Here is a 56,291-nt window from a genome sequence, read left to right as displayed (position 1 = left end):
GCTGCGCCGCGCCCGCAGCCACCTGGGCATGTATCTGACCCTGCCGAACTACCGCCGCAACCTGCTGCGCCTGGGCCTGACCGAGGCCGACTTCGAGGCCGGCGGCAGCGCGCGGCTGATCGACCGCCTGATCCTGTCCGGGTCGGAATCCGCCGTCGAGGAAGGTGTCCGGGCCCACGTCGCGGCCGGCGCCGACCACGTGTGCCTGCAGGTACTCGGCGACACCCTGGGGGAGGCCCCGACCGCGGACTGGCGGCGGTTGGCGGCGGCGCTGATCTGAAGGCAGGCGGGTGGGCCGGGCCGGGACCGCGGTCGGTGCCCGGCCCACCCGTCGGTCACGCGGTGAGCGCGCGAATCGCGTCGTCCACCTCGGCCTCGGTGTTGTACACGTGGAACGCCAACCGGGTACGGCCCGCGCGGGCGGAGAAGCGGATGCCGGCGGCGGTCAGCCGGGCCTGGGCGTCGGATTGCTCGATGGCCACGATCGCACTGTCCCCGGCGGGCAGGCCCAGGTCGGTCAGGAACCGGTTGGCCAGGGCGACGTTGTGGGCCCGGATGTGCTCGACGCCGATCCGCTCGACCACCTCGAGCGCGGGCGCGGCGCCCACCTGGCAGAACCAGGCCGGCGAGGTGTCGAAGCGGCGGGCGCCGGCGGCCAGGCGCAGCGGCGGGCCGTAGTAGGGATCCCCGTCGGGCGAGCCCGCGTACCAGTTGGCGGCGTGCGCGAGGGTGCGCTCGGTCAGGTCCGGGTCCACGTAGCCGTACGCCGCGCCGCGCGGGGTCATCAGCCACTTGTACGCGCTGACCACGAACAGGTCGTAGCGGGTCACGTCCACAGGCAGCCAGCCGCACGCCTGCGTGCCGTCCACGTAGACGCGCGCGCCGTATGCGCGGGCCGCCGCGACGATGTCCGCCTCGGGGGCGATCGTTCCGTCGGCGGACTGGACCAGGCTGAACGCGACCGCCGTGGTGCGCTCGTCGATCGACTCGACCAGCTTGGACACCGGCACGGTGACCACCTCGACGCCCCGCGCCTCCTGGACCAGCCACGGGAAGAGGTTGGAGGTGAACTCCACCTCGGGCACCACCAGTCGCCCGCCGACGGGCAGGCCGGCGGCGAACGGGGCGAGCAGGGCCGAGGTGGTGCCGCTCGCCATGATCGTCGCGGCCGGCGCGCCCACGAGGCGCCCGAAGGTCGCCCGGGCCCGCTCGCCGGCCGCGTGGAACTCGTCCATGTCGGTGCGACCCAGGCGCCACGACTCCTGGGCCAGGGTCATCGCCTCGTATGCGACGTCCGGCGGTAGACCGTGACTCGCGGTGTTGAGCCAACCGGGCTCCGCACTCCACCGTGCGTGCCCGCGGATCGGATTCTGGTCCGGGTTCGAGTCCATACGTTCGAGGCTAGGCGGCGAGCGGATCGCCGGGACAGGGCCAATGAGAGCCGAGTGGCCTGACTTTTGCGCGGTCCGCGCGACTCGACGGCGTGTGGGCGGGCCACCCGGCGAGGTGGCCCGCCGTGTGGCCTGTCGGGGTGCGGGCGGGTGGGCCGCCTACGTCGCCGCGCCCTCCGCCGCCGGGTTGCCGTCCGTCCGGGCGGCGAGCCAGTCGGGCCACGGGACCGGGGGATTGGGCAGGGGAGTGATGTCGCGTTCGGCGCACAGGCGTTCGAAGCCCTCGCGATCGGCGGGGACCGCCCTCGGGTCGCCGCACATGATCTCGTACAACGTCGCGCCCTCGGGACCGGCGATCAACGGGCCGAACGCGGCGCCCTGTTCGAGGGTGATGTGGGTGCCCGCGGGGCAGGGGCGGTCGCCGATCAGGACCTCGCCCGCCAGGACGAAGACGTAGTGCTCGGACATGTGGCCGTGGCGTTCGACCACGACCCCGGCGTCGTAGCGGGCGTAGATGACCAGGCGCTCGGGGGACCACTCCAGGAATTTCTCCCAGACCGACGTGCGCCGTCCGCCGTGCGACTGGGCCTTGACCTCGTGCCACGGGGTCTCGGAGATGTGGGTGATGCGCAGTTCCGGTTCTCGATCCGTCACGGGGTTGCCTTCCCAGAAGGTGACGATGCGTCAGATCGATCTTGGCATACGACGCGATGCCGAGCTTTGCCCACTATTTGGCCGATTTCGGTGCTTCGAGCGGCAAATACTTACGGGGAATTTACCCCCGGGTCTCTTTTCCCGGTGTCCTCATGTCGGATCGGGCGCATACAGTCGGTTGATACACCCAACCAAAAACCCCCGCCGCGGGCCGTCGTGTGATCCAGCCGGTGCCCCGTACATGTAAGGAACCAGCTTTGAAGAGCGCGCAGCAGGCGCCGGCCGCCACTGTCCCGCCCACCGCCCCCAAAACCCCGACCGCCTCCGATGCCCCCGGCACCGACCGAGGGGGGATGAACCGGACCGGATTCGTCCTGCTCGTCCTGATCATGGGCGCGCTCACCTACTCGCTGCTCCAGTCGATGCTGGCGCCGGCTCTTCCGCAGATCCAGACCGAGATCGGCGCGAGCGCGGACGCGACCTCGTGGCTGATGACCGGCTACCTGCTGTGCGCGTCGGTGACCACGCCCATCCTCGGGCGGCTCGGCGACATGTACGGCAAGAAGCGCCTGTTCGTGTTCACCATCGGGATGCTCGCGGTCGGCTCGCTGGTCTGCGCGCTCGCCGACTCCGTCGGGCTGATGATCATCGGTCGGGTGATCCAGGGCTTCGGCGGCGCGGTTTTCCCGCTGTCCTTCGGCATCGTGCGCGACGAGTTCCCGCCGGAGCGCCGGGCCGGTGCGATCGGGCTGATGTCGGCGATCATGGGTATCGGCGGCGGCATAGGCATCGTGGTGACCGGGCCGATCATGGACCACCTGTCCTACCACTGGCTGTTCTGGATTCCGATGGTCACCTGCCTGGTCACCGCGGTCGCGTCGTGGTTCCTGATTCCCGAATCGCCGATCCGGGTCAAGGCGAGAATCCACTGGCTCGGCGGCGCACTGATGTCGCTCGGACTGGTCGGCGTGATGCTCGCGCTGAGCAAGGGCGAGTCGTGGGGCTGGGGTTCGGTGAACACGATCGGGCTGTTCGTGGCCGGATTCGTCTTCCTCGGGCTGTGGGTGTTCGCCGAGTCGCGCGCCGCGGAACCGCTCGTGGACATGCGGGTGATGCGACTGCGCGGGGTGTGGGCGACCAACCTCGGCGGACTGCTCGTCGGCTTCTCGATGATGGCGGGGATGCTCCTCGTACCGCGCTTTCTGCAGATGCCGGAGAGCACCGGATACGGCTTCGGCACGACCGTGACCGTATCCGGGCTGTACGTGCTGCCGCAGGCGTTCGCGATGTTGCTGATCGGGCCGATGGCGGGCGTGATCGACAAGCGCTTCGGGTCCAGGCTCGCGATGGTGGCCGGGTGTGTGCTGATGGCCGCCGGGTTCGTCTTCCTGGCGACGCTGCACACCAGCGGATGGCACATCCTGGTGGCGATGTTCGTGTTCGGCATCGGCATCGGGCTCGCCATGTCGGCGATGGCCAACCTGATCGTCGGCGCCGTGCCGGTCGAGCAGACCGGCATCGCCACCGGCATCAACACCATCGCCCGCACCGTCGGCATGTCCTGCGCCAGCGCGATTTCCACCACGCTGCTCACCGCCAACCCCGGTCCGGGCGGGCTGCCCGCCGAACGCGGCTTCGTACTGACCTTCGTCTGCGCGGCCGGCGCCGCGATCGTCGCACTCGGCGTCACCTTCGTGGTGCCCAGCCGGGCCAAGCCGGGCGCCCGTCCCGTCGCCTGACCGACGCGCCCTCGCCCCGAACCTCGGGGGTGGTGCTGACACCACCCCCGATTCGCGTGGTCGCCCCATCGTGCCCGACCCCTCGCGATCCGTAGCTTCGAACCGTTGGTTTCGACAGCGGTACCGGGCAGCGAGCGGTACAGGACACGGGAGGCAGCATGTTCGGGCGAGGCGGTCGTGGGACTCGGCAGGCGAAGCGGGATGCCGAGTACCCCCCGCAGCACGGGTCGCCCGTGTCGATGGGCAGCGAGTCGCCCGTGCCGGTGGGGTCGCCGGTGTCGATGGGGTCGCCCGTGCCGACGGACAGCGCGGTGCGGCTGGAGGCGGTGGCCAAGGCCTACGGGCGCGGCAGTTCGGCCGTGCACGCACTGCGCGGTATCGATCTGGTCATCCCCCGGGGCACCTTCACCGCGGTGATGGGCCCCTCCGGTTCCGGGAAGAGCACGTTCCTGCACTGCGCCGCCGGCCTGGACCGGCCGGACTCCGGGCGGGTCCTGCTCGGCACCGACGACCTGACCGCGATGAAGGAGAACCAGCTCACCCGGCTGCGCCGGACCCGGCTCGGCTTCGTGTTCCAGGCGTTCAACCTGCTGCCGTCGCTGACCGTGGAGAAGAACGTACTGCTCCCGCTGCGCCTCGCGGGGCAGCGGCCGGAACGCGGCCGGGCCGCCGAGGTGTTGGCGATGGTCGGCCTGGACCGGCACACCCGGCGGCGGCCCGCGCAGCTGTCCGGCGGCCAGCAGCAGCGGGTGGCGATCGCTCGCGCGCTGGTCACCCGGCCCGACGTGCTGTTCGCCGACGAGCCGACCGGCGCGCTCGACACCACGACCGCCGCCGAGGTGCTGGCGCTGCTGCGCCGGGCCGTCGACGACACCGGCGCCACCGTCGTGATGGTCACCCACGACCCGGTCGCCGCCTCCTACGCGGACCGGGTCGTCTTCCTGGCCGAGGGCAACCTCGCCGGGGAGCTGTACCGGCCCACCCCCGAGGCGATCGCGGCCCGGATGGTGGACCTGTCCCAGGGCAACACGCGGCAGCGACAGGCGGCCTGATCATGTCGCTGCCACGACCCAACGGTCTCGCGCGCACCTCCGTGCGCTTTCGGCCCGCGTCCTTCGCGGGCTCCTTCGTGGCGCTGGTGTTCGCCGCGATGCTGGTCACCATGTGCGGCGTGCTCCTGGAGAGCGGGGTCCGCGCGCACTCCACGCCCGAACGGTACGCCGACACGCCGGTCCTGGTCACCGGGCCCGCCAAGGTGAGCAAACAACTGGGCAAGGGCGAGGGCAAGTACACCGAGTCCGCGCCGCTGCCCGAGCGCACCCGGATCGACGCCGGGCTCGCCGGTCGGATCGCCGCCGTGCCGGGGGTGCGTGGGGTGATTCCCGACGTGACCTTCCCGGCGCAGACGGGGCGCGCCGTGGTGGACGGGCACGGCTGGTCCTCGGCGACGCTGGCGGGTACCCGCGAGGGCGCCGCGCCGGGCGCCGGGGAGGTCGTGCTGACGAGCGCGGCGGCCGGTGCGTCCGGTGGCGCCGCCAAGGTCGGCGACACCGTGTCGCTGACCACGCCCGGCGGTGAGGTCGCGCTGCGGGTGAGCGCGGTGGTGCCGGGGCGGGGCGCGCACTTGTACGTGTCCGACGTCGACGCGCAGCGGCTGGCCGGGCATCCCGGCACGGTCACCGCGATCGGCGTACTGACCGCCGCCGGCGCGGACCCGGGCGCGGTGGCCCGCGACGTCCGCGCCGCGGTGGCCGGCACCGACGTCAAGGTGTCCACGGGGGACGGCCGCGGCGCGGCCGAGTACATCGAGTTCGGCGACACCCAGGAGATGCTGACCTCGATCGGCGGCACCCTCGGCGGCATCGTGCTCCTGGTGGCGGTCTTCGTGGTCGCCGGGGCCACCGCACTGTCCGTGGGTCAGCGCCGGCGCGACATCGCGCTGCTGCGCGCGGTCGGGGCCACGCCGTGGCAGATCCGGCGGATGATCGCCACCGAGACCGGCCTGGTGGCGCTCGCGGCGGGCGTGGTCGGGGTGCTGCCCGGCACGCTCCTTGCCCGCTGGTGGTTCGGCGCGATGGACAGCCGGGGCCTGATCGCGCACGGCGTCACCGTGTCGGTGAGCTGGATCCCGATGGTGGTGGCGGTCGGGGCGGGCGCGCTGACCGCGCTGGGCGCGGGACTGCTCGCGGCCCGACGCAGCGCGAAGATCAAGCCGACCGAGGCGCTGGGCGACGCGGCCTCCGAGCGGGTGTTCGTCGGCTGGTTCCGGCTGCTGCTCGGACTCGGCACGCTCGGCGGCGCGATCGCGGTGACCCGGATCGCGCTGCGCGCGACCGGTGAGGACGCGGTCGCCGCGTCCGGCGGCGTGATCATGCTGTTCATGGTCGCGATCGGGCTGCTCGGGCCGATCCTGGCGCACGTACTGGTCTCGGTGATCGGCTGGTTCGGGAGCCGGTTCGGCGCCATGGGGCAACTCGCGTTCGACAACGCCCGGGCCAACTCGCGGCGCCTGGCGTCGGCGATCACCCCGATCACCCTGGCCGTCGCCTTCGCGGCCACGCTGACCTTCATGTTCGCGGCCGAGGACCACCACGCGAGCGTGCAGTCCCGGGACGCGGTCACCGCCGATCGGGTCCTGGCCGGGCCGGGCTTCGTGCCGCAGACCACCCAGCGGGTGGCCGCCGCGCCCGGCGTCGCGTCGGTGACGTCGGTGCTGAACACCTCCGTGGTGGTCGTGCGCGACGGCGGTCTCCAGAAGGAGAGCGCCCAGGCCGTCGGCGGCACCACGCGGGACCTGGCGACCACCCTGGACCTCGGGGTGCGCGAGGGCAGCACCGACGCGTTGCGGGCCGGTGCGCCGCAACCCGAGGGCGGGGCCATCGCGTTGGACCGGCAGTTGGCGTCGGCGCTGCACGGCAAGGTGGGCAGGCCGGTGTCGTTGTGGCTGGGCGACGGTACGCCGATCACGCCGGTCCTGGTGGCGATCTACGACCGTGGCCTGGGTACCGCGGCGGCGACCCTGCCGCGCGCCGCGGTGGAGCGGCACGTGGAGACGCCGTGGGACGCGCGGCTCCTGGTGCGGTTCGCCCCCGGCGCCGACGTACGGGCCGCGGACGCCGCGCTGACCGGGTTGACCCGGGAACACCCGGGGACGTCGGTCGACGACCGGGAGGGCTACGCGGCCCGGATGGACAAGGACCGCGAGGTGAACAAGTGGCTGAACTACATCATGCTGGTCATCCTCGCGGGGTTCGCGACGATCGCGGCGATCAACACGATGGTGGTCACGACGGCGGCCCGCAGTCGGGAACTGGGCCTGATGCGGATGATCGGCAGCACCCACGGCCAGGTCCGTGCAGTGATCCGGCGTGAGGCGATCCTGGTCGGGGTGATCGGCCTGGGCCTGGGCCTGTCGGTGGCGATGGCCAGCCTGGTGCCGTTCAACAAGGGCGCGTTCGACACCACGACCCCCTACATCCCGCTCCCCCTGTGCCTGGCCATCAGCGCGGCAGCCCTACTCCTGGCTCCCCTGACCGTAGCCCCGGTAACCCGCAGACTCCTACGAGTCACCCCCATCGACGCGGTAGGCGCAAAGGAATAACCCACCGAAGCCCGGAAGGGCGAGGCGGCGGCCCCAAGCCCCCACCTCGCCCTTCCGGTCGTACCCCCACCCCACCAAACACCCCACCCACCCACACACTTACGCCCCACGCCCTACCCACCCGCACCGCCTACCCGCCCACCCGCAGGCTTGATTGTCCGCCCGCTCATCCGGCTGCTTGCGTGCTCGCCGGCCCACCTGCTTGCCCGCCCGTCTGCGGGCTTGCCTGCTTGCTTGGCCGCCCGCCGGCTTGCCTGTTCGCCGGCGCCCGCCTGTTCATCTGGCCGCTCGGCTGCCTGGGTGCCTGCTCGTCGGCACGCCGGCATGCCTGGCCGCTTGGCCGCTTGGCCGCTTGGCTGCCGGCTCGCCGGCTTGCCGCTTGCCTGGCCGCCTGCGCCTGCTCGCCGGTCCGCCCGTCGGTTCGCTCGCCGCCTGCGCCTGTTCGGCGGCTCGTCTCGCCCACCTGCTTGCGTGCTTGCCCGTTCGCGCGTTGGTGCTCTTGCGCGTCCGCCTGTGCGTGGTTGCCTGCTGTTCGGCTGGTGGGGGTTCAGGGGGTGCTGTGGCCCGGGGTTACCAGGGCGGTTTCGTAGGCGAAGACCACGAGTTGGGCTCTGTCGCGGACGGACAGTTTGGTCATTGCGCGGCTTACGTGGGTTTTGGCGGTGAGGGGGCTGAGGACCAGGCGTTCGGCGATCTCGTCGTTGGACAGGCCGCGGCCGACCAGGGCGACGATCTCCCGCTCGCGGTCGGTCAGCAGGGCGAGTTCGGCCACCGGCGCGGCGGTCGGCCGCAGTGCGCCGGCCGCGTATTCCTCGATCAGTCGGCGGGTCACGTTCGGCGACAGCAGCGCATCTCCCGCCGAGACCACCCGGACCCCGCGCAGCAGTTCGGCCGGTTCGGTGTCCTTGACCAGGAAGCCGCTCGCGCCGTTGCGAAGCGCCTCGAAGACGTACTCGTCGAGGTCGAATGTGGTCAGGATGACCACCCGCACGGCGGTGAGCGCCGGATCCGCCGCGATCAGCCGGGCCGCCTCCAAGCCGTCCATGCCCGGCATGCGGATGTCCATCAGCACCACGTCGGGGCGCAGTTCGCGGGTGAGCCGCAGCGCCTCGCCGCCCTCACCCGCCTCGCCGACGACCTCCATGTCGGGCTGTGCCGACAGCAGGGCCCGAAAACCCGCGCGCACCAGCGCCTGGTCGTCGGCCAGCACCAACCTGATCATGCGTCCCCCTCGTTGGGCTGTGCCGGACCGCCGGCGGTCGCCGCCGACTCGACCGGCGGATCCACGTCGCCATCATGCCCGTCGGCGCGCTCACCGTAGGGGAGGTGTGCCTGCACGTGGAAGCCGCGCCCCGGCACCGGCCCGGCCACGCAGCGCCCGCCGAGCGCGGCGGCCCGCTGGCGCATGCCGTGCAGACCGTTGCCGCCGGAGGTCAGTGCGTCGTCGTCGGCCGGCCGCGGCGCCCCGGCGGCGCCTCGGCCGTTGTCCCGGATGGTCAGATCCAGACCGGACTTCCCATAGCCGACCCGCACCACCGCCTCGCTCGCCGCGGCGTGCCGCAACGTGTTCGTCAGCGCCTCCTGGACGATCCGGTACGCGGCCAGATCCACCGCCGCGATCAACGGCCGCGTGGTGCCGGTGCGCTCGACCCGCACGGTCAGGCCGCCCGCCGAGGTGCGCGCGACCAGCTCGTCGAGCAAGTCCAGCCCCGCGGTGGGCGCGCGCGGGGCGCCGTCGGGGCCGGACCGGTCCACCGCGTCGCCCTTGAGAATCTCCAGCACCGAGCGCAGTTCGCCCAGCGCCTCGCGGCTGGCGTACTTGACCGCGGTCAGCGCCTCGCGCGCCTGCTCCGGGGACGAGTCCATCAACTCCAGGCCCACCGACGCCTGCACGTTCATCAGCGAGATGTGATGGGCCAGCACGTCGTGCAACTCACGGGCGATCCGCAGCCGTTCGTCACCCGCCCGGCGGCGCTCGGCCTCGGCCAACCCGAGCGACTGCACCCGGGCCCGCTGTTCCTCGGCGGCGAGGTAGGCGCGGCGCAGTCGCACAACCTCGCCGATGCCCGCGAGCACCAGCATCCACGCGGCGATACCCAGTGCGACTCCCGTGGCGGGTATCGACTCGGTGGTCACCAGCGGGGAGATCCAGACGAAACTCGTGTAGCCCACCGCGAGCACCACATACGCCAACAGACGCAGGCCGGCGGCGAAGGCGCCCCACAGCGCGATGATCATCGCGAAGAACAGCGGGCCGCGCGGATAGTCGAGCATCGTGTAGAGCAGCCCCGCGCCGACCGCCACCAGGAGTACCGCGGCCGGATACCGCCGGCGCACGATCAGCGCCAGCGGACCGAGCGCGACCAACAGCACGCCCCACACGTCCAGGCCCCGGGGGGCGTCCGACTGGTGTCGGGCCGCGAACACCATCGCGACCACCTGGATCGCACAGACCAGCAGCGCGAGCGCGACGTCGCGCACCGCGCGGGGGATCGGGCGCAGGGCGTGTGCGAGCCAGCGCGCTCCGGGGCCGGAGGCGCGCAGCCACGGCGGCCCGGGGCGAGAGCCCGGGTGCCGGGGCGAGAGGTTCGAGGGGCTCGTCATGTGATCAACGGTAGGGGGAGCCCGGGCCGCCGCGCGTCGGCTGAGCGTGGGCTTGTCGGATGCTCCCGAGGGAGCAGATCAAGCCGTGTGGACTGCTTCCCAGGGAGCAGGAAAGCACCGGCCGACCCGCCCTTCGACCTGCCGGCGCAGCAGGCCCGGTGCATCCCCCGGCTGGACGCCGGCCGCTCCGCGAAACGGAAGAGTTGAACCCGTCGCCGAGGCCGCGAATCCCACCGGATCCCACCCCTCGCCGGCACTGCCCGGGCCTACCCGCCCGACTGCGCGTCCCCAACCGTCAGCATGCCAGGAGGCTCACCGTGAACGCGTCCCCGACCACCGGGAGCAGGCGCTACTCGAAGTCCGTCCGTCGAGGCGTCAACTCCGCGCACGTCGTCTTCGCCGTCGGGCTCCTGGGCATCGAGTGGGTGATGCTGGCGATCGCGGTCGTGGGCCGTACGACCGACGACCGCGCCCTCCAACACAGCGCCTATCGGCTCATGCGCGTCTTCGTCTTCACCGGCGGCATACCGTTCGCCGTGCTCGCGCTGGTCACCGGCGTGCTGTTGTGCCTGAACACGCCGTGGGGCCTGTGGCGCCACCTGTGGATCAAGGTCAAGATCGTGCTGCTCATCGCGGTGATCGTGGCCGGAGCGGGCGTGATCAGCCAGTTCGCGCACCGGATGATCGCGTACAGCGCCCCCGACGCAAACGCGGACGCGCTGCCGCCGCTGCAGACCTGGCACATCGTCCTGGTGGTCTTCCAGGTGGTCGCGCTGATCGTCGCCACGGCGCTGTCCGTCTTCAAGCCGTCCGGCGATCGATCCCGCGGCCGGTCCGCGCCGCGTCGACGCCCCGGCGGTGCCGAGGACGCGACCGCCGCCGCGGATCGATCCGGCCCGACCTCCGCCTCCATTCCCACACGCCGGCGCGTGGCCGCCGGTTGATCCGCGCCGCGCGCCACCCGTTCCTTCCCGTCCACCCGCAATTCCTCGCGAGGATCGTCATGACCACGAACATCGACCCCACCGTCCCCGACGCGGCCCGCGCCGTGCGCGTGTCCCGCGTACACGGCGAGGGGGATACCACCGTGCGCGCCTTGGACGACGTCACCATCGGCTTCCCCCGCGGCAGATTCACCGCCGTGATGGGTCCCTCGGGATCCGGGAAGTCCACGCTGCTGCACTGCCTGGCAGGCCTCGACACCGTCACCGACGGCGCGGTCTACCTGGGCGACACCGAACTCGGCTCGTTGAGCGACCGACAGCTCACCCGGCTGCGCCGGGACCGGATCGGCTTCGTCTTCCAGGCGTTCAACCTGCTGCCGACCATGACCGCCCTGGAGAACATCGTGCTTCCCGCCTCGCTCGCCGGGCGCAGGTCCGACCCGGCCTGGCTGGATCGGGTGGTGGCCGCGGTCGGATTGGAGCAGCGGTTGCAGCACCGACCCGGCGAGTTGTCGGGTGGCCAGCAGCAGCGCGTCGCGGTGGCCCGGGCGCTCGTCGGCCGGCCGGAGATCGTGATGGCGGACGAGCCGACCGGCAACCTCGACTCGCGGGCCGGCGCCGAGGTGCTGGCGCTGCTGCGCAACGCCGTGGACGAACTCGGACAGACCGTGCTGATGGTCACCCACGACCCGGTCGCGGCGGGCTATGCGGACGGCGTGGTGTTCCTGGCCGACGGTCGCATAGCGGACCACATGGAGGCGCCCACGCCGGACCGGGTGCTGGACCGGATGAAGGCGTTCGATCGAGTCGCCGCCGGTGTCGGCGTTCGAGGGGAGTGACGTCCGATGCTGATCCGTCTCTCGCTCGCCAACCTGTGGGCCCGCAAACGCCGGCTCGTGGGACTGTCCCTCGCGGTGCTGCTCGGCACCGCGTTCCTCTCCGGCGCGCTCGTGCTCGCCGACACCATGAGCTCGTCCATCGGCGGGCTGATCCGCGACAGCGGCGCCGGTACCGATGTGGTGGTGCGCAACGCGACCGCGGTCACCGACCGGCCCGGCAGCCAGCGCGGCGGCATCGACGCGGCACTGGTGGACCGGGTCCGGGCGGTGCCGGGCGTTGCCGCCGCCGAGCCGGTCATCCAGGGCTACGGCCAGGTGGTCGGCAAGGACGGCAAGGCGCTCACCGGCAACGGCCCCCGGACGGCGGGCAATTGGGTGCCGGATCCGGCCCTGACGCCCTACCGGCTGGCCACCGGTCGCGCCCCCGCCAAGCCCGACGAGGTGGTGATCGACCGGGCCACCGCCAAGCAGGGACACCTCGCCCCCGGCGACCGGGTCACCGTGCTGACCCCGGGGCCGGTCCCGGTCACGATCGTCGGCGTCGCCACGTTCGGCGACGAGGACGCCTTCGGCGGCGGCTCGTACACCGCCTTCGACCTCGAGGGCGCGCGCCGGTACGTGCAGCGCGATCCGGGCAAGGTCGGCACGATCGCCGTGCGGGCCGTGGCCGGCACCGACCAGAAGGAGTTGGCCGCGCGGATCCAGCGGGCGCTGCCCGCCGATACCCAGGCACTGCCCGGCAAGGCGGCCACAGGGGAGGCGGTCGACGCCGTCGAGGACGGCTTTCTGAAGGTCTTCCGCACCTTCCTGACCGTGTTCGCGGCGATCGCGCTGGTGGTCGCGGCCTTCTCGATCAACCACACATTCTCCGTGGTGGCCGCGCAGCGCACCCGCGAGGTCGCGCTGATGCGGGCGTTGGGCGCGAGTCGCGGGCAGGTGTTGCGGCAGGCGCTGATCGAGGCGTTGCTGATCGGTGTGGTGGCGTCCGCCGCCGGACTGGCCGCCGGGCTCGGACTGGCCGCCGGGCTGAAGGAGTTGTTCGCCTCGATCGGCTTCACGCTGCCCGCTCGGGGGTTGGTGTTCAAGGCGGCCACGGCGCTGACCGTATTGCCGGTGGGCATCCTGGTGACGGCGTTCGCGGCGCTGGTACCGGCCGTGCGCGGGTCGCGGGTGGCGCCGGTGACGGCGCTGCGCGGTGCCGGCGCCGAGCAGGCGCGGTTGCCGCGGCGTCGGCTCGTCACGGGACTGGCGCTGCTCGCGGCCGGGCTGGGCATGGGCATTGTCGGCGGTGGCATGGTGGGCCTGGCCGTCGCGGCGCCGGCGGTGCTCGCGGGGGTCCTGCTGGTCGCCCCGGCGGGCATCCGGGCCGCGGGTGGGCCGCTGACCGCTCTGCTGCCGCGACTGCGCGGTGCGCCCGGTGCGTTGGCGCGGGGCAATCTGCTGCGCAGCCCGCGTCGGACCGCCGGTGCGGCGACGGCGATGTTGCTCGGGATCGCGATCGTGACGGTGTTCGCGGTGTTCGCGGCCTCGCTCAAGGAGGGCTCCGGGGCGGAGACCCGCAAGGTGGTGGCCGGGCAACTGGTGATCGGGGGCTCCTCGCCCGCCGGCTGGGCCGGTGGCGGACACAGCCCCGAACTCACCAGCCGGACGGCGCAGATACCGGGCGTCGAGGCGGTGAGCGGGCTGCGCAACGCGACCTCGCTCGTGGACGGGCACAGCCGGCAGATGCTCGCCGTCGACTCGGCCCGGCTGGACCGGCTGTTCAACCTCGACGTGACCGGCGGGCGGGTGACGGCACTGGGCCCGGCCGGGATGGCCGTGTCGAAGAGCGCCGCGAAGGATCGCGGCTGGGTGCTCGGCTCGACGACCGAGATCACCTTTCCCGACGGCGCCCGGCAGCGCTTCACGGTGACGGGCCTGTACGAACGCACGGCGATCGTCGGCGACTATCTGATCGATCGCACCGCGTGGGATTCGCACGCGGACGCGGCCCTGGATGCGGCGACGGTGCTGCGGCTGGCGCCGGGTGTGGCCACGGGGACGGTCAAGGCCGAGGTGCAGCGCATCGCCAAGGACTACGGCGCGCCCCCGGTGCGGGATCGGGAGGGGTTCGTGGCGGCCCGGGCGGAGATGTTGCAGACGCTGGTCGCGGTGGTCTACGTGCTCCTTGCGCTGGCGCTGCTGATTGCGCTGGGCGGGATCGCCAACACACTGTCGCTGGCGGCCCACGAACGCACCCGTGAACTGGGCCTGTTGCGCGCGATCGGGGCGGCCCGGGCCCAGGTGCGGTCGGCGCTGCGCTGGGAGTCGACGCTCGTGGCGGTGATCGGAGCCGCGGCCGGGCTCGTGGTCGGGCTGTTCCTGGGGTGGGTGGCGATTCGCGCGATCGGCGGCGCGAACACGGGGGCGGCGCTGCCGTTCGCGGTGCCCTCGGTGCAGTTGGCGGTGCTGGTCGTGGTGGGCGCGGTCGGCGGATTGGTGGCCGGAGCGCGCCCCGCGGCGCGCGCTGCGCGGCTGCCGGTGCTCCGCTCGATCGCGGCCGAGTAGACCCTGGCCTCAACCGCCGGCCGGGCTGGGAAGTGTCGGCCGGCGGTTGGGTTTCTGTTCGGCTTTGGCCTCAGGCGCCGGCCGGGTAGTCCAGCCGGCGCCGGAGCCGCCTCGCGCACCGTCGCCACCTCGGCGCATTCCTCGTTCGGCACACGCCGGTGGGCACCCGGCGGCCCGGCCGGGCGCAACGCCTCCGCCCCGCCGTCCGCCCCATGCGATGCCACACCGACACCGCCTGCGGCGACACACCCGACCTGCGCGCCACCTCCCCGAACCAGCCGGCCGCCCGCAACGGCCCGGTCAGGCCGCGCGTTTGGGGGTGGTGGTGAAGGCTGCCCATAGGGAGGCGTAGGGGCCGGACCTGGTGAGGAGTTCGGTGTGGGTGCCGAGTTCGACCAGGCGGCCGCGGTCGATCACCGCGATGCGGTCGGCTCGGGCGGCGGTGGTGAGGCGGTGGGCCACGACCAGGGTGGTGCGGCGGCCGGTGAGGGCTTCCGTGGCTCGGGTGACGGCGGCCTCCGTGGCCAGGTCGAGCGCGGCGGTGGCCTCGTCGAGCAGGAGGATGTCCGGGTCGACCAGGTAGGCCCGGGCGAGCGCGATCAACTGGCGTTGCCCGGCCGACAGGTTGCGGCCGCGTTCGCCGACGTCGTGGAGGTAGCCCCCGGGCAGGTCGGCGATCGCCGCGTGTGCGCCGACCGCGCGGGCCGCCGCCTCGACCTCGGCGTCGCCGGCGTCCGGGCGGCCGTACGCGATGGCGTCCCGGACGCTGCCCGGGGCCAGATACGCCTCCTGTGGAACGATGCCGAGCCGGTGCCGGTAGGCCGCGAGGTCGTAGTCGCGGACGTCCACCCCGTCCACCGTCACCGCGCCCGACGTCACGTCGTAGAACCGGGCCACCAGCTTGACCAGCGTCGACTTCCCCGCGCCCGTCTGCCCGACCAGCGCGAGCGTCTCACCCGGCTCGATCCGCAGCGTCACCCCCGACAACACCTCGGGCGACCCCGCCGCCACCGACGCGACACCCGCCTCCGTCTGCGCGAACGCGGGCGCGTTGTACGCGAAGTGCACGTTCTCGAAGGCGATCGCGCCCTTGAGCCCGCCGACCGGCACCGGCACCGCGGTGGCCGGCGGCGGCGTCGTGGTGGGCGTACGCAGCAGATCGCGAATCCGGCGCAGCCCCACCGCCGCCTGCTGATACCCGTCGAACACCTGCGAGAGCTGCTGGATCGGCGAGAAGAACATGTCGATGTAGAGCAGGTACGCGATCAACGCACCGGCCGACAACGTCCCGCCGCCCACCCGATGCGCCCCGACGATCAGCGCGAGCGCCGCCGCGAGGCTGGACAGGAACTGCCCGAACGGGAAGTAGAGCGCGATGTAGCGCTGCGCCCGAAGCCGGGACGCGCGGTAGTCGTCGCTGCGCTCGGCGAACCGCTCCGAGTTGCGCCCCTCGCGCCGAAACGCCTGCGACACCCGCAACCCCGCGACGTTCTCCTGGAGATCGGCGTTGACCACGCTGACCTTCTCGCGCGCCTCCGTGTACGCCTTCGACGACCGCGACCGGAACACCACCGTCGCCGCGATCAACACCGGCAACACGCTCATCACGATCAGCCCGAGCTCCCAGTCGAGCACGAGCAGCGCGACCATGATCCCGAAAAAGGTCAGCACACTGACCACCGCGCTGATCAGCCCGGTCTGCAAGAACGTGGACAACGCGTCCACGTCGGTGGTCATCCGGGTCATGATCCGCCCGGACAACTCGCGTTCGTAGTAGTCCAGACCGAGCCGTTGCAGATGCGCGAACGTCTTCACCCGCAGCGTGTACAGCAGCCGCTCGCCGGTGCGCCCCGCGACCATCGCCTGCCCGACGTTGACGAACCAGTCCGCCGTCACGATCACGACGGCGATCAGCGACACCGTCATGATCGCGTCGGTGGCCCCGTCGTCGATGCCCCGGTCGATCCCGTCCCGGATCAGCGCGGGCAATGCGAGCTGGGCCCCGGTGTCCAGGATCACCAGGACGAACCCGAGCAGCAGCGCCCAGCGGAACGGCCGCAGCAGCGACCGCAGATCGAACGCCGTGTCCGAGCGCCGCGCCGCCACGTCGTCCACGTCGGGCGTATCCGTCGCCGGGGGCAACTGCTCCACCTGCGCCAGCAGTTCGGGCGTGGCCTGGAGCATCGCCGCCCAACTCCCCGGACCACCACCGGTCTGGGTACCGGCCACCGCGCTCGCACTCCGTGCCGGGCGATCGGACGCCGTCGCGCGATCCCACAACCCGGGCGTCACCCCGTTCGCGCCACCCGAGGCCGCCCCCGCCTCGGGGAGCGCCGACGGAAGGTGCGCGTCCACCCCCTCGGCGTCGTCGCCCGGACCGGACAGCAGCAGGCCATACAGCGGACACCGCGCGGTCAATTCGTCGTGCGTGCCCACGTCCACCAGCCGGCCCCGGTCCAACACCGCGATCCGGTCGGCCAGTTCCAGCGTCGAGCGGCGGTGCGCGACCAGGATCGTGGTCCGCCCCGCCATCACCCGGTGCAGCGTGGCGTGGATCTCCGCCTCGACCTTGGGGTCCACCGCCGAGGTGGCGTCGTCGAGCAGCAGGATGCGCGGATCGGTGAGCAACGCCCGCGCCAGCGCCACCCGTTGCCGTTGCCCGCCGGACAGCGTCAGCCCCTGCTCGCCGACCACCGTGTCGTAGCCGTCGGGCAGTTCGCGGATGAACTCGTCCGCCTCGGCCGCCCGCGCCGCCGCGAGCACCTGCTCGTCGGTCGCGTCCGGCCGGCCGTAGGCGATGTTGGCGCGCACCGAGTCGGAGAACAGGAAACTGTCCTCCATCACCAGCCCGATCGCCGCGCGCAGCGAGTCGAAGGTCAGGTCCCGCACATCGCGCCCGTCCACCCGGATCGCGCCCGACTGCACGTCGTAGAACCGGGGGAGCAGCATCGACACGGTGGACTTGCCCGATCCGGACGTGCCCACGAGCGCCAAGGTCTCACCCGGCTCCACCCGCAGCGACAGCCCGTCCAGAACCGGCCGCGAGGCGACGTAGCCGAACCGCACATCCGCCAACTCGACCGAGGCGGCGACCGCCGGCAACACCTCGGCATCCGGCTTCTCGGTCACGATCGGCTGCGAGTCGATCACCTCGAAGATACGCTCCACGCTGGCCCGCGCCTGCTGGCCGAAGGTCAGCAGACCGGACAACATCCGCACCGGGCCGACCAACTGGCCCAGGTAGGCGGAGAAGGCGAGGAACGTACCGAGGGTGATCTCGCCGCGCACCGCCAACCACCCGCCGAGCGCGAGCACGCCGACCTGACCGAGCGCGGGGATCGCGGACAACGTCGGTGTGTACCGGCTGTTCAATCGCACCGAGCGCAACCGGGACGCGAACAGCGTGCGCCCGGCCGTCTCCAGCCGGGCCAACTCCTGCTCCTCCTGCCCGAAACCCTTGACCACCCGCACCCCGGTGACCGCGCTCTCCACCACCCCGGCCAGCGCGGCGGCGTCCTGTTGGGCCTGCCACGTCGCCGGAAACAGCCGCCTCCTGGACAGGTAGGCCACCGCGAACAACCCCGGACCCACCGCGAGTGAGACCACCGTGAGCAGCGGGGACAGCCAGAACATCACGCCGAGCGAGATGACGAACAGCAGTACGTTGCCGGTCATCATCGGGACCATCGCCATGAAGCCCTGGACCATGGTCACGTCGGAGATGCCCCGACTGACGATCTGCCCGGTCTGCAACTCGTCCTGCCGGGCGCCGTCCAGACGGGAGAGCGCGCCGAAGATCCGGGTGCGCAGGTCGTACTGCACGTCGAGGGACAACTTGCCGCCGACATAGCGCCGGGCGTAGGCGCACCCGAAGGTCACCAGGGCCGCGCCCACGAGCAGGATCGACAGCGGCACCAGGTTGCCCAGCTCGCCGGCGACCGCGTCGTCGACCACCCGGCGCTGGACGAGCGGTACGAGCGCGGTCACGGCCATCCCCACCAGGGAGGCGCCGAACGCGATCAGCACGCTGCTCCGATACCGCCACGAGGCCGCCATGAGTCGGCGGAGCCAGCCGTGTTCGGGGCGGCCTGGCGCGGGTCCGGTTGTCATAGCCAACCATTCTAATTGTTAACCCAGAAAACGATGTTCGGACAAGCACACCGAGCCCTGGACCCCGTACACCCACCGGGCCATCATGGGCCGCGCCCCGGCGCGCCGGGGCCGACCTTCGCCCACCGCCGTCCCACGGAGCCGCTGCGGCCACTACCACCGCCGGGCCGAGGACGTCGACCTGATGGCCGGCCTCGGCGTGGACGCCTACCGCTTCTCCATCGCCTGGCCCCGTGTACAACCCGACGGCCGGGGCCGGCCCAACCCGGCGGACCCGGACTTCCACGACCGCCTCGTCGACGCGCTGATCGCCCGCGGCGCCGCCACCCGGACCTGGCCGCCTACGGCCTCGACCGCGACGCGCTGTCGTTCGTCGAGCCCGGCGACCTCGACCCGATCGGCGACTCACCGACCGGTCTGGGCGTCAACCCGGACTCGGTACGCGCTACGGCGACGCGCTGCCGCCGATCCGGATCACCGAGAACGGATGCTCGACCGCGGAGGGCCGGGACGATCCGGAACGCATCGCGTTCCTCGACGGCCATATCGCCGCGGACGCCGCGACGGGCAAAGCGGGAATCGACGTGCGCGGCTATTACGTGTGGTCCCTGCTCGACAACTTCGAATGGGCCGAGGGCTATCACCGGCGCTTCGGCCCGATCCATGTCGACTTCGCGACCGGGACCCGCACGCCGAGGGCGTCGTATCACCGGCTGCGCGAGCGCATCGGCGTCGGGCGGCCCGGATAACGCCCGGCACGGGACATGGACACGTGTGGGAGCGCGCAGGCGCGCAATCCTCACCCTTCCGAGTGAAATTGCGTGTCCTGACCCCTGGGCCAACCGATGACGTCACCCGGGAGGGCGAACGGCGCCTTTTTCTTTGCCGACAAAACCTTAGAGTTGCCGCGCCGCCATGAAATCCCCGGGCGGTGCGGCGGAGCCGTGCCCGGAATTCCCCGGTGCGGCGGGACGCCGATTCGATTACCCCGACGTCCCCGGTGAAGGGCAATTCCATGGTCAAGCACGGATTTCGCAAGGCGGCAGTGATCGCGACCGCGGTCATCTTCGGCTCGATGGCCTCGCTCTACATTCCCGCGGCACGCGCCGCGCAGACGCCCCGAGAGCCGCTGACGCCGGACAGCTTCCTGCCCGCGCAACTGCTGTTGCCCTTCCAGAGCGCCGTCTTCAACACCCAGGGAGCGGTGCTCTTCGGCTGATCCGCGCCGGGTGGCGGAAAAGCGCGATCCGGTGTAGGGCCGATGCGGGCGGCCCAAGGACCGGAGCGGGCGGTGTACGGGCCCACGCCGGCGGCCGGTGCACGGGCCCCTGCCGGCGGCGCTGTACGAGCACCCCTGCCGGCCGGGCCGGCCACGCCCGGTGGGCGATCCCGGAGGCGGGGAGGTCGCGGCGGTGCGGGCCGCGACCTCCCCCTCCACCCCGGGATCGTCTCTGGGCGGTCTGCTACTTCAGCTGACCGGCGATCGCGGCCAAGCCCTCGGCGGCGTACTTCTCGTCCAGGTCGCCGGCGGGGGCACCGGCCACCCCGATGCCCACGATCGGGGCGCCGTCCACCGCCACCGGCACCGCGCCGGCCAGGAACAGCGTGCCGGGGATGTCCCGGAGCGAGGCGCCCGGCGCGGTCACCCGCTGGGCCAGGGCCGAGGTCGGCGCGTTCCAGGACACGGCGGTGTACGCCTTGCGCCGGGCCGACTCCTCCGACTGCGGGCCCGCGCCGTCGCCCTTGAGCACCACACGCGTCGAACCGTCGCGGGCCACCACGACCACGGTGACCTTCTGGCCGTCCTTCTCGGCGGCGTCGAGCGCGGCCTGCGCGGCCTTGCTCGCGGCATCCACGCCCAGCGTCTTGACCTGCACCACGGCCGGCGCCGGACGCGCGTCGTGCCGAGCCTCGGTCGCGCTCGGCACCTGCGCCGCCGCGACACCGGCGGTGACCGCGCCGACCGCCGCCAGCGAGAAGACTCCGGTCAGCACCCGACCACGCGTGGAAAAGTTGCTCATCGCCCTACCTCTTTCGCATCTCCCGCGACCGTCTCGCGTCGTTTCCGAGCGGTGGTCGTCGGGTGGTTTTCCCGATGCCTCCACCCTCCCGGCCGCGCGCCCGCCCGCCATCGGCAAAGCCGCCGGTTCCGGCACGCCGGTCGGGCGGTGCGAAGATCAACCGATCGGCCGATCCGCGCCCGGGCGAGCCGGCCCACGGTGGAGACGACCGTCGATCCGCGTGCGTCGCGCGTGATCGAGCCGACCGGGACAGGGAACAGGTACGTCGTGCCCCGACAGCGAACACAACCGTGGCCTGTCCGGCACGCCGGGCTGGTGATCCACGCGGGATTCCTGCTGCTGATCGCCGCGTCGCTGGGCCGCTACACGGTCCGGCACGGTACCGACGGCCGGGCCCCGTGGGTGTTCGCTCTCGCCTCGCTGCTCGCCGCGCTCTACCTGGCCGGCCTGGCGCTGCCGCCGGAGCGTTCGCCCGCCCGGCGGGCCTGGCTGGCCGCGGTGCTTGCCGCGTGGCTGGCGCTGGTCACCGCCGCGCCCAGCTTCGCGTGGTGCGCGGTGCCGCTGCTGTACACGGGCCTGCGGGTGTTGCCGACCCGCGCGGCGATCGGCACCGTGGTCCTGCTGACGACGGCCGTGGTGATCGCCCAGTATCGGCTCGCCGACACGATCGACCCCAGCCTGTTCCTCGGCCCGCCCGCGGTCGCCGCGATCGCCACGGCCGTATTCACCCGCATGCGCAGCGACCAGGAACGGCTGCGCGACACCGCCGCCGAACTGGCCGTCAGCGAGCGCCGGGCGGGCACGCTGGCCGAGCGCGAGCGGTTGTCCCGGGAGATCCACGACACCATCGCCCAGGGCACCTCCAGCCTGCGCATGTTGCTCCAGGCCGCCGACCGCGCCTGGGACACCGACCCGGCCGCGGCCCGCGCGCACGTACGCCGGGCCGAGCAGGTGGCGGCGCTCGGCGTCGAGGAGACCCGCCGCTTCGTCCGGGACCTGGCGCCCGTCGAACTGGCCGACGCACCGGGCCTCGCGGGCAGCCTGGCCCGGGTCGTCGACCGCTTCCGCGCCGACGACGGGCCCGACGTCGCGCTCGCCGTGGACGGGCGCCCCCGCCCGCTGCCCGCGCCGGTCGAGGCCGCGCTCACCCGAACCGCCCAGGGCGCGCTGGCCAACGTACGCGAGCACGCCCGGGCCCGGGCGGTGCACGTGACCCTCACCTACCTGCCGGACCGGGTCGCCCTGGACATCCGCGACGACGGCGTCGGCTTCGACCCGACCCTGCCCCGCGCCGGCGACCTGCGCGGCTACGGCCTCCCCTCGCTGCGCCGCCGACTGGCCGAGGTCGGCGGCGAACTCACCATCGAAAGCGCCCCCGACGAGGGCACCGCCCTGGCCGCCACCGTCCCCGACGCCGCGGCTCCCACGACCCACACCTCGCCCCCGCTCGCCGATCCCGACCCCGGAGCCGCCCCGTGACGCCGATCCGTCTCGTCGTCTGTGACGACCACGCCGTGGTGCGGGCCGGGCTGCTCGCCCTGTTCGCCGGTGAGGACGGGATCGAGGTGATCGGGGAGGCGGCCGACGGCGAGGAGGTGGTCCGGCTCGCCGCCGCGCTGCGCCCCGACGTGGTGCTGATGGACCTGCAACTGGTCGGCGGGATCGACGGCGTCGAGGCCACCGGGCGACTGCTCGCGCTGCCCGAGCCGCCGCACGTCCTGGTGTTGACCATGTACGACACCGACGCGGACGTCTCGCGCGCGATCGAGGCGGGCGCGGCCGGCTACCTGCTCAAGGCTGGCAGCCCGGAGGACCTGTTCCGGGCGGTGCGCGACGCCGCCGCGGGCCGCACCGTACTGGCCCCGGAGGTGGCCGCCCGCCTGTTCAGCCGGATGCGCAAGCCGGACAACACGCTCACCGCCCGCGAGGTGGAGATCCTGCAACTGCTCGCGCGCGGTGTCGGCAACGCGGAGATCGCCCGCCGGTTGTTCATCTCCCAGGCCACGGTGAAGACCCACCTGGGCCACATCTACGCGAAGCTCGGCGTGGACACCCGTACCGCCGCGGTCAGCGTCGCCACCGAGCGCCGGCTGATCCGGCTGACCTGACGGCCCGTCACCCGGGGCCTCGACAGCCTTGCCAAGGCAACCTCCACACTCCATAGTGCTAAACACAGTCAAGCATCCACTGTGCGGAGTGTGCCATGCCTTTCGGACCCGACACCACCACCGACGAGGTCCTGGCCGGCCTCGATCCGAGCGGTCGCACCGTGCTGATCACGGGCGGCACCTCCGGTCTGGGGCGGGAGAGCGCGCGGGTGCTCGCGGCGGCCGGGGCGCGCGTGGTGGTGACCGCGCGCGACGCGGACAAGGGCCGGGCGGCGCTCGCCGAACTGCCCGACGGCGTCGAGTACGCGGTGCTCGACCTGACCTCGCTCGCCTCGATCCGCGCGGGCGCCGCACAGGTGCGCGAGCGGTTTCCCCGCGTCGACGTGCTGATCAACAACGCGGGCGTGATGGCCACTCCGTTCGAGCGCACCGCCGACGGCTTCGAGCTGCAGTTCGGCACGAATCACCTGGGCCACTTCCTGTGGACCAACCTGCTCGCGCCGACCCTGGGCGCGGGCGCGCGCGTGGTCAACCTCAGCTCCGCCGGACACCTCGCCTCCGACGTGCGCTGGGCCGACCCGAACTACGAGAGCGCGCCGGAGGAGTACCACCCCTGGACGGCGTACGGCGCGTCCAAGACGGCGAACATCCTGTTCATCGTCGAACTGGACCGCCGGCTGCGCGAGCGCGGCGTGCGCTGCTACGCGGTGCACCCGGGCATGGTTGCGACCAACCTCGGTCGATACCTGACCCCCACCGCCGGGCGTGAGTTGCACAAGAAGGTCACCGCCGCCAAGATGCCGCCGCTCAAGCGGGTGGAGAGCGGCGCCGCGACCCAGGTGTGGGCGGCCACCGCGCCCGAACTCGCCGACGTCGGCGGGGTGTACCTCGCCGACTGCGCGATCAGCGCGGAGCATGCGCCGTGGGCGCTCGACGTGGCCGCGGCGGCGCGGCTGTGGACGCTGTCCGAGGCGCTGGTCGGCCAGGACTTCCCCGGGTGAGGGTCTACACCGGGATGGACCCCCGGACGCCGCTGCGCGAGGTGCCGGCCTACGCGCGGCGCGTCGAGGCGGCCGGGTTCGACGGGCTGGGCGTCGCCGAGACCGTGCACGACGCGTTCGCCGTGGCGCTGCTCGCGCTGGAGCACACCGAGCGGATCGTGGTGCGCACCTCGGTGGCCCTGGCGTTCGTGCGCTCGCCGCTGCTGAGCGCGTACGGCGCGTGGGACCTGGCCCGGTTCTCCGGCGGACGGTTCGAACTGGGCCTGGGCAGCCAGGTCCGGCAGAACATCGAGGACCGGTACGGGATGCCGTGGTCGGCGCCGGTGGAGCGGATGCGGGACTACCTGGGCGCGGTCCGGGCCGCGTTCGAGGCGTTCCGGACCGGCGAGCCGCCCGCCCACCACGGCCCGCACCACCGACTCACCCGGATGCAGCCCTACTTCAACCCCGGCCCGGACCCGGACACCGCGCCGCCGAGGATCCTGCTCGGCGGGGTCGGCCGGGGGATGTGCGCGCTGGCGGGCGAACTCGCCGACGGGCTGGTCACCCACCCCACCAACTCGAATCCGCGCTACCTGCGGACGCTGGCCCGCCCGGCCGTGGCCGAGGGGCGCGCCCGCGCGTCGGCCCCGCGCCGGTTCGAACTCGTCGCGGGCACGCAGTTGATCGCCGGTCCGGATCGGGCCGCGCTCGACGCGGAACGCGAGCGGCAGCGGCGACTGTTCGCGTTCCTGTACTCCACGCCTGCGTATCGCGGCACGCTCGATCTGTACGGCTGGGGCGAACTCCAGGACCGACTGGGGGCGATGATTCGCCGCGACGCGTGGGCGGAGACGGGTCGGCTGGTCACCGACGAGGTGCTGGACACGCTCGTCCCGATGGCCACCTACGAGGAGTTGCCGGACCTGATCACCGCGCGCTGGGCCGGTCTGGCGGACGCGGTCACCGTGCCGCTGCCGGGTGACCCGGCGCACGACGGGCGGATCCGGGACGTGGTGCGCGCGCTGCACCGGGCGTGAAACGGCGGTCCGGGCGCGGCGGTTCGCCGGGCCGCCCGGGCGGGCGGAACGGGGGCGACGGACCCGCGAGCGGGGGGAATGCCCGCGGGCCCGCCTTCCTCGGCGGCGCACTGGGGGGAGGTGCACGCCGCCGGCCACCCCGCCGGTACCGTCCCGGGCCCGGCGGGAGCTTGAGGCCACGATGCCCGGTCGACGGCCCTTCGCGCCGGAGGATCGCCAATTCCGGTCCGCAGCAATCCGCAAACCCAGTCCACCTGACGAGGATTGGACCTTTTACGGCGGTCCGATCATGCGAAGAATGGGAAGTGGCCCGTCGTTCCGCGAGCCGATTCCATCGTGTCGTCGGGAGCGTCTCGTGAACGCGTACGTCGCCTGGTTCCTCGTCCTGTTCGCGGCGGCGATCGCGCTGCTCGGGCCCCGCTACGGCGTCGATTCGCGCGACGGCGCCGACTGGTCCGCGCCCGGGGGGCGCCGCCGACCGTGAGCGCCGCCCGCGAGTGGGGCTTCGCCGACGAGATATCTGACGGATGGTCAGGTTTGCCGGGTCGCACCCGTACAGGCGGCCTACAACGGCGAATTCCATCGGGTGATCTTCCGGCGGGGGGCACTCCCGGTCCTTCCCGGCGACCGCTAGCATCCGCGCTGAGGAGCTGCCGGAAAGCCGAGCGCGCGGAATCCGCCGAACCCGGGAAAGCGGGGGTCGGGGTGGGCCGTCCGGTGCCGTCCGGTATCGAGAGCCGCAGCCCACCCGGGGGTCCATCTCCATGCACAGCGTCATTCGCCGTCGTCGCCCGCGCCCTCGGTCCCTCGGCACGGGACTGTTCGCGGCGGCGATCGTGCTCGCCGCCCTCGCCCCGGCAGCCGCCGCGGCCGCGTCGCCGGCCGGCATCCGCTCCCGACCCGCCGCCCCGACCGACCCGGGCGGCAGCACGCAGGTGCAGACCCCGGTCACCGGGGCCGGCGACCATCGGGTCACCGTGCCGGCCGGCGCGACCGCGATGACCGCCACCGTGTACGGCCGGGCGGTCGGCGGCACCCAGGGCACGTCGGTGGCCGGCTCCGCCGCGGTGTCCGCGGGCGGTCCGCTCCAGGCCGGCGCGACGCTGGTGGTGCGGATCGCCGACGGCGCCACGACGTTGATCTCGGCCTCGACCCCGATGCCCTGGCTGCACGCCCCCGCGGCGGGCGCCGGTGTGCCGTACGCCGATCCGTTCGTCTTCCCCGGCGCGCAGACGTCCGCGACCGGCGGCGTCGGCGACGGGCACGCGCTGCTGTCCTTCACCGTGCCCGCCGCGCAGGTGGGCGACGTGCTGCCGGCCATCGACTTCGGTGCCTCGCCCGTCGGGCAGAAGGCCACCCGCAACCTGCCGATCACCGCGAGCGGCGACGTGCCGTTCATGATCTCCGCCGCGACCGCGGACGGCCCGTTCGCGATCGACCCCGGCGGCACCACCTGCGCCTTCGGCCCGGACACCAACGTGCCCGGCGGGTCCTCGTGTTCGTTCGCCGTCGTGTTCACCCCGACCAAGCGCGGCGCCGCCGCCGGCAAGCTCACCCTGACCGGCAACATCCCGGGCGGCAGCCGCACGGTGACCCTGGCCGGGGTGGGCAGCGGCAAGCCGGGCGCCCCCGGCGGGTTGTCGGTGACGGCCGGACAGGGCCAGGCCGTGCTCTCCTGGATGCCCCCCGCCGACACCGGCGACAGCCCGCTCACCAACTACCTGATCCACCGCTCGACCAACGGCGAGGCCGCCGCCGACACGCCGCTCACCACCCTCGGCGCGGACACCCTGACCTACACCGACCAGGGCCTGGACAACGGCACGACCTACTCGTACACGGTGAGCGCGGTCAACGCGGTCGGCGAATCCGATCCCTCCGCCGCCGTCGACGGCGTGCCCTCGGCCGCACTGGTGCTGCCGGCCGCCGCGCTGCCGCCGGCGACCGTCGGCCGCGCCTACACCGCCAAGCTGGCCGCCCAGGGCGGCACCGCCCCGTACCACTGGATCGCCGACGACCCGCTGCCGCCCGGCCTGGCCCTGGACCCGGACAGCGGAGTGATCACCGGCACACCGACCGCGGCCGGCGAGACCGGATTCGGCGTCACCGTCTCCGACAACGCGCCGGCCAAGCACGAGGCCAAGGCCCGGTTCGGGATCACCGTGACCGCGGCGGTCGAGGCCGCCGGGCCCGCCCGCGCCGCCCTCGCGCCGGGTGACGGCGGCGGTGGCGGCAGCGCGGGACCCTCGACTTGGCTGTGGGCGATACTCGGCGGTGTCGGCCTGATCGGCGTGGTGATCGCGGTACGCCTCCTCCGAGCCCGCCGCACCTGAACGACCGCATATCCCCGCCGGCCGCACCCGACCGGCCCCGTCCCGGCCCGGGCCGGCCGCGCCCGAGCGGTCTCTCCCACCCGGGCCGATCCGCCCGATGCCCGCCCATCCCGGGGGGCCGGATCGGGGCCTTCCGTCCCCGGGGCCGGCGTGCGAGCGGCGTTCCGCCCCGGGTCGACCCGCCCGGGCGTCGCGGACGGGGGCGCGGGTCCCGAATACTGTGTCCTCTGTCCTCCGGGGGAGCACCCCCGACCCCAGCCGCAACCCCCGTGGGCGGATCGGCCCGCGGGAAGACGGCGCCGGCGACACATACGATCGTCGACGCGTCGTCCACCGTGGGCGCAGACCTGTGTCACGTCACAAGGAGCTTCTCTATGCCCGCGCCGGCAGGCGACCCCCAGGCCAAGGAACACGAGCTCGCCGCGGAACAGGGCCACGTCGACCGCTCCTACGCGCGCCTGGAACACATGCGCGACGAAGCCCAGGCACTGCTGCGGCAGGGCTACCGGCAGGCGCAGGTCGGCACCCGCGCGGCCCTGGTCGAGCGCGACGTCATGGTCTACCGCGCCGAACTGTGGGCCCGCTCACTCGACGCCGCCGACGACGGCCTCGTCTTCGGCCGGCTCGACCAGCTCGACGGCGAGACCCGGCACATCGGTCGGATCGGCATCCGCGACGAGGACAGCGAGGTGCTGGTCGTCGACTGGCGCGCCCCCGCCGCCGAGGCCTTCTACCGCGCCACCCCCGACGACCCGCGCGGGGTGATCCGCCGCCGCGTCCTGCACTGCCGGGGCCGCTCGGTCGTCGACATCGAGGACGACCTGCTCGACCCGGACGCCGCCGGCGACATGGTGATCATCGGCGACGGGGCCTTCCTGGCCGCGCTCTCCCGCACCCGCGACGGCTCGATGCACGACATCGTGGCCACCATCCAGCGCGAGCAGGACGAGGCGATCCGGGCGCCCATCGACGGCTCGGTCCTTGTCCGCGGCGGCCCGGGCACCGGCAAGACCGCCGTCGCGCTGCACCGCGTCGCGTACCTGCTCTTCCAGTACCGCCGCCGGTTCGGCTCGCGCGGCGTGCTCGTGGTCGGCCCCAACCCCCGCTTCACCGCCTACATCGAACGGGTCCTGCCCTCCCTCGGCGAGGGCGGCGCGGTGCTGCGCTCCCTCGGCGACCTCGTCGACGGGGTCGAGGCGGCCTACCACGACGACGCCGCGACGGCCCGGCTCAAGGGCGCCGCCGTGATGAGCGGGCTGCTCCGCCGCGCCGTGGCCGACGTGCCCGCGGGCGCGCCGACCGAATTCGCCATCTCGCACCGCGGCACCCGGATCGTGCTCGACCACAAGGCGCTGCGCCGGATCCGCCGCGAGGTGCTGGCCAAGAACCGCGGCGGCCCGAACACCGCCCGCCTCCAGGTGGCCCGGCAACTGCTCACCGAGCTGTGGGGCCGACTGCTCTCGCGCGGCGCCGGCCGCGGCGAGAAGGACGCCTTCCACGAGGACGTGGCCGCGCGCGACGAGTTCGCCGCGTTCCTGCGCGCGTGGTGGCCGCTGCAGCGGCCGGTGGACGTACTGGCGGGGCTGGCCGACCCCGAGCGGCTGCGCCGCTTCGAGCGCGACCTGACGCCCGAGCAGGTGGCCGTGCTGGCCGGCTCCTGGGCCCGGACCGCGCGTACCGGCGAGGTCTCCTTCCACGACGTGGCGCTGATGGACGAGCTGACCGGGCTGCTCGGGCCGCTGCCGCGCAAGCGCACGCCGGCGCACGGCAGCCCCGACGAGGACAACCCGTACGTGGTGGACGGCCGGGACATCTTCAGCGGCGAGACGGTCGGCCGGGACGTGCCCGACGAGATCACCGAGGTGACCACCTACGCCGACCGCATGTCCGGCGGGCGCGGCGCGCGCCGCGCCCGCGACGAGGACGAGGACGAGCCGGTCGAGTACGCGCACATCGTCGTCGACGAGGCGCAGGACCTGACCCCGATGCAGTGGCGGATGCTGGGCCGCCGCGGCCGGCACGCGACCTGGACCATCGTCGAGGACCCCGCGCAGAGCGCCTGGGAGGACCCGAGCGCGTCGGCCGAGGCGATGGCCGAGGCGCTGCGCGAACGCCGCCGGTACGAGTTCGAGCTGACCACCAACTACCGCAATCCGGTCGAGGTGGCCGACGTCGCGGCCCGCGTGCTGGTGCGCGCGGTGCCCGGTGCCCGACCGTCGCGGGCGGTGCGCAGCGGCGGCGAGCCGCCGACCGTGCACGCCACGGCGGGGGAGCGGACCGGTCCGGTGGTGCGCAAGCTGGTGCGCGAACTCCTCGACGCGGTCGAGGGCACCATCGGCGTGGTCACCCCGGTCGGCGCGACCGAGGACCTGGCGGCCGACCTGGCCGGCCTGGACGCGCGCGTGCAGCTGATGGACGCGCTCGACGCCAAGGGCCTGGAGTTCGACGTCGCGGTGATCGTCGACCCGCGCGGGATCGTCGAACAGTCCCCCAACGGCATGCGCACGCTCTACGTCGCGCTGACCCGGGCCACCCGGCTGCTGGCCGTGGTCACGGGGGACCCGGACTGGACCGCGGAGCTGCTTGGCGTCGAGCCGAGCTGAGCCTTCCCGGTCGCGCCCGCACGCCGGGCTCGCGGCCGGCTGTCCTCGAACGCCGGACGGGCCGGATCGCATCGGTCCGTCCGGCGTTTCGCGGGCGGACACGTCTCAGGCGGCCCTGCGCCCGCATAGATCGCGTAGGGGACCGATCACGCTGTCCGGGCGTTCGGTGCAGACCATGTGGCCGCAGTCCGCGGCGATGTGCAGTGTGGCGTCGGGCAGCTCGGCCGCCAGTGCTCGGCTGTGCGCGAGCGGGGTGAGGCGATCATGGGCGCCGACCACGATGTGCACGGGTACGGTTCCCAGCGCCGCCAGCGCGCCGGCCTTGTCGTGCCGGGCCAGCGCCGGGAAGAAGCCGCACACGGTGGTCATCGGCGTCGCGAACAACATCCGCGCGCACTCGCGCACCAGGATCGGGTCGGCGTCGGGACCGAACAGGCTCCGGCGCACGATCCGCAGGTGACCCGGCCGGTCCGGGCCCGGGAGCAGCGTGCGACCCCGGGTGAACACGCGCGGATACCGCTGTCCGAACGCGAAGAACCGGGTCTGCGCGACCGACCTGAGCCGCACCGACGCGGGAAACCCCCGGCCGGTCGGCACCAGGTCGCCCGCCGAGGTGCCGACCAGGACCACCCCGGTGATCCGCGACCCGAACAGCTCCGGCCGGGTGGCGGCCAGCGCCATGATCGTCATACCGCCCATCGAGTGCCCGCACAGCACCACCGGGCCGCCGGGCGCCACCGCGTCGATCACGTCGGCGAGATCGTCGCCGAGCAGGTCGATGGTCCACGGCGAGGCCCGCCCGGCGGTGGATCGTCCATGTCCGCGATGGTCGTACGTGACCACCCGGGCACCCGCCGCCACCAGCGCCTCGACATGGGGCCGCCATACCTCGCCGTGCAGCGTCCAGCCGTGCGCGAAGACCACCGTGACGGCCGCGTCCGGCGGCCCGGCCACCCGCGCGACGAGCGCCGCGCCGTCGCCGGTGTGGATCGTGGTGTCGTGCCGAAGGAGAGTCCCGGTGCCCCCGGTGTCCGTCGCCATGTTCGCCTCCCGCGCGTGCGCCCCTCCGCTACTTTCTACCCACCGGTAACGGGGTTCGAATACCCCTCCGCCGACAAGGCCGGCGCCGATCCCACCCCGTTCGGCGAGGAGAGCGCGGGCCCGGCCGGGATCAGTGTGCTCGACCCCCGCCGCCGGGACACCACCCGCACCAGCGGTTCGAACACCGAGCCGAGCAGCCGCGAGCCGACGTCGATCGCGGTGGCGTCGGCGCCGACGAACACGCGGGACCGGCCGCGCCGCACCCCGCTCAGGATGATCCGCGCCGCGCGCTGCGCCGAGGTGCGCGAGACCGAGTCGTGCAGGGCCACCACCCGGCCCTTGTCGTGCCCGGCGGCGGCGCGGGAGTTGCGCACGATGTTCGTCCGGATCCCGCCCGGATGCACGGTGGTCACCCCGACCCCGGAGCCGGAGACCCGCTGCTCCTGGCGCACCGATTCGGTGAAGCCGCGCACCGCGTACTTGGCCGCACAGTAGGCGCTCTGCGACGGCACGCCGAACAGGCCGAACACCGAGGAGATGTTGACCAGGTGCCCGTCGGGCGAGCGGCGCAGGTGGGGGAGGAAGGCCTTGGTGCCGTACGCCACGCCCCAGAAGTTGACGCCCATCAGCCACTCGAAGTCGTCCCAGGACATCTCCTCGACGCCCGCGGTCAGCGCCACGCCCGCGTTGTTGACCACCAGGTCCACCCCGCCGAAGCGCGCGGCGGTGGCGTCGGCCCAGGCCAGTACGGCGGCCCGGTCGGCCACGTCGAGAACTTCGGTGTGCACCTCGCGTGCGCCGAGCCGGGCGGCCCGTGCCGCGGTCTCGGCCAGTGCCTCCGCGTCCACGTCGGCGAGCGCGAGGCGCGCGTCGTGCGCGGCCAGTTCCGTCGCCAGCGCCCGGCCGATGCCCGATCCCGCGCCGGTGACGACGCACACCCGTCCGGTGAAGTCCCGTATCACGCGTACTCCCTGGGAATAATCGGATAATCCGATAACTGGCCTGTGCAGCCTGTCGAGACGCCGTCCGCGTGGGCCGGCGCCGCCATCCGGAGGCTACTGAGGGCCGTGAGCGGCACGGAAGAGCGGGTACGCGCCGGCCGGTGGGCGGGAAGCGTGCTTGGGCCAAGGCACGGATCCGGGGAGCGTCACCGAGACGCGCGACCGGGACACGTGACCGAGGCGCATGATCGCGGCGCGCGTGGCGGTCCGCGTGCCGGGGAAGGTCCGCGTGGTAGGCAGGGGATGATCGGGCGCACGCAAGGGGTGTCGCCCGCCGCGCCGGATGAGGAGTACGACGATGGCCCGGACGCAGTACCAGGTGGTCCAGGACGGTGCCGGACGGCCCACGGACACGCCCTGTGCGCACCTCGACACACTGCCCGAGAACGTGCGGCCGGGATCGACCGAGGGTTGCGAGGACTGCCTGCGCAACGGCACGCAGTGGGTGCATCTGCGGGAATGCCTGTCCTGTGGGCACGTCGGCTGTTGCGACAGCTCGCCGAACCGGCACGCGAGCGCGCACTGGCGCGAGGCCGGACATCCGCTGGTGCGCTCGTTCGAGCCCGGCGAGGACTGGGCGTGGTGCTACGCCGACGAACTGGTCGCGGTGCCCGTGGACTGACCCGCCGACGCCCGGGCCCGGCCGGGCCGCGTCGTGCCCGGGCGATTGTCGGTGCGGCTGCCTAGACTCTGCCGCGTGGTCGATGAAGCCCCAATCCGCGGGAGATTTCGATGAGTGACCTGGTCGCGACGGACGGCGCCGACGTGGTCGAGGAGCAGTTCGAGCCGTTTCGGGTCGAGCTCACCGGCTACTGCTACCGGATGCTGGGCTCGGTCTTCGAGGCGGAGGACGCGGTCCAGGACACCATGGTCCGCGCCTGGAAGAGCTTCGACCGCTTCGAGGGCCGCTCGTCGGTGCGCTCGTGGTTGTACCGGATCGCCACCAACGTGTGCCTCGACAGCCTCAACGGGCGCGAGCGCCGGGCCCGCCCGATGGACCTGTCCTCGCCGGTGCCCGCCTCCTCCGCGCTGACGCCGGCCCGACCCGAGGCCACCTGGATCGAGCCGATCCCCGACGGCCGGGTCGTGCCGAGCGTGGCCGACCCGGCCGAGGTGGCGGTCGCGCGCGAGAGCGTACGACTGGCCTTCGTCGCCGCGCTCCAGCACCTGCCTCCGCGCCAGCGCGCGGTGCTGATCCTGCGCGAGGTGCTGGCCTGGAAGGCGAGCGAGGTGGCCGAACTGCTCGGCAGCTCCGTCGCCTCGGTCAACAGCGCGTTGCAGCGCGCCCGGGCCGCGCTCGCCGAGAACGAGGTCACTGCGACCGACCCGGTGCGGCCGATGGACGAGGAGCAGCAGTCGCTGCTCGCCCGCTATGTGGACGCCTTCGAGCGCTACGACCTCGACTCGCTCACCGCCCTGCTGCGCGAGGACGCGACCTTGTCGATGCCGCCGTACGAGCTGTGGCTGCGCGGGCACGCCGACATCCGCGAGTGGTTCCTGGGCACCGGTATAGGTTGCCGGGGTTCGCGCCTGGTCCCGATCGTGGCCAACGGCACGCCCGGCTTCGGCCAGTATCGCCCCAGCGGTCCCGGCGGCAGCTTCGAGCCGTGGGCGCTGCAGGTCATCGAGATCTCAGAGGGGCAGATCATCGGCCTCAACTCGTTCCTGGACGTGCCACACCTGTTCCCGCTGTTCGGCCTCCCGGCGACACTCGACGCGTAGCCCCGCCGCCCTCGGACCGGCCGGGACGATCTCGTCCAGGCCGGTCAGGGTGAGCAGGTCGCGCAACTCGCCCGACGCGCCGCGCAGATGGATGCATCGGCCGAGTCCGCGCGCGGTCAACTGGAGGCGGGCCAGCGCCTCGATCACGGCCAGGTCCGGGCGGACCAGGGCGCTCACGTCACACGGGAAGGGGTCGGCCCGCTCGCGGTGGAGCAACTCGACCAGGCGCGCACACAGGCCGGGCACATCCGCGCGGGTGAGCGGGGCGTACACGGTCAGTGCGGCGACGGGCTGCGAGGCGGCTGGTTCGGCTGATTCGGGTGGTGCGGGTGGTTCGACCATCGACGACCTCCTGTGACGACGCTGTACCCGGTTATGACCGTTGCGCCGGCCAAAACTCATCACGGGCCGTGGGCCCGGGGCCGTGCGGCGAGTGCGAAGGTTCGGTCAAATCCCTTGTGAAGTGGTCGGTTTCGGTGTCGTAGGCTGACGCCGTACCGACTTCGAGGGGATGACACGTTGTCCGAGCAGGACTGGGCGCCCACCGGGATCGACATCAGTCGTCCCCATCCCGCCCGTGTGTACGACTACCACATCGGCGGCAAGACCAACTACCCGGTCGATCGTGAGCTGGCGGAACGGTTCATCGCGGTCGCCCCTCAGACCTCGGTCACCGCCCTCGACAACCGGGCCTTCCTCGGGCGCGCGGTCCGCTACGCGGCAGAGCAGGGCATCGACCAGTTCCTCGACATCGGCACCGGGATCCCCGCGCCGGGCAATACGCACGAGGTGGCCCAGGAGATCGTGCCCTCGGCCCGGGTGGCCTACGTGGACAACGACCCGATCGTGCTCGCGCACGCCCGCGCGTTGATGCCCGCCACCGATCGGGGCCGAACCACGTTCACCATGGGCGACGTGCGCGAGCCGGAAAAGATCCTGGCCGCCCCCGAGGTGCGCGAGGTGATCGACTTCGACCGCCCGGTGGGGCTGCTCCTGGTGGCGATCCTGCACTACGTGGCGGACGCCGAGGACCCGGCGGGCATCGTGAACCGACTGCTCGACGCGGTGCCTTCGGGCAGCCTGCTGATCGCCTCGCACACCACGTCGGACTTCCTGCCGCCGATCTCGGCGGAGCGAGTGCTGGAAATCAACGACGACGCCGAGTTCATGCTGCCACGCCCACACGCCACGATCGCCGGCTACCTGACCGGCGTCGACCTGGTCGAACCCGGCCTGGTCCAGGCCCCGTTGTGGCGCCCGGAGGAAGGCACCGACCTCTCGCCCGAACGCCTGTCCCAGTCCTGGATCTACACCGCGGTCGGCCGCAAGGCCTGACCATCGGGCACTTCGCGCCGGCCCGCGGGATGCCGAAGCCCCGCCCGAACCGGCCGACCTTCCCCAACCCTGACGCCACGTGGCGAGGGCACCACCATGGCCCCGAGCGTCGGTACGACACCGGCGGGTAACGCCCTGCGCCGGTGCCGGCGGAGGCCGAGCCGCCGCGTGTCAACCTCCCCATGTGTAGGTACCGCGGGTCGCCTGCCACTGGTGAGGCTGGGTTCGACCGGTGCAAGGCGACGCTCGCGAGGCCACCAGGCGGTCCGCGTCCGCTCGTCGCGGATGTCCGGCACAGCCGAACATCCGAAATGCCGGCACGAACCGACCCGAAGGAGACCTGTCATGTTCGTCAGGAAGCTCGCGCTGTTGGCCACCGCGTGTGCCACGACGCTGAGCGTGGGGCTCGCCGTCGCGCCGTCGTCGAGTGCTGTGGCGGCGACGCCGACCACGGCCGTTGCCGAGTCGGCGCGGCCGGCGGCAGCGGCTTACCCCTGCTGGGCCTACACGTTCGTCGACTGGGGGGTACCCACCGCCGGTTCGCAGTGCAAGTCCGGCACGGTGAGCTGGCAGCACCGTGTGGTTGCGACGTTCCACAAGGCCGGGGTGGGCACCGAAACACATGCGGGTCCGTGGGTGGGCGGGAACTCGAAGTCCTATGTGAGTGTCGGCTACAACTGGTTCGTCACAGACCTCCACGTCGAACAGGAACTCGGCAGCAACTGACCGGCCGCGGTGGAAAACTCCGGTCTCCGAGACCTGTTCTCGGGGCCGGAGTTCGCCGTTACGGGCGGCGTGCGAGCAACGCCGCCGCGCTGTTCCGTTTCGCGCTGCGCGATCGGTGACCGGCTTCGGGCCCGCGAACACGGCGGTACGCAGACGCCGACGGCGCCGAACGACTGTGGGCGGTGAACGTGCCCGCCCACCACGGCGGTGGGCGGGCGGGCGGTGCGGTGGGTTGGATGTGGTTCCGGCGTCGGGGAGTTACCGCGACGGGGCCGGTGGGAGGGCGTCCGCGACTGCGGCGATCAGGGCGCGGAGGAGGGGGGTTTCGTCGATCCAGGCGACCGCGTCGCCGCGGCGGCGGGGGTCGGCGTCGGCGCGGATCGCCGCCGCGTTGCGCTGAAGCCAGACGGCGGCGTTGGCGCAGTGGTACGGGTGCATGTCGGCGATCTCCAGCACGTCGCCGCCCGCGGTGGTCCAGGTCAGCTCCTGGTCCAGGAGCGCGGCCCACGCGCCCTTGCGGTGCCGGCCGCGGGCGATCAGCGCCTGACGTCCGGCGCGGGTGATGCCCATGTTCCGGCCGCGCAGCGGTACTTCGGTGCCGAGGCGGACCAGTCGGCCGCGCTGGAGGGTGGCCAGGGTGCGCAGCGAGATGCCGGGTGCGCCGGGCCGCCCGCCGTCGGGGTGGGTGCGCACGGTCCTGGTGTCGATCCGGGTCAGGGCCCGGCGCACGGTCGCGGGTTTCACGGGGGTCAGCCGGGTCATGGTGTTGATCGTGGACATGGAGGATCCTCCTCTGCGTCGAGCCGCGGCGGGTCGGCCGCGGTGGCGCTCAACCCATGCGTCAAGCATCCCATCCGGCACCGACACCGGGCCCGCCGCGACCTGCCCGTATGTGTGACCAAGTCCGGCTCTCGGGACGGGAGTTGCCGCCGGGTCAGGTGGGTCGCCAGACCGGTTCGGCACCGCCCCACGGGGTCGGCGGGTGCGGCCACGCGGCGGGCAGGCCCGGGAGTTCGAACGGCGGTCGCGCGTGGGCGAGTCGGCCGATCGCGGTGTCGGTCTCGCCGAGGTGCGGCGCCGGGTCGAAGGGTTCGGCGACCTCGGGTTCGCCGGGCGTGTACCCGGACATCAGCCAGTGCGCGGTCCGGGCGAGGGCGAGGTCGATCCGGCTGCCCCGCCGGCTCGCCCGGCGTTGGCTCAGCGCGCGCAGTACGGCCGCGGCGAGCAGGTAGCCGGTGGCCCGGTCGAGCACCTGGGTGGGCAGCGCGCCCGGGTTCGGGTCCGCGCCGGCCTCGATCCGGGCGATCCCGCACGCGCCTTGGACCAGGCTGTCGAAGCCGCGCCGGTTCACCCACGGGCCGGGCCCCCAGGCGTTGAACGCGGCGGTGATCAGGCCGGGGTGTCGGGCGGCCAGGGTGTCGTGGTCCAGGCCGAGCGCGGCCATCGCGTCGGTGCGGTATCCGGTGATCACCACGTGTGCGCCGGCGAGCAGTTCGTCGAAGCGGGCCCGGTCGCCGTGCTCGCGCAGGTCGAGCAGCGTGGAGCGTTTGCCGAACGCGTTGTCCCAGTATTCGCCGGGGTTCTCCGGCAGGTGCGGGGAGTCCACGCGCAGGACGTCGGCGCCGAGGTGGGCAAGGGTGCGGGTGCCGGTGGGGCCGGCGAGGACCCGGGTGAGGTCGAGGATGCGGACCCCGGCGGCGGGCGCGACCGCGGGCCCGGCATGCCACGGGTCGCCGACGTCGGTGGGGGCGAGGTCGAGCAGCGGCAGGGCGGCGACGGCGGCGCCCTGCGGGTGGGCGGCCCATTCGGCGGGTTCGCGAACCGCGAAGCCCAACGCGCCGTGTGCCGCGAGCAGGTCCTCGATCTCGGCGCCGGTGCGCTTGGCCAGGGCGTCGATCGCCGCGGCCGGGGTGTCCACGCCGAGCGCGGTGAACGCGGCGGCGCGGTGGTGCGGGTAGTTCCCGTGCAGGCGCACCCAGCCGTCGGCGCAGCGGTGGAAGCGGGAGAGCGGGTGCATCGACACCAACGGTTGCCCGGCCAGGCGCAGCCGGCGGTCGCTGCTCACCGCGACGGCCGCGGCCCGGCTGTCCACGACCACCGGCGCGGGGTCGGATCCGCCTCGGGCGAGGCCGAGTTCGCGGGCGGCCAGGGCGGCGGCGCCGATCGACGCCTGGGCGAGCGCGGTCACCGGCAGGGCGGAGGACAGCGTGTGGGCGGGGCCGGTGAAGGTGATGTGCGCGCGGTCGGCGGGATCGCCGCCGAGGGCGCGCCAGGCCTGGTCGAGGAATTGCGCGGGGGTGCTACGCATCGAGACCTCACAGTTCGGCGAACTTCAAAGCCTTGGGTTGCCTGTTCGAGGCGTCCCGAGGGCAAACTAGCGGGTCGACCGTCTCCGAGCGTGGCCGCGTCCGCACTGTGGGCGGCCGGGCAAACCTTTGGTCACTCGTTTGTGTAGGGGTTGTGCGGTTTGCCCCCTGGGGGTGGACCGTATTCGAGACTCGGGGCATGAGGCGGATCTGGGGTGGCGACGGCGATTCGGGGCTCGGGCCCCACGACGCCCTGCTCAAGGACGCCCGGTTGAGTGTGTCGGCCCGCGGCCTGGCCGTGTATCTGTTGCTGCTGCCCGACGGGGCCCGGCCCGATCCCCGGGTGCTGGGTTCGCGCCCGGGAGAGAGCGTGGCGTCGATCGCGGGCCGTCTGGACGAGTTGGCGGAGGCGGGCTATCTGACCCGCACCGCCGCGGGGCGCGACGCGCGTGGCGTGGTACTGGAGCAGGTGCGGCTCGCGGCGAATCCGGGCGAGCACGCGGCGGCGGCCGGCCGGGTGTTCCGGTGGCCGGTGCCGGGCCCGCCCTGGTGAGGTGCGAGTCGCCGCTCGCGGCTCACATGTCTCGCCACACGGGCGCGCGGCGTTCGCGGAAGGCGACGGCGGCCTCGGTCATGTTGCCGGTGAAGGTGCCCAGGACCTGGGTGCGGTTCTCCAGTTCGATCTGTTGGCGCAGCGAGGCGGCGCCGATCCCGGACCACAGGCCCTTCTTGGTCATCCAGACGCCGTATTCGCTGTTGGCCGCGATCGCGCGGGCCAGGTCGAGGGCGGCGGACACGTGTGCGCCCGCCTCGGTGCGGGCGTTGAGCAGGCCGTACCGGTCGGCTTCGGCGGCGTCGAAGTGGCGTCCGGTGAGCATCAGTTCGGCGGCCCGGGTGGGGCCGACCAGGCGCGGGAGCAGGTAGCTGGTGCCGACGTCGGCGGAGGACAGGCCGACCTTGATGAACACCGAGCCGAAGCGGGCGCTCTCGTCGGCCACGCGCAGGTCGCAGGCCAGCGCCAGGGCCAGTCCGCCGCCCACCGCCGCGCCGTGTACGGCCGCGATCACCGGCTTCTCGCATTCGTGGACGGCCAGGATCATCTCGGACAGGTGTTCCTGCGAGCGGTAGACGTGTCCGACCGGGCCGCGGTCCTCGGCGTCGGGCGCGTGGTCGGGGTCGCCGGACAGGTCGGCGCCCGAGCAGAAGCCGCGCCCCTCGCCGGTCAGTACGATCGCGCGGATCCCGCGCTCGCGGTGCAGTGCGCCGAAGGCCGTCTTCACGTCCGCGACCATGGTTGCGGACAGGGCGTTGAGGCGGTCCGGGCGATTGAGGCGGACCACGGCGAGGCGGGGTTCGGGGTATTCGACGCGCACGTATTTCATGTGACTCAGTCAAGCAGATCGGCCCGGCCGAGGAAACGGTCGCGCATCGGGTGCGAGGTGCCGTCCCCGACGAAGTTACCTGCGGGTAGCATCGCGCCCATGAGCGAATCGACGATCGACTTCGATGCCGTCGCCGAGGGCCTGCGCGCCTCGGTGCCCTTCGTACGCACCCTCGGCCTGGAGTTCGTGGAACTCGCCGCCGACCGGGCGGTGCTGCGCCTGCCGGACGAGCCCGCGCACCACAACCACATCGGCGGCCCGCACGCGGGCGCGATGTTCACCCTCGCCGAGTCCGCCTCCGGCGCCATCGTGATCGCCGCGTTCGGCGACCAACTGGGCCGGGCCACCCCGCTCGCGGTGGACTCCACCATCCGCTACCTCAAGGTCGCGCGCGGCCCGGTGCTGGCCGAGGCCCGGCTCGGCCGCCCCGCCGCCGAGGTGATCGCCGAACTGGACGCGGGCACCCGACCGGAGTTCGTGGTGGCGATCACCATTCGGGACGAGGCGGGCGTGACCACCGCGGAGATGACCGTCACCTGGACGCTGCGCCCGCACCGCGCGTAAGTCCCGCACACTCGGGCAGGCAAGGCCCCGTACCCGGTCGGGAAGATCCCGATCACGTGCTTGCTTCGGGTTGGTGATGATTTCCTATCGTACTGAGACGACCGGTCCCATCGTGGTGGGCAAGGTGTCCCGTCGAGTCCGGGCCCGCGACGCCTGGCTGCGGTGGCGCCGGGTGTGGCGGGCCCTGCTGACCGCGCTGGTGGTGCTGTCCGTCACGGTGATCACCGGGCTCGGGGTCGCCCGGACCACCGTGCTCTCCGCGGACTGGTACGACGGCGTGTTCGAACGCGAACACGCGTACGACCGGCTCTACGACGAGGTCCTGGTCGACCCGCGGCTCGCCGGCGTGCGCAACGACCTGCTCGGCCGGTTGCCGATACCGCCCAACCAGGTCACCGCCAACCTGCGCCTGGCGCTGCCGCCGTCCACGCTGCGCGGCATGGTCCGGGTGCAGGTCGGCCACATCGTCGGCTACCTGCGCGGCGACGAGCGCGAGTTGCGGCTGAGCGTCGACCTCAAACCGGTGATCAACAACCTCGGCAAGGCCGCCGACGTCTACGTCGGCGACCTCACCGGCGACGTGCCCCGGGTGACCCAGGACAATGCGCCCGCGCTCGTGGACAACGTCTCCAAGGCCCTGGACGCGCTGGCCCAGGGCCGACCGCCCGAGGCGCTGCCCGCGCTGAACCTGGACCCCGCGGCGGCCCCCGAGGTGGCCGACCTGATCCTGGCCCGGCTGCCGGTCGAGGCGCGCGAGCCGATCCGCGGGCAGGTGGTGGCCTCGCTGCGCGCCGACGACCTCGGCGGGGTGCTGGTCGCCGTCGTCCCGGTGATCTTCGGCGAGAAGGTGCGCCAGGCCCAGCTGGGCCTGACCGGCCTGTCGCACGGCGGCAACTGGGACCTGACCCTGGACCTGCGCGCGGACCGGGCCAAGCAGAGCGAGATGCGGCTGGGCCAGCTCGAACAACTGCGCGCGATGACCGTGTTCGGGCTGGGCCGGCTGCTGATCGCGGCCGCCGTCACCGCGCTGCTCGGCCTGGTGCTGCTGTGGTGGACCGGCCCCACGCGCGGCGCGGCCCGGTTGCGGCTGCCGGCCCTGGCGTTGGCGGGCGGCGGGCTGCTCGCGGGGGTGGGTTGCCTGATCGGCTGGGGCCTGCTGCCGCACGTGGTGCCGGAGAACCGCGACGGGTGGGCGCCCTCGGTCACCCGGCTCACCGGCGACCTCCAGGAGGCGGCGGCGCGGGACCTGGTCGGGGTGTGGCTGGCCGCCGCCGCGGTGCCGCTGGTGTTCGGCGGGGTCACCTTCGGCGCGGTCGCACTGTGGGAGCGGCACCGGCACCGGCGGGCCGCGCCGGTGCGCCACACCACCCGCCGCGTGCTCACCACCGGCGCGGCGGTGGCCGCGGCCGGGGCGCTGGCGCTGACCGTCTTCGTCCCGGTGCCCACCTCCGGCTCGAAGTCGCACGCCAAACGCTGCAACGGGATGACCGAGCTGTGCAATCGGCGCTACGACCAGGTCGCCTACCTGGCCACGCACAACTCGATGTCCTCGACCGCGGCGCGCTTCCTCAGCCCGCTCCAGGACGCGGACATCGTCACCCAACTCGACGCGGGCGTGCGGGGCCTGCTGGTGGACTCCTACACCTGGGAGGCGCCCGAGGAGGTGGCGGGCCGGCTTGCCGAGTCGGACCTGGACCCCGACTCGCGCCGGATCATCGCCGGGGTGGTCAACGACGTCGCCCCGGCCCGACCCGGGTTGTGGTTCTGCCACTCGGTGTGCCGGGGCGGCGCGCTGCCGATGGTGGAGACGTTGCGCGCGGTGGGGCAGTGGATGGATCGCAACCCGCAGGAAGTGGTCACCCTGATCGTGCAGGACGCGATCAGCGCCCAGGCGACCGAATGGGCCTTCCACGAGGCCGGGTTGGACCGACTGCTGTACACCCCGGCCGCGGATCCGAGCGAACCGTGGCCCACCCTCGGCACGATGATCGACCGCGGCCGACGCCTGGTGGTCTTCGCCGAGCGTGCCGACGGACCCGCCCCGTGGTACCGCAACTTCTACCGCTACGGCATGGAGACGCCCTACGAGTACGCGAGCCCGACCGAGATGAACTGCCTGCCCAACCGCGGCGGTACCGACAAGCGGCTGTTCCTGCTGAACAACTTCGTCACCGCGACCGGCGGCAGCCGCACCGACGCCGCACAGGTCAACGCCCGCCCGTTCCTGCTGGATCGGGCCCGGCGGTGCGAGCGCGAACGCGGCGCGCCGGTGAACTTCGTCGCGGTCGACTTCGCCGGTATCGGCGACGCGAAGGGCGCGGTGGACGTGTTGAACATCACCCGGAAATCACACTGATGAACCGTCAATTTATCGACAGTCGGCGGTCAATAGGACAGGCCGTGCCCGGTCTCGAAGAGTGGTTCCGCGTCGGCCGGCAGCGCGTCGACCAGCCGGCCGGCCGGCGCGTAGCGGCCGAACACCACGTCGAGCACGCCCACGTCGTCGGCGCCCCTGGTGCCCAGCAACGCCGCGCAGTAGCCGACCAGATCGGCCACCGCGGCGGGGCGGTACAGGTCGATCACGGCCACCGTGGGCACCGATGCGGCGATGTCCACGATCCGGTCGAGTTCGCCGTCGGCGTGGTCCTCGGGCAGCCGCAGCAGGGCCACGTCTGCGTCGGCGACATCGCTCACCACGGTCGCGTAGCGGGCCGCGACGCCGATGTCCAGGTGCTCGGTGTACACGCGCAGTGCGTCGCGCAGCGGCAGAGCCGGGCCGCCGCTGGTGCTGATCCGCGAGCTGGTGCGGTTCGTGAGCAGCACGACGGCGTGCGGGTCCCGATCCGGCATGGGTGAGCCCTCCTCCTGGCCGCGGCACGCGCCGCCCTGACCCCGGACCCTACGCGGCGGGGACGACGCCTCGGGCACCAGGTTGCCGGCGCCTACCCAGATTCGGCCCGCTCAGCCCGCCGTCTCGAGCGCGGCCGCGGCGGTGCGGGCCAGTGCGACCAGGCGCTCGCGGTCGGCGGCGGGGACGGTGAGGTCGACCGCGACGACCAGGTCGCCGCGGGCCCGGGCGAAGGCCAGGCCCAGACCGCGGACGGGGTCCTGGTACAGCACCGCGGCCTCGGCGATCCCGGGCAGCGTCTCGCGCGGGCCGCCGCCGGTGGCCGACGAGCGCGCGGCGTCGACCGGTCCGCCGACCATCGCCTGGGGCAACTGCCCGACGGTGACGGTCAGTACCCGCCGCTCGCGCCCGTCCAGGTAGTCGCAGGTGCGGCCCGCGTCCGCGGGACGGGTGTGCACGGGGCCGATCGCCAGCACCTCCTCGACCCGGGTGAGCGAGAGCAGGTCGCAGCCGCTGCTCGGCGGCGCGTTGCCGGCCGACGCCGCCCGGGTGGGCCGGGGTGGGGCGCCCGCGGGATCGCCCGGTGTGGGGGTGGCCGAGGCCGCGTGTCGCGGCGCCGGATCGTCGCCGTCGCAACCGCCGAGCAGGCACGCCAGACCCACCACGGCCACCAGGCCGGCAGTGGATCCGACGCGCCCGGTCACACCCGGCCGATCATCGTCCGGGCGATCGTGGCCAGCACATCGGGCGGGACGTCCTTGTCGCTGCGGGTGACGTAGACGTCGGCGTTCAGGTAGGTGTCGCCCATGCGCTTCGTCCACACGACGCCGTTGGCGGTTGAGCCGCGGTAGGTGAAGGCCGCCTCGCCCACGCCGGCGAGCGCCACGGGGTTGTCGCTCGCGCCGATCGTGCCCTGCGCGGCCTGCTCGGCGGTGCTGTACCGGGGATCGCTGGTCGACATCATCACCGTCATCATGGACAGATCGCGCGCATCGCGGTAGTGGCAGAACGAACTGCTCGAACTGCGGGTTTTCTCGTTCACTTCGGCCTTGACCACCGGAAGCCCGATGAACGAGGCCACCTCCGCGACGGTGAGCAGCTTGCACGGGTCGTTCAGATAGGGCGCCGCGGGCCCGGTCGCGGGCGCGGCGGTGCTGCTCGACGACGAACTCGCGGACGCGCTCGGCGAGGACGACGTGCCGCCGGTGGGCGGCGCGGTGGTGCGGCGCGGCGGGCGGGTGGCGCTCTCGCTGGGGCGATCCGTGGGCCGCTCGCTCGCCCGGGGGCTCGACGCGGGCGGGCTCTCCAGCGCGCGCACGGTGTCCAGCGGGGATCGATTGTCGGTACCGCAGCCGGCCACCGCGCCGGCCGCGGCCAGGCCGAGGAATACCGCGACGCCTGCGCGGACGGTCCTGATGCGCACTTTGGTGTTCCCCCCGATATTCGAAGTGCAGTCGTCCATGAGATGAACCTAGGCCCCCGAGGGTTCCCGAACGAGCGGTACCTCCCTTGGCCGTGCCCGCGGACCCTGAGGCGACTCCCGCACGGGATAATGCGCCCATGACTTCCGCTCCACACTCGACCACCCATCCGGGGGCCCGCGCGGTGACGCAGGCCGTGATCCTCGCCGGCGGGCAGGGTTCACGGTTGCGCCCCTACACCGACGATCGGCCCAAGCCGATGGTGGAGATCCCGGGCACCGGTACCCCGATCATCGGGCATCAGTTGCGCTGGCTGGCCGCCGAGGGCGTGACCGACGTGGTGGTCTCCTGCGGACACCTCGCCGAAGTGCTGCAGGACTGGCTGAAGAGCGCCGAGTTGCCGGTGCGCGTGGTGACCGTGGTGGAGACCGAACCGCTGGGCCGGGGCGGCGGGTTGAAGTTCGCCGCCGCGGCGCTGCCGCGTCCGGACGAGCCGTGGTACGCCACCAACGGCGACATCTGGACCAGGTTCTCGCTCACCGAGATGGCCGCCTTCCACCACGAGCGCACCGCGCTGGCCACGCTCGCGCTGGCTCGGCCCAGGATTCCGTGGGGGGTGGTGGAGACCGACAAGTACGGGCACGTCCTGGACTTCATCGAGGCGCCGCCCTCGCCCTACCTGATCAACGCCGGCGTGTACGTGTTCGCGCCCGAGTTCACCGCACTGCTGCCCGACGTGGGCGACCACGAGCGCACCACGTTCCCGGGCCTGGCGCGGGCGCAGAAGCTGGCCGGGTTCCCGATTCCGCAGGGTGCCTACTGGCGGGCGATCGACACCGCCAAGGATCTGTCGGAGGCGGCCCGGGAGTTGCGCGCCGAGGGCTGAGCCGGCGCGCGGTACTGCGTCGGAACGGGTCCGGCCCCGGTCGCGATGGCGACCGGGGCCGGACTCTTCTCCCCGGCAATGTCGGCGGTTTCCTCCGGTGGTGAGTGTGTGGTTCGGGATCTCGTCGCGCTTCCCGTGACCCCCGCGGCCACGGGTTTGGGCGGTTTCGAGTTACCGCTTCAAGGCCGCGGAATCAGGACGTGATGCCCGCTCGCGCACCCGGGTTGGCGGTGTCGCGCACCACCCGGAGGCCGTCGAGGAGGCCGTCGAGCTGACCGTCGGCCAGCGGATCCAGTAGCCAGGTCTGGATCAGTTCGACGTGTCCGGGCAGGACACCGCCGATCCGGTCGGCGCCGTCGCGGGTGAGCACCGCGAACAGGGCCCGGCGGTCGGTGGGACAGTTCTCGCGGGCGACCAGTCCTTCCTTTTCCAGGCGGTCCACCACTCGGGTCACCCCTGAGGTGGACAGCGACGTCTGTGCGGCGAGATCGCTCATCCGCAGGCGCTGCTCCGAGGACCGGGCCAGGCGGACCAACACGTTGAAGTCCACCGTGGACAGACCGTGCTCGCCCAGTTGCGGGCTGAGACGGTCCATCAGGCCGGTGTAGACCTCCACGAGCAGGCCCATCGCGGTGATGCGGGGGTCGTCGAAGGGTGTGGTCGTCGAAGGGGTGGGGGATGCGGCTCTCGGGGGAGTGTGCATCCGTCCATCATAGCCAGTAGTTGACAAGTGGAATATGTCAGCTAAATATGTTGTTCAGGTCGATATCCTCAGAACAACTAAACCGTCCACGAGGGCGAGGCGATCCGGCAGGAGGGCCGAGGCCCGGATGCCGGCACACGCGAGGGCGGGGCCGGGTGCGACGCGCACCCGGCCCCGCCCTTCGCCGCGCTGTTTCAGCGGCTCGCCAGGAACGCGTCGACCTGCTCGTGGATGTAGGCCACGTCGCCGGCGTCCATCCGGTGGTTCATCGGCACGATCAGCGCGCGCTCCATCACCCGGTCCGCGTGGGGGTAGCCGGCCGGGTCGGCGCGGTGCACGATGTCCTTGAAGCCGGGCTGGCGCAGGATGTTGCCCGACCACACGGTGCGCGTGGACACCCCGCGCCGCTCCAGCCAGGACTGCATCTCGCCCCGGCTGAACGGGACGTCGTCGTTCAGCAGGATCGGGAAGTTGAGCCAGCCCGTCTCCAGGCCCTCGGTCTGCCTCGGCGCGGTGAACTCAGGCCGGGCGTCGAAGTAGGCGTGATGGGCCGCGAAATGCTCCCGACGGGTGGCCAGGAAGCGGGGCAGCTTGGCGAGTTGGGCCAGACCGAATGCGGCGCCGAGCTCGGACGGCTCGAAGTTCCAGCCGATCTCGTCGAAGATGAACAGGTTGTCGTACAGGACGCCGTCGATCTCCTCGAAGAAGTCGCGATTGCCGCGCTTGGAGCCGAACAGCTGCACCTCGCTGCGCCGACCCCAGCGGCGCAGCAGCAGGCCGCGGTCGCGCAGCTCCTCGTCGTCGGTGAGCACCATGCCGCCGTTGCCGGCGCAGGTGATGATGTGCGACATCGCGAAACTGGTCACCGAGATGTCCGAGCGGGTGCCGGTGGGCGTGCCGCGCAGGGTGGCGCCGAGAGCGTCGCAGGAGTCCTCGACCACCTTGAGGCCGTGCCGGTCGGCGATCGCCCGGATGGTGTCCCAGTCGGGGGCGTTGCCCGCGAGGTTGGGGGTCAGGATGGCCCGGGTGCGCGGGCCGATCAGCGCTTCGATCCGGGCCGGGTCGATCTGGTAGGTGTCCGGCTCGACGTCGACGAGCACGGGCACCAGGCCCGCCTTGACCATCGGCGCGATGTCCGTGGAGAAGGTCAGCGTGGAGGTGATGATCTCGTCGCCGGGCGACAGGCGCAGCAGTTCGATCGCCAGATACAGCGCGGAGGAACCCGAGTTGCACATCAGGCCGTTGCGCTTGCCGAACAATTCCGCGACGCGCGACTCCATGGCCGCGACGTTGGCGCCGATGCCCATCGCCGAGGGGGGTCCGTTCAGAACCGCCAGCATGGCGTCGATCTCGGCTTGGTCGTGCACGCTGCCGGCGTACGGGATCTTGCGCATGAGTGTGCCTACCCTCGTGGTGGTGCCGCGATCGCGGGCGTGACTGACGGTGTGTCAGATAGCGAGGTGTCATAGCTATCATGGCTATGATGGGCGGACAAGACGACGGGAGCAGAGCGTGCGATACACCACGGTGGGCAAGTCGGGTCTGAAGGTCTCCGCGATCGGCCTGGGCTGCAACAACTTCGGCATGCGCATCGATCAGGGCGGCGCCGACAAGGTGGTCGGCGCGGCGATCGAGGCGGGCGTGACCCTGTTCGACACCGCCGACGTCTACGGCGGGGGGCAGTCGGAGGTGCTGCTCGGCAAGGCGCTGGGCAGTCGCCGCGACGACGTGGTGGTGGCCACCAAGTTCGGCGCCAAGGTGGCCGAGGGGCCGTACGGTCGGGGCTCCTCGCGCCGGCACGTGGTGCGCAGTTGCGAGGCGAGCCTGCGGCGTCTGGGCACCGACCACATCGACCTGTACTACCAGCACTACGCCGACCCCGACACCCCGATCGAGGAGACGCTGGGCGCGCTCGACGACCTGGTCCGGGCGGGCAAGGTGCGCTACGCGGGTACGTCCAACCTGACCGCGTGGCAACTCGCCGACGCCGCGCACCTGGCCGGCGGTACCCGGTTCGTCGCCGCGCAACTGGAGTGGAGCCTGCTCGAGCGCACCATCGAGCGGGAACTGGTGCCCGCCGCACGGCACTTCGGCGTCGGCGTGATCCCCTACTTCCCGCTCGCCTCCGGTCTGCTGACCGGCAAGTACCGGCGCGGCGAGGCGTTTCCCGAGGACAGCCGGTTCGGCGCCATCCCGCGCTTCGCGCAGGCGGTGGCCACGGACGAGAACTTCGCCGTCGTGGAACGGCTCACCGACTACGCCGAGGGGCAGGGGCTGACCCTGCTCGAACTCGCCCTGTCCTGGCTCGCCGCGCAGCCCGAGGTGGCCTCGGTCCTGGTCGGCGCGACCCGCCCCGAACAGATCGCGGCCAACGCGGCGGCGGTCCGCGAGCTGACCCCGACCCAGGTCGCGAAGGCGGCCGAACTGGCCGTGGCGGTACCGGCGTGAACCCCGCGGCGCAGCCGGTCCGCGCCGGCACCGAACGGTCCCTGCACAATGCCGGCATCGCGGACGAACTGGCCCGCCGGCTGCGCCGCCGGATCCTGGACGGCCCGCTCCGGGACGGCGACATGCTGCCCAAACAGGACGACCTGATCGCCGAGTTCGGCGTCGGGCGCACCACGCTGCGCCAGGCGTTTCGGATCCTGGAGACCGAGGGTCTGATCACCGTCAAGCGCGGCAACACCGGCGGGGCGGTGGTACACGTCCCGCAACCGGCCGACGCCGCGCACATGTTCGGCATGGTCATGCACGCGCGCCAGGTCCGGCTGGACGACCTGGCGCAGGCGCTGCGGCGACTGGAGCCGGTGTGCGCGGCGCTGTGCGCGGCACGGCCGGATCGGGCCACCGAGGTGGTGCCGTGGCTGCGCGAGGTGCACGCGCGGATGGAGCGGGCCGTGGCGGACGGGCCGGCGTTCATCCGGGCGGCGCGCGACTTCCACGAGGCGCTGGTGCTGCTGTGCGGGAACGAGACGATGAAGATCCTGCTGGGCGCGGTCGAGGTGTTGTGGGCGCAGCAGGAACAGGAGTGGGCCCGGGACGCGTTGGCCGACACGGGTGAGCGGGTGCGACGCGCGGGACTTCGCGAACACGAGCACCTGATCGCGCTGATCGAGGCCGGCGACGAAACCGAGGTCTACCGCGAATCGGTCCGCCACCTGGAAGCCGCCCAGGACTACCCCCTCAAATCCCACTCCGCGACCCCGATCACGTCCCCGTAACCGACCGGGCGCATCCCCCGCGACCCCTCGGCGCCCTCATACACCGGCGGGCCCGGTCACCTCGAACGCCGGCCGGGCCAAGCCGGGTTGTGGTCGGGACCGAAGTACCGCTGCGCGGCCGGACATGCGCATCCTCCGCGCCGGCCGCCAGGCACTGATCGCCTGCGGCCGGCGCCGCAAGGACCGAACCCACCGCCTGCTCAACACCCCGGTGGGCGGGCACCTGCGACGTGGTCGAACATCGCCACCTCGCCGTGGAACAACCAGAAATCGGTTCCCGGCAACGTCAGTACGGCGGCCTGGTCCCGCGCCGGCGAGGCCGGCAACCTGCGCGAACACACACGCGAGTGCCGGCCCGAGCCCGACGCCGGTCAGCGGCCCCGCCACGTGGCGCCGAGGACGTCGGCGTTGAAGCGGCCGATGACGCCCAGGGGGATGCCCTTCGGACAGACCGCCGTGCATTCGCCCGTGTTCGTGCAGCCGCCGAAGTCCGCCTCGTCGTGGGCGTGGATCATCGCGTCGACCCGGGTGTCCTGTTCGACCTTTCCCTGGGGGAGCAGGCCCAGGTGGGTGGCCTTGGCCGCGGTGAACAACATCGCCGAGCCGTTCGGGCACGCCGCCACGCAGGCCCCGCAACCGATGCAGGTCGCGGCCTCGAACGCGGCGTCCGCGTCCGCTTTGGGGATCGGCGTGGCGTGGGCCTCGGGCGCCGATCCGGTGGGCGCGGTGACGTAGCCGCCCGCCTCGATGATCCGGTCCAGGCCGCTGCGGTCCACCACCAGGTCCTTGACCACCGGGAAGGCCGCGGCGCGCCACGGTTCGACGTCGATGCTCTGTCCGTCCCGGAAGTGGCGCAGGTGCAACTGGCAGGTCGTGGTGGCCTTCTGTGGCCCGTGCGGTACCCCGTCGATGACCAGGCTGCACGCCCCGCAGATGCCCTCGCGGCAGTCGTGGTCGAACGCCACCGGCTCCTCGCCCGACTCGGTGAGCCGTTCGTTGAGCACGTCGAGCAGTTCCAGGAACGACATGTCGGCCGACGCGTCGGGCACGTCGTAGGCGACCATGCCGCCCCGGTCCTCGGGACCCTTTTGGCGCCAGATGCGCAGGGTGAGCTTCATGCGTAGTTCCTCGTGGCCAGGGTGACGTTGTCGAAGGCGAGTCGTTCGCGGTGCAGGACCGGCGGGCCGTCCGTGTACTCCCAGGCGGCGACGTAGGCGAACAAGTCGTCGTCCCGCGCCGCCTCCCCGCCCGGGCTCTGGTGCTCGGCGCGGAAGTGGCCGCCGCAGGACTCCTCGCGGTGCAGCGCGTCCAGGCACATCAGTTCGGCCAACTCCAGGAAGTCGGCCACCCGGCCGGCCTTCTCCAGCGACTGGTTCAACCCCGCCCCGCTGCCCGGCACCCGCAACCGCGCCCAGAACTCGGCCCGCAACTCGGGGATCCGCGCCAGCGCCTCGCGCAGCCCGGCCGCGTCGCGCTCCATCCCGCACTTCTCCCACATCAGCAGGCCCAACTCGCGGTGGAAGTGGTCGGCGGACAGGTCGCCGTCGACCGCGAGCAACCGCTTGACCCGGTCCTGGACGCCCTGTTCGGTCGCCACCACCTCCGGATCGTCCGCGTCCACCGCCCCGAACGGCCCCGCCGCCAGGTAGTGGGTGAGCGTGGTCGGCAGCACGAAGTAGCCGTCGGCCAGCCCCTGCATCAGCGCCGAGGCGCCCAGTCGGTTCGCGCCGTGGTCGGAGAAGTTGGCCTCGCCGACCACGAACAGCCCCGGGATCGTGGACTGGAGGTCGTAGTCGACCCACAGGCCGCCCATCGTGTAGTGCACGGCCGGGAAGATCCGCATCGGCACGGTGTAGGGGTCCTCGCCGGTGATCCGCTCGTACATCGCGAAGAGGTTGCCGTACTTCTCCTCGACCGTCGCCGCGCCCAAACGCTCGATGGCGTCGGCGAAGTCGAGGTAGACACCGAGTCCGCCCGGACCCACCCCGCGCCCCTCATCACAGACCCGCTTGGCCGCGCGCGAGGCGATGTCGCGCGGGACGAGGTTGCCGAACGCCGGATACATGCGCTCCAGGAAGTAGTCCCGCTCCGCCGCCGGGATCGCGCCCGGCGCGCGGGTGTCGCCGCCGGCCACCGGCACCCACACCCGACCGTCGTTGCGCAGCGACTCGCTCATCAGGGTGAGCTTGGACTGGTGCGCGCCGGAGACCGGGATGCAGGTCGGGTGGATCTGGGTGAAGCACGGGTTGGCGAACAGCGCGCCGCGCCGATGCGCCCGCCAGATCGCGCTCGCGTTGCACCCCATCGCGTTCGTGGACAGGAAGTACGCGTTGCCGTAGCCGCCGGTGGCCAGCACCACGGCCTCGGCCAGGTGGGTGGACACCTCGCCGGTGGCCAGGTCGCGCACCACCACGCCGCGCGCCCGCCCGTCGACCACCACCAGGTCCAGCATCTCGGTGCGTGCATGCACGGTGACATTGCCAGCCGCGACCTGGCGTGACATCGCCTGATACGCGCCGAGCAACAACTGCTGACCGGTCTGCCCACGCGCGTAGAACGTCCGGGAGACCTGGGCCCCGCCGAACGAGCGGGTGTCGAGCAGACCGCCGTAGTCGCGCGCGAACGGCACACCCTGGGCCACGCACTGGTCGATGATCTGCGTACTCAACTCCGCCAGCCGGTGCACGTTGGACTCGCGGGCGCGGAAGTCGCCGCCCTTGATCGTGTCCTTGAACAGCCGGGCCACGCTGTCCCCGTCGCCCCGGTAGTTCTTCGCGGCGTTGATCCCACCCTGCGCGGCGATGCTGTGCGCCCGGCGCGGCGAGTCCTGGTAGCAGAACGAGACGACCGGGTGGCCGAGTTCGGCCAGCGTTGCGGCGGCGGAGGCACCGGCCAGGCCGGTACCGACCACGATCACCGGCAGTCGGCGCCGGTTGGCCGGGTTGATCAGCCGCGCGCCCAACCTGCGCTGCTCCCAGCGTTCGGCCAACGGGCCCTCGGGCGCGGCGTGGTCGGCGATCTCGGCGCCGACGGTGTACCGCGCGTACTCGCCGGGCCCGGTGTGCTCGCTGCCTTCGATGTGCTCGGTCATCTCGTTCACCCCACGATTCCGACGGTCACGGCGAACGGCACGGACAGGAATCCGGCCGTCATCAACACGGCGTAGCCGGTCGCGACGCAACCCATCAGCCGTTCGGTGCCCGGCCGTTGCCGGCCGAGGGTGCGGGTCATGCTCCACACGCCGTGGCGCAGGTGGAATCCGACCGCCACCACGGCGACCGTGTAGATCGCGGTGATGTACCAGTGTTCGAAGTCGGCGGTGACGTTGGTGTACGGCTTGCCGGCGGCGCCGGTCGGGTTGGCCACCCCGACGGTCAGGTCGAGCAGGTGGTAGACCACGAACAGGGCGATGATCACGCCGCCCCAGCGCATCGTGCGGGCGGCGTAGGAGCCCTGCACGGGCGGGCGGTGTACGTACTTGACCGGCCGGGCCCGCCTGGCCCGGCGGGTGAGCAGGATCGCCATCGCCATGTGCACGACCACGCTCACGGTCAACCCGACGCGAATGATCCACAGGGTGCCCTCGTGCGGCACCAGCGGCTCGCCGATGGTGCGCAGCCAGTGCGCGTAGTGGTCGAAGCTCGACTCGCCGAAGAAGATCTTCAGATTGCCCAGCATGTGGGCGGTCAGGTAGGCAAGGAGCACGGCACCGCTGAGCGCCATCGCGATCTTCATCGTCACGGTGGAGCGGTGCGACGCTCCCTGCCTGCGCCGTCCGGCGGAGCCGGGAGCGCGGGTCAGGGTCGCCATGTCGTCGACGGTAGGGGGATTGAGGTCATGCCGTCCAAGATCGGAAATGCCTTGTTTCGATAGCCGCAGGCTATGCAAGGCTTGATCCATGCAGTTCCAGCAGCTCGTCTATTTCGTCGCAGTCGCCGAGACCCGGCACTTCACCCGCGCGGCGGCCCGTACGCACGTCGCGCAGCCGTCGTTGTCCAAGCAGATCCGGGCCCTGGAGCACGAGTTGGGGGCCGAGTTGTTCACCCGGGTGCGGGGCAACATCGCGCTCACCCCGGCGGGGGAGCGGCTGCTGCCGATCGCGCGGCGGATCCTGGCGGATGTGGACGTGGCCCACCTGGAGGTGGCCGAGCTGGTCGGGCTGCGCTCGGGGCGGGTCCGGATCGGGGCCACGCCGTCGTTGTCGGCGAGTCTGCTGGCCGAGGTACTGCGCAGTTTCCAGGACCGCTACGCCGGGATCCGGCTGCTCGTCGACGAGAACGGCTCGCGCGATCTGGTGCGCGCGCTGCTGCGCGGCGATCTGGACCTGGCGCTGATCGTGGTGCCGCCGCAGGGGGTCGGCGCGGCGCTGACCACCGAACCGCTGCTGCGCGAGGACCTGGTGCTCGCGGGCCGCCCGCCGGTGGCCGGCCCGGCCGTGCCGATCGCGGCGCTGCGGGGGGTGCGCCTGGTGATGTTCCGGGACGGCTACGACCTGCGCGAGGCGACCCTGACGGCGTGTCACGAGGCGGGGTTCGAGCCGGAGTTCGCGATCGAGGGCGGCGAGATGGACGCGGTCCTGCGGTTCGTCGAGGTGGGGTTGGGGCCGGCCATCGTGCCGAGCATGGTGCTGGCCGGGCGGCCCGGCCTGACCGCGACGCCGCTGGCCCCGCCGGGCCTGTCCCGCACCATCGCGCTCGCGCATCGCAGCGACGCCGCGCTCACCCACGCCGCGCGGGCGTTTCGGGAGGAGCTGGTGGCGTTCCTGACCCCCGAGCGACTGCCGGCGGGGGTCGAGCGGATCGGGCGGGCGACCCCGGGCGGGTGACGCCCGCCGAAGGCGGTCTCAGTCGAGCGCCATGACCAGGCACGTCGTGGTCGCCGTCGCGAGCACCCGGCCCCGGTCGTCGGTGAGTTCGGCCTCGGCGGTGCGGATGGTGCGCCCCCGGTGTACGACCCGGCCCTCGGCGCGCAGCGTGCTGCCGTCCAGCGGGCCCGGGCGCAGGTAGCGCACGGAGATGTCGAGCGAGGTGTAGCCGGTCGCGGGCGGCAGCGTGGTGTGCACCGCGCAGGCCATCGCCGAGTCGAGCAGCGTGGCGGCGATGCCGCCGTGCATGGTGCCGATCGGGTTGGCGAACTCGGGTCGCGCGCTCGCGCTGAAGACGACCCGGCCGTCCTCGACCTCCTCGGGCGTCATCCCGATGAACGGGCCGATCCCCGTGGGCATGCCGTGGTCCCGCAGGGCCAGCAGCTGTTCCAGACCGGTCGGTCCCGTGGTCGACGACATAGTGCTCATCCCGAACCCCTCACCTGAGTTGACGTTGTCAAGTTGACAACGTCAACTCGCCGGCTGTCAACTGGGGGCGTGCCCGACACCCGGCGATCCCGCGCCCGCGCCCGACCCGGCGACGGGGCGCTGCTGCGCGGCGAGATCCTGGCGGCCGCCACCGCCCTGCTCGACGAGGCCGGCGACGAGTCCGCGCTGACGCTGCGCGCGGTGGCCGCCCGCGCCGGGGTGACCACGCCCTCGGTGTACCTGCACTTCGCGAACAAGCGGGAGCTGGTCGACGCGGTGTGCCTGGCGGTCTGGGAGGACCTGGGGCGGCGGATGCGCGACGCGGGCGCGGGGATCGAGGATCCCTACCAGGCGATGCGTCGGCACGGCGCCGCGTTCGTCCGCTTCGGGCTCGAACACCCGGTGCAGTACCGCCTGTTGATGATGCGTCCGCGTTCGGGCGAGGAAGCCGAGTGGAGCGCGGCCGACGCGTGCCTGGACTGGGTCGGCGAGGCGATCCGGCCGTGTCTGGAGGCGGGCGTGCTGGTCGGCGACCCGACCCGGCTGGCGCTGCAGATGCTGGCCGCGCTGCACGGCCTGGTGGCGCTGTATCTGACCCGGCCCGACTATCCGTGGCCGGACGATGTGGAGACCATGGCCGACGAGGTGACCCGGATGGCGGGGCTCGGCTCGGCGCTGGCCGGGCGGCTGCGCGGCCCCGGACCGGCGCCCACCACCGGCGCGTTCACGGTGGCGTTCGATGCGCTCGCCGACCGGCTGCGGCGGCCGGATCCGGCCGCCGGGCCCGACGCGACGGCGTGAGGGCGGCGGGCCGCTCCCGAGGGGCAGGAGGGGAGACGGCCGCGCGTGCGACGGTCGAGGGTCAGCGACCCTTGCGCTTGTCCGCCTGCTTCTTCACCTTGTCGACGATCGACTTGACCTTGTCCGGGTTCTGCTTGGCGTAGTCGGTCGCCTTCTTGATCAGCTTGTCGAGACCGGCCATGACGCCCACTCCTTGTTCGTCGCGGGGCGATCGGGTCGCCCCGCCGTGGTTCGATGTTGCTCTGGTTCAGGATCAACCGCGGACCGGGGCGAATCGTTCCCTCGGGTCGATGCGTACCCCGAGCCCACGGCAGGGTCGCACCGAAAATCGGTGCGACCCTGCCGCGCGGCGTGTCCGCGGGCCGTGCCCGAGCGGATCCCCGGACGGGGAGCCGGCTCAGACGTTGACGCCGAAGTCCTTCGCGATGCCCGCGAGACCGGAGGCGTAGCCCTGGCCGACGGCGCGGAACTTCCACTCGTTGCCGTTGCGGTACAGCTCACCGAAGACCATCGCGGTCTCGGTGGACGCGTCCTCGGTGAGGTCGTAGCGCGCCAGTTCGTTGTTGTCGGCGCGGTTGACCACGCGGATGTACGCGTTGCGGACCTGGCCGAACGACTGGTCCCGGGCCACCGCGTCGTGGATGGAGACCGGGAAGACGACCCGCTGCACGTCGGCCGGCACCGAGGCCAGGTCGACGTTGACGGTCTCGTCGTCGCCTTCGCCCTCACCGGTGAGGTTGTCACCGGTGTGCTGGACCGAGCCGTCGGGGCTGGTCAGGTTGTTGTAGAAGACGAAGTGCAGATCGGACAGCACCCGACCGTCGTTGCCGAGCAGCAGCGCGCTCGCGTCGAGGTCGAAGTCCGCACCGGTCGTGCTGCGCGCATCCCATCCGAGACCCACCGCGACGGCGGTGAGGCCGGGCGCGGCCTTGGACAGGGATACGTTGCCGCCCTTGGCGAGACTGACTCCCATGGCAGTGCTTCCTTCCCTCGTGCATATTCGGGTACGGGCGGATCGGGTGATCACCGCGACGGCCGCCCACCGGGGTAAATCTACAGGAATGTAGAAGTCCGATGTGCGCCGCCGTGACGCGCGCATGACGCGCATCGTGCGATCGCCCATGCAGTGATACCCCATCCCACCACGGGTGGACGACAACGGGCTGCCGAACTGTGGGTGCGGTTCCGTCGATTCCGCCACATCCGCCGTTGTCGTGGGGGTTCGCGCGCCCGCGCATCACCCGCGCACGGGCTCCGTCGGCTCCTCGCCGGGTACGCGTCCGGGCGTCCGGCCCGGTATTCGCGCGGCCAGTCGAAAGCCCCCGTCGACCACCCCGGCGGACAACGTGCCCCCCTCGGCCGCCAGTCTGCGACCGAGCGAGCCCAGCCCCATGCCCGCCGCGGTCGGCGCCGGACCCACCGGGGCGCGGACCCCGTCGTTGGTCAGCACCAACACCACCTCGCCGCACGGGTCCACCGCCGCGGTGATCGCACACCGCCTCGCGTCGCTGTGCCGCAGCACGTTGG

The 56,291-nt window shown here is 72.6% G+C and carries 50 protein-coding genes and 2 pseudogenes (2 of these 52 running past the window's edge); 29 read left to right on the top strand and 23 right to left on the bottom strand.

Annotated features, from left to right (window positions below; translation table 11 throughout):
* Positions 1–280, top strand: partial view of a TIGR03620 family F420-dependent LLM class oxidoreductase gene (locus ACFXKZ_RS16385; protein WP_380000858.1) — the 3' end only. It extends 653 nt beyond the left edge of the window; 280 of the gene's 933 nt are visible here — the last part of the coding sequence; its start codon lies off the left edge, out of view; its stop codon occupies positions 278–280.
* 55 nt (positions 281–335) lie between these two features.
* Here ACFXKZ_RS16385 and ACFXKZ_RS16380 read toward each other — a convergent pair whose 3' ends face one another.
* Positions 336–1,391, bottom strand: a complete 1,056-nt coding sequence (locus tag ACFXKZ_RS16380; RefSeq protein ID WP_380000856.1) for an aminotransferase class V-fold PLP-dependent enzyme — start codon at positions 1,389–1,391, stop codon at positions 336–338.
* Between the two features lie 159 nt (positions 1,392–1,550).
* Entirely contained in the window at positions 1,551–2,045 is a 495-nt protein-coding gene (locus ACFXKZ_RS16375; protein ID WP_380000854.1) for a hypothetical protein, read from the bottom strand.
* 257 nt (positions 2,046–2,302) lie between these two features.
* Between ACFXKZ_RS16375 and ACFXKZ_RS16370 the strand changes: the two genes are divergently transcribed.
* From ACFXKZ_RS16370 to ACFXKZ_RS16360, 3 genes are all read left to right on the top strand, one after another.
* Positions 2,303–3,784 carry an MFS transporter gene (locus ACFXKZ_RS16370; protein WP_380000852.1) on the top strand — a complete coding sequence of 494 codons (1,482 nt, stop codon included), beginning with the start codon at positions 2,303–2,305 and terminating at the stop codon, positions 3,782–3,784.
* Between the two features lie 158 nt (positions 3,785–3,942).
* The gene (locus ACFXKZ_RS16365) at positions 3,943–4,836 is read left to right on the top strand and encodes an ABC transporter ATP-binding protein (protein ID WP_380000850.1); all 894 of its coding nucleotides are present in this window, start codon (positions 3,943–3,945) and stop codon (positions 4,834–4,836) included.
* Positions 4,837–4,838: 2 nt separating this feature from the next.
* Entirely contained in the window at positions 4,839–7,385 is a 2,547-nt protein-coding gene (locus ACFXKZ_RS16360) for an FtsX-like permease family protein (protein ID WP_380000847.1), read from the top strand.
* 547 nt (positions 7,386–7,932) lie between these two features.
* Here the strand turns inward: ACFXKZ_RS16360 and ACFXKZ_RS16355 are convergent.
* The gene (locus ACFXKZ_RS16355) at positions 7,933–8,607 is read right to left on the bottom strand and encodes a response regulator (RefSeq protein ID WP_380000845.1); all 675 of its coding nucleotides are present in this window, start codon (positions 8,605–8,607) and stop codon (positions 7,933–7,935) included.
* On the bottom strand, positions 8,604–9,989 hold the full coding sequence (locus tag ACFXKZ_RS16350; protein ID WP_380000842.1) for a sensor histidine kinase: 1,386 nt from the start codon (positions 9,987–9,989) through the stop codon (positions 8,604–8,606). The genes ACFXKZ_RS16355 and ACFXKZ_RS16350 overlap by 4 nt, the downstream gene beginning before the upstream one ends.
* 317 nt (positions 9,990–10,306) lie before the next feature.
* On the opposite strand from ACFXKZ_RS16350, the gene ACFXKZ_RS16345 reads away from it, so the two are divergent.
* From ACFXKZ_RS16345 to ACFXKZ_RS16335, 3 genes are read left to right on the top strand one after another with little or no spacing between them, the layout of a single operon-like run.
* Positions 10,307–10,933, top strand: a complete 627-nt coding sequence (locus ACFXKZ_RS16345; RefSeq protein ID WP_380000840.1) for a hypothetical protein — start codon at positions 10,307–10,309, stop codon at positions 10,931–10,933.
* Positions 10,934–10,992: 59 nt separating this feature from the next.
* Positions 10,993–11,772: an ABC transporter ATP-binding protein gene (locus tag ACFXKZ_RS16340; RefSeq protein WP_380000838.1), complete on the top strand. Its 780-nt coding sequence runs from the start codon at positions 10,993–10,995 to the stop codon at positions 11,770–11,772.
* A gap of 6 nt (positions 11,773–11,778) precedes the next feature.
* Positions 11,779–14,319 carry an FtsX-like permease family protein gene (locus ACFXKZ_RS16335; RefSeq protein ID WP_380000836.1) on the top strand — a complete coding sequence of 847 codons (2,541 nt, stop codon included), beginning with the start codon at positions 11,779–11,781 and terminating at the stop codon, positions 14,317–14,319.
* 300 nt (positions 14,320–14,619) lie between these two features.
* Here the strand turns inward: ACFXKZ_RS16335 and ACFXKZ_RS16330 are convergent, their stop codons facing one another.
* Positions 14,620–18,429, bottom strand: a complete 3,810-nt coding sequence (locus tag ACFXKZ_RS16330) for an ABC transporter ATP-binding protein (RefSeq protein ID WP_380000834.1) — start codon at positions 18,427–18,429, stop codon at positions 14,620–14,622.
* Positions 18,430–18,514: 85 nt separating this feature from the next.
* Between ACFXKZ_RS16330 and ACFXKZ_RS16325 the strand changes: the two are divergent.
* The 3 genes and pseudogenes from ACFXKZ_RS16325 to ACFXKZ_RS16315 form a co-directional block, all read left to right on the top strand.
* Positions 18,515–18,736, top strand: a pseudogene (locus ACFXKZ_RS16325) (family 1 glycosylhydrolase); the annotation flags it as partial.
* 124 nt (positions 18,737–18,860) lie between these two features.
* A pseudogene (locus ACFXKZ_RS16320) lies at positions 18,861–19,178 on the top strand (family 1 glycosylhydrolase); the annotation flags it as partial.
* A 251-nt stretch (positions 19,179–19,429) separates the two neighbouring features.
* Positions 19,430–19,648 (top strand): hypothetical protein, encoded by a 219-nt coding sequence (locus ACFXKZ_RS16315; RefSeq protein WP_380000832.1) that lies wholly within the window; start codon positions 19,430–19,432, stop codon positions 19,646–19,648.
* Positions 19,649–19,892: 244 nt separating this feature from the next.
* Here the strand turns inward: ACFXKZ_RS16315 and ACFXKZ_RS16310 are convergent, their stop codons facing one another.
* Entirely contained in the window at positions 19,893–20,450 is a 558-nt protein-coding gene (locus tag ACFXKZ_RS16310) for a heme-binding protein (protein WP_078978721.1), read from the bottom strand.
* Positions 20,451–20,765: 315 nt separating this feature from the next.
* On the opposite strand from ACFXKZ_RS16310, the gene ACFXKZ_RS16305 reads away from it, so the two are divergent.
* From ACFXKZ_RS16305 to ACFXKZ_RS16275, 7 genes are all read left to right on the top strand, one after another.
* The gene (locus tag ACFXKZ_RS16305) at positions 20,766–21,929 is read left to right on the top strand and encodes a sensor histidine kinase (RefSeq protein WP_380000829.1); all 1,164 of its coding nucleotides are present in this window, start codon (positions 20,766–20,768) and stop codon (positions 21,927–21,929) included.
* Entirely contained in the window at positions 21,926–22,558 is a 633-nt protein-coding gene (locus tag ACFXKZ_RS16300) for a response regulator (protein WP_380000826.1), read from the top strand. Before ACFXKZ_RS16305 ends, ACFXKZ_RS16300 begins: the two co-directional genes overlap by 4 nt.
* A 95-nt stretch (positions 22,559–22,653) precedes the next feature.
* Positions 22,654–23,559, top strand: a complete 906-nt coding sequence (locus tag ACFXKZ_RS16295; RefSeq protein ID WP_380000824.1) for an SDR family NAD(P)-dependent oxidoreductase — start codon at positions 22,654–22,656, stop codon at positions 23,557–23,559.
* The gene (locus ACFXKZ_RS16290; RefSeq protein WP_380000822.1) at positions 23,556–24,578 is read left to right on the top strand and encodes a TIGR03617 family F420-dependent LLM class oxidoreductase; all 1,023 of its coding nucleotides are present in this window, start codon (positions 23,556–23,558) and stop codon (positions 24,576–24,578) included. The genes ACFXKZ_RS16295 and ACFXKZ_RS16290 overlap by 4 nt, the downstream gene beginning before the upstream one ends.
* A 355-nt stretch (positions 24,579–24,933) precedes the next feature.
* Complete coding sequence (locus ACFXKZ_RS16285; protein ID WP_380000819.1) at positions 24,934–25,062, top strand: hypothetical protein; 129 nt, start codon at positions 24,934–24,936, stop codon at positions 25,060–25,062.
* 280 nt (positions 25,063–25,342) lie between these two features.
* The gene (locus ACFXKZ_RS16280; RefSeq protein ID WP_380000817.1) at positions 25,343–26,911 is read left to right on the top strand and encodes a putative Ig domain-containing protein; all 1,569 of its coding nucleotides are present in this window, start codon (positions 25,343–25,345) and stop codon (positions 26,909–26,911) included.
* Positions 26,912–27,285: 374 nt separating this feature from the next.
* Complete coding sequence (locus ACFXKZ_RS16275; RefSeq protein ID WP_380000815.1) at positions 27,286–29,514, top strand: HelD family protein; 2,229 nt, start codon at positions 27,286–27,288, stop codon at positions 29,512–29,514.
* 105 nt (positions 29,515–29,619) lie between these two features.
* On the opposite strand, the gene ACFXKZ_RS16270 is transcribed toward ACFXKZ_RS16275, so the two are convergent.
* The gene (locus tag ACFXKZ_RS16270; protein WP_380000812.1) at positions 29,620–30,555 is read right to left on the bottom strand and encodes an alpha/beta fold hydrolase; all 936 of its coding nucleotides are present in this window, start codon (positions 30,553–30,555) and stop codon (positions 29,620–29,622) included.
* A 35-nt stretch (positions 30,556–30,590) separates the two neighbouring features.
* Positions 30,591–31,517, bottom strand: coding sequence for an SDR family NAD(P)-dependent oxidoreductase (locus ACFXKZ_RS16265; protein ID WP_380000810.1), 927 nt, complete (start codon positions 31,515–31,517; stop codon positions 30,591–30,593).
* Positions 31,518–31,854: 337 nt separating this feature from the next.
* On the opposite strand from ACFXKZ_RS16265, the gene ACFXKZ_RS16260 reads away from it, so the two are divergent.
* Both ACFXKZ_RS16260 and ACFXKZ_RS16255 read left to right on the top strand, forming a co-directional pair.
* Entirely contained in the window at positions 31,855–32,178 is a 324-nt protein-coding gene (locus ACFXKZ_RS16260) for a ubiquitin carboxyl-terminal hydrolase 14 (RefSeq protein WP_380000808.1), read from the top strand.
* Between the two features lie 110 nt (positions 32,179–32,288).
* Complete coding sequence (locus ACFXKZ_RS16255; RefSeq protein ID WP_380000806.1) at positions 32,289–33,278, top strand: sigma-70 family RNA polymerase sigma factor; 990 nt, start codon at positions 32,289–32,291, stop codon at positions 33,276–33,278.
* On the opposite strand, the gene ACFXKZ_RS16250 is transcribed toward ACFXKZ_RS16255, so the two are convergent.
* Positions 33,189–33,620 (bottom strand): STAS domain-containing protein, encoded by a 432-nt coding sequence (locus tag ACFXKZ_RS16250; RefSeq protein ID WP_380000804.1) that lies wholly within the window; start codon positions 33,618–33,620, stop codon positions 33,189–33,191. The genes ACFXKZ_RS16255 and ACFXKZ_RS16250 overlap by 90 nt on opposite strands.
* Positions 33,621–33,797: 177 nt before the next feature.
* Between ACFXKZ_RS16250 and ACFXKZ_RS16245 the strand changes: the two genes are divergently transcribed.
* Both ACFXKZ_RS16245 and ACFXKZ_RS16240 read left to right on the top strand, forming a co-directional pair.
* On the top strand, positions 33,798–34,613 hold the full coding sequence (locus tag ACFXKZ_RS16245; RefSeq protein WP_380000802.1) for an SAM-dependent methyltransferase: 816 nt from the start codon (positions 33,798–33,800) through the stop codon (positions 34,611–34,613).
* A gap of 345 nt (positions 34,614–34,958) precedes the next feature.
* A complete protein-coding gene (locus ACFXKZ_RS16240; protein WP_380000800.1) occupies positions 34,959–35,339 on the top strand; it encodes a hypothetical protein in 381 nt (126 codons plus the stop codon).
* A 258-nt stretch (positions 35,340–35,597) separates the two neighbouring features.
* On the opposite strand, the gene ACFXKZ_RS16235 is transcribed toward ACFXKZ_RS16240, so the two are convergent.
* Positions 35,598–36,119 carry a hypothetical protein gene (locus ACFXKZ_RS16235; RefSeq protein WP_380000798.1) on the bottom strand — a complete coding sequence of 174 codons (522 nt, stop codon included), beginning with the start codon at positions 36,117–36,119 and terminating at the stop codon, positions 35,598–35,600.
* 154 nt (positions 36,120–36,273) lie between these two features.
* Positions 36,274–37,647: a CoA transferase gene (locus ACFXKZ_RS16230; RefSeq protein ID WP_380000796.1), complete on the bottom strand. Its 1,374-nt coding sequence runs from the start codon at positions 37,645–37,647 to the stop codon at positions 36,274–36,276.
* Positions 37,648–37,844: 197 nt separating this feature from the next.
* Between ACFXKZ_RS16230 and ACFXKZ_RS16225 the strand changes: the two genes are divergently transcribed.
* The gene (locus tag ACFXKZ_RS16225; protein ID WP_380000794.1) at positions 37,845–38,198 is read left to right on the top strand and encodes a hypothetical protein; all 354 of its coding nucleotides are present in this window, start codon (positions 37,845–37,847) and stop codon (positions 38,196–38,198) included.
* A gap of 22 nt (positions 38,199–38,220) precedes the next feature.
* Here the strand turns inward: ACFXKZ_RS16225 and ACFXKZ_RS16220 are convergent, their stop codons facing one another.
* Positions 38,221–39,027: an enoyl-CoA hydratase/isomerase family protein gene (locus tag ACFXKZ_RS16220; RefSeq protein ID WP_380000792.1), complete on the bottom strand. Its 807-nt coding sequence runs from the start codon at positions 39,025–39,027 to the stop codon at positions 38,221–38,223.
* Between the two features lie 99 nt (positions 39,028–39,126).
* Between ACFXKZ_RS16220 and ACFXKZ_RS16215 the strand changes: the two genes are divergently transcribed.
* On the top strand, positions 39,127–39,591 hold the full coding sequence (locus ACFXKZ_RS16215; RefSeq protein WP_380000790.1) for a DUF4442 domain-containing protein: 465 nt from the start codon (positions 39,127–39,129) through the stop codon (positions 39,589–39,591).
* 124 nt (positions 39,592–39,715) lie between these two features.
* A complete protein-coding gene (locus ACFXKZ_RS16210; protein WP_380000788.1) occupies positions 39,716–41,947 on the top strand; it encodes a hypothetical protein in 2,232 nt (743 codons plus the stop codon).
* Between the two features lie 29 nt (positions 41,948–41,976).
* On the opposite strand, the gene ACFXKZ_RS16205 is transcribed toward ACFXKZ_RS16210, so the two are convergent.
* From ACFXKZ_RS16205 to ACFXKZ_RS16195, 3 genes are all read right to left on the bottom strand, one after another.
* Positions 41,977–42,441, bottom strand: a complete 465-nt coding sequence (locus ACFXKZ_RS16205; protein ID WP_380000786.1) for a hypothetical protein — start codon at positions 42,439–42,441, stop codon at positions 41,977–41,979.
* A 111-nt stretch (positions 42,442–42,552) separates the two neighbouring features.
* Complete coding sequence (locus tag ACFXKZ_RS16200) at positions 42,553–43,143, bottom strand: hypothetical protein (RefSeq protein ID WP_380000784.1); 591 nt, start codon at positions 43,141–43,143, stop codon at positions 42,553–42,555.
* Complete coding sequence (locus ACFXKZ_RS16195; RefSeq protein WP_380000782.1) at positions 43,140–43,862, bottom strand: DUF3558 family protein; 723 nt, start codon at positions 43,860–43,862, stop codon at positions 43,140–43,142. The genes ACFXKZ_RS16200 and ACFXKZ_RS16195 overlap by 4 nt, the downstream gene beginning before the upstream one ends.
* A gap of 137 nt (positions 43,863–43,999) precedes the next feature.
* Between ACFXKZ_RS16195 and ACFXKZ_RS16190 the strand changes: the two genes are divergently transcribed.
* Positions 44,000–44,746 (top strand): NDP-sugar synthase, encoded by a 747-nt coding sequence (locus tag ACFXKZ_RS16190; RefSeq protein WP_380000780.1) that lies wholly within the window; start codon positions 44,000–44,002, stop codon positions 44,744–44,746.
* A 193-nt stretch (positions 44,747–44,939) separates the two neighbouring features.
* Here the strand turns inward: ACFXKZ_RS16190 and ACFXKZ_RS16185 are convergent, their stop codons facing one another.
* Both ACFXKZ_RS16185 and ACFXKZ_RS16180 read right to left on the bottom strand, forming a co-directional pair.
* On the bottom strand, positions 44,940–45,449 hold the full coding sequence (locus tag ACFXKZ_RS16185) for a MarR family winged helix-turn-helix transcriptional regulator (protein ID WP_380000778.1): 510 nt from the start codon (positions 45,447–45,449) through the stop codon (positions 44,940–44,942).
* Positions 45,450–45,643: 194 nt separating this feature from the next.
* Positions 45,644–46,843, bottom strand: a complete 1,200-nt coding sequence (locus ACFXKZ_RS16180; protein WP_380000776.1) for a DegT/DnrJ/EryC1/StrS family aminotransferase — start codon at positions 46,841–46,843, stop codon at positions 45,644–45,646.
* 118 nt (positions 46,844–46,961) lie between these two features.
* Here ACFXKZ_RS16180 and ACFXKZ_RS16175 point away from each other — a divergent pair, with 118 nt between their 5' ends.
* A complete protein-coding gene (locus ACFXKZ_RS16175) occupies positions 46,962–47,897 on the top strand; it encodes an aldo/keto reductase (protein ID WP_380000774.1) in 936 nt (311 codons plus the stop codon).
* Positions 47,894–48,670: a FadR/GntR family transcriptional regulator gene (locus ACFXKZ_RS16170; protein WP_380000772.1), complete on the top strand. Its 777-nt coding sequence runs from the start codon at positions 47,894–47,896 to the stop codon at positions 48,668–48,670. Before ACFXKZ_RS16175 ends, ACFXKZ_RS16170 begins: the two co-directional genes overlap by 4 nt.
* Before the next feature lie 371 nt (positions 48,671–49,041).
* Here the strand turns inward: ACFXKZ_RS16170 and ACFXKZ_RS16165 are convergent, their stop codons facing one another.
* The 3 genes from ACFXKZ_RS16165 to ACFXKZ_RS16155 are packed head-to-tail and all read right to left on the bottom strand — an operon-like array spanning position 49,042 to position 52,480.
* Positions 49,042–49,788, bottom strand: coding sequence for a succinate dehydrogenase/fumarate reductase iron-sulfur subunit (locus tag ACFXKZ_RS16165; RefSeq protein ID WP_380000770.1), 747 nt, complete (start codon positions 49,786–49,788; stop codon positions 49,042–49,044).
* Positions 49,785–51,761 carry a fumarate reductase/succinate dehydrogenase flavoprotein subunit gene (locus tag ACFXKZ_RS16160; RefSeq protein ID WP_380000768.1) on the bottom strand — a complete coding sequence of 659 codons (1,977 nt, stop codon included), beginning with the start codon at positions 51,759–51,761 and terminating at the stop codon, positions 49,785–49,787. Before ACFXKZ_RS16160 ends, ACFXKZ_RS16165 begins: the two co-directional genes overlap by 4 nt.
* A gap of 5 nt (positions 51,762–51,766) precedes the next feature.
* On the bottom strand, positions 51,767–52,480 hold the full coding sequence (locus ACFXKZ_RS16155) for a succinate dehydrogenase cytochrome b subunit (protein ID WP_380000766.1): 714 nt from the start codon (positions 52,478–52,480) through the stop codon (positions 51,767–51,769).
* 88 nt (positions 52,481–52,568) lie between these two features.
* On the opposite strand from ACFXKZ_RS16155, the gene ACFXKZ_RS16150 reads away from it, so the two are divergent.
* Positions 52,569–53,495 carry a LysR family transcriptional regulator gene (locus ACFXKZ_RS16150; RefSeq protein ID WP_380000764.1) on the top strand — a complete coding sequence of 309 codons (927 nt, stop codon included), beginning with the start codon at positions 52,569–52,571 and terminating at the stop codon, positions 53,493–53,495.
* Between the two features lie 18 nt (positions 53,496–53,513).
* On the opposite strand, the gene ACFXKZ_RS16145 is transcribed toward ACFXKZ_RS16150, so the two are convergent.
* The gene (locus tag ACFXKZ_RS16145) at positions 53,514–53,963 is read right to left on the bottom strand and encodes a PaaI family thioesterase (protein ID WP_380000762.1); all 450 of its coding nucleotides are present in this window, start codon (positions 53,961–53,963) and stop codon (positions 53,514–53,516) included.
* A gap of 69 nt (positions 53,964–54,032) precedes the next feature.
* On the opposite strand from ACFXKZ_RS16145, the gene ACFXKZ_RS16140 reads away from it, so the two are divergent.
* On the top strand, positions 54,033–54,764 hold the full coding sequence (locus tag ACFXKZ_RS16140; protein WP_380000760.1) for a TetR/AcrR family transcriptional regulator: 732 nt from the start codon (positions 54,033–54,035) through the stop codon (positions 54,762–54,764).
* A 397-nt stretch (positions 54,765–55,161) separates the two neighbouring features.
* Here the strand turns inward: ACFXKZ_RS16140 and ACFXKZ_RS16135 are convergent, their stop codons facing one another.
* Both ACFXKZ_RS16135 and ACFXKZ_RS16130 read right to left on the bottom strand, forming a co-directional pair.
* Positions 55,162–55,737: a TerD family protein gene (locus ACFXKZ_RS16135; protein WP_020548622.1), complete on the bottom strand. Its 576-nt coding sequence runs from the start codon at positions 55,735–55,737 to the stop codon at positions 55,162–55,164.
* A gap of 264 nt (positions 55,738–56,001) precedes the next feature.
* A protein-coding gene (locus ACFXKZ_RS16130) for a histidine kinase (RefSeq protein ID WP_380000758.1) crosses the window boundary here: on the bottom strand, positions 56,002–56,291 show its 3' portion. The gene runs 1,672 nt beyond the window's last position; the window shows 290 of its 1,962 coding nt (coding positions 1,673–1,962); its start codon lies off the right edge, out of view; its stop codon occupies positions 56,002–56,004.

This window comes from Embleya sp. NPDC059237 (genome assembly GCF_042754105.1).
Taxonomy (GTDB): domain Bacteria; phylum Actinomycetota; class Actinomycetes; order Streptomycetales; family Streptomycetaceae; genus Embleya.
Note: the sequence above shows the minus strand (reverse complement) of the source record. Positions and strands in the feature narration are given on the sequence as shown.

Excerpts from the sequence above, each read along its gene's own strand:
- ACFXKZ_RS16380 (WP_380000856.1), bottom strand. The coding sequence starts at position 1,391 with ATGGACTCGAACCCGGACCAGAATCCGATCCGCGGGCACGCACGGTGG.
- ACFXKZ_RS16365 (WP_380000850.1), top strand. The coding sequence starts at position 3,943 with ATGTTCGGGCGAGGCGGTCGTGGGACTCGGCAGGCGAAGCGGGATGCC.
- ACFXKZ_RS16360 (WP_380000847.1), top strand. The coding sequence starts at position 4,839 with ATGTCGCTGCCACGACCCAACGGTCTCGCGCGCACCTCCGTGCGCTTT.
- ACFXKZ_RS16355 (WP_380000845.1), bottom strand. The coding sequence starts at position 8,607 with ATGATCAGGTTGGTGCTGGCCGACGACCAGGCGCTGGTGCGCGCGGGT.
- ACFXKZ_RS16350 (WP_380000842.1), bottom strand. The coding sequence starts at position 9,989 with ATGACGAGCCCCTCGAACCTCTCGCCCCGGCACCCGGGCTCTCGCCCC.
- ACFXKZ_RS16340 (WP_380000838.1), top strand. The coding sequence starts at position 10,993 with ATGACCACGAACATCGACCCCACCGTCCCCGACGCGGCCCGCGCCGTG.
- ACFXKZ_RS16335 (WP_380000836.1), top strand. The coding sequence starts at position 11,779 with ATGCTGATCCGTCTCTCGCTCGCCAACCTGTGGGCCCGCAAACGCCGG.
- ACFXKZ_RS16330 (WP_380000834.1), bottom strand. The coding sequence starts at position 18,429 with ATGACAACCGGACCCGCGCCAGGCCGCCCCGAACACGGCTGGCTCCGC.
- ACFXKZ_RS16310 (WP_078978721.1), bottom strand. The coding sequence starts at position 20,450 with ATGAGCAACTTTTCCACGCGTGGTCGGGTGCTGACCGGAGTCTTCTCG.
- ACFXKZ_RS16295 (WP_380000824.1), top strand. The coding sequence starts at position 22,654 with ATGCCTTTCGGACCCGACACCACCACCGACGAGGTCCTGGCCGGCCTC.
- ACFXKZ_RS16280 (WP_380000817.1), top strand. The coding sequence starts at position 25,343 with ATGCACAGCGTCATTCGCCGTCGTCGCCCGCGCCCTCGGTCCCTCGGC.
- ACFXKZ_RS16275 (WP_380000815.1), top strand. The coding sequence starts at position 27,286 with ATGCCCGCGCCGGCAGGCGACCCCCAGGCCAAGGAACACGAGCTCGCC.
- ACFXKZ_RS16270 (WP_380000812.1), bottom strand. The coding sequence starts at position 30,555 with ATGGCGACGGACACCGGGGGCACCGGGACTCTCCTTCGGCACGACACC.
- ACFXKZ_RS16260 (WP_380000808.1), top strand. The coding sequence starts at position 31,855 with ATGGCCCGGACGCAGTACCAGGTGGTCCAGGACGGTGCCGGACGGCCC.
- ACFXKZ_RS16255 (WP_380000806.1), top strand. The coding sequence starts at position 32,289 with ATGAGTGACCTGGTCGCGACGGACGGCGCCGACGTGGTCGAGGAGCAG.
- ACFXKZ_RS16250 (WP_380000804.1), bottom strand. The coding sequence starts at position 33,620 with ATGGTCGAACCACCCGCACCACCCGAATCAGCCGAACCAGCCGCCTCG.
- ACFXKZ_RS16240 (WP_380000800.1), top strand. The coding sequence starts at position 34,959 with ATGTTCGTCAGGAAGCTCGCGCTGTTGGCCACCGCGTGTGCCACGACG.
- ACFXKZ_RS16235 (WP_380000798.1), bottom strand. The coding sequence starts at position 36,119 with ATGTCCACGATCAACACCATGACCCGGCTGACCCCCGTGAAACCCGCG.
- ACFXKZ_RS16230 (WP_380000796.1), bottom strand. The coding sequence starts at position 37,647 with ATGCGTAGCACCCCCGCGCAATTCCTCGACCAGGCCTGGCGCGCCCTC.
- ACFXKZ_RS16225 (WP_380000794.1), top strand. The coding sequence starts at position 37,845 with ATGAGGCGGATCTGGGGTGGCGACGGCGATTCGGGGCTCGGGCCCCAC.
- ACFXKZ_RS16220 (WP_380000792.1), bottom strand. The coding sequence starts at position 39,027 with ATGAAATACGTGCGCGTCGAATACCCCGAACCCCGCCTCGCCGTGGTC.
- ACFXKZ_RS16215 (WP_380000790.1), top strand. The coding sequence starts at position 39,127 with ATGAGCGAATCGACGATCGACTTCGATGCCGTCGCCGAGGGCCTGCGC.
- ACFXKZ_RS16205 (WP_380000786.1), bottom strand. The coding sequence starts at position 42,441 with ATGCCGGATCGGGACCCGCACGCCGTCGTGCTGCTCACGAACCGCACC.
- ACFXKZ_RS16190 (WP_380000780.1), top strand. The coding sequence starts at position 44,000 with ATGACTTCCGCTCCACACTCGACCACCCATCCGGGGGCCCGCGCGGTG.
- ACFXKZ_RS16185 (WP_380000778.1), bottom strand. The coding sequence starts at position 45,449 with ATGCACACTCCCCCGAGAGCCGCATCCCCCACCCCTTCGACGACCACA.
- ACFXKZ_RS16180 (WP_380000776.1), bottom strand. The coding sequence starts at position 46,843 with ATGCGCAAGATCCCGTACGCCGGCAGCGTGCACGACCAAGCCGAGATC.
- ACFXKZ_RS16165 (WP_380000770.1), bottom strand. The coding sequence starts at position 49,788 with ATGAAGCTCACCCTGCGCATCTGGCGCCAAAAGGGTCCCGAGGACCGG.
- ACFXKZ_RS16160 (WP_380000768.1), bottom strand. The coding sequence starts at position 51,761 with ATGACCGAGCACATCGAAGGCAGCGAGCACACCGGGCCCGGCGAGTAC.
- ACFXKZ_RS16155 (WP_380000766.1), bottom strand. The coding sequence starts at position 52,480 with ATGGCGACCCTGACCCGCGCTCCCGGCTCCGCCGGACGGCGCAGGCAG.
- ACFXKZ_RS16150 (WP_380000764.1), top strand. The coding sequence starts at position 52,569 with ATGCAGTTCCAGCAGCTCGTCTATTTCGTCGCAGTCGCCGAGACCCGG.
- ACFXKZ_RS16145 (WP_380000762.1), bottom strand. The coding sequence starts at position 53,963 with ATGAGCACTATGTCGTCGACCACGGGACCGACCGGTCTGGAACAGCTG.
- ACFXKZ_RS16135 (WP_020548622.1), bottom strand. The coding sequence starts at position 55,737 with ATGGGAGTCAGTCTCGCCAAGGGCGGCAACGTATCCCTGTCCAAGGCC.